This is a genomic window from Actinoplanes sp. NPDC049802 (assembly GCF_040656595.1).
GTDB lineage: Bacteria > Actinomycetota > Actinomycetes > Mycobacteriales > Micromonosporaceae > Actinoplanes.
The window spans coordinates 1-57,671 of sequence record NZ_JBFAMR010000025.1 but is presented as its reverse complement, the minus strand read 5'-3'; the positions used below and the strand labels follow the sequence as shown (position 1 = coordinate 57,671).

Sequence of the window (57,671 nt, the reverse complement as noted above, 5' to 3'; positions counted from 1 at the left end):
CCTACCTCGACGCCCGGCTGCACGGCATGCTGCGCCCGGCGGCGACCCCGCCCACCCTGCCGCCCGGCTACCGGACCGCCGCCGACCGGGTCGCCGCCGGGCTGTCGGCGAGCCCGTCTCGGGTCGAACTGACCGGCGGCGACCGGCGGATCCGCGCCGACATCGCCGCCGCGGCGGCCGACGGCCTCAACCTGTCGCTGTACGTGATGGCCGCCGACGACATCCCCACCGACCCGGTCGAACGGGACCGGCTCGCCCGGCTGTGGCAACGCGAGGCGATCCTGCTGCCCGCCGCCCTGCTCGTCGAGACCGGCCCGATGGACCGGGAGCAGACCGCGGCCACCGACGCGTTCGTCGCCACCGCCGCGGTGCCGCTCGTGGTGGCCGGCGACGACGCACGGGAGCACGGCCGCCGGGTGACCGTGCCCCCGCTGTCCGACACCGAACGACTCGAACTCTGGCGTGACGCCTTCCACGCCGTCCCGGAACTCGCCGACGGCCAGTTGCGGGTGCTGGCCGCCCAGTTCCAGCTGCCACCGCACACCGTCTGGTCGGTGGCCGCCGCCGTCTTCCGCGATCTTCCCGGGGCCGGGGCGCCCGCCGCCGACGTGGCCTGGCAGGCCGGCCTCGCCGAGGCCCGGATCGGCCTCGACAGCCTCGGCCGCCGCATCGAACCCGGCGCGGCCTGGACCGACCTCGTGCTGCCGGACCGTCAGATGATCGTCCTCAAGGAGATCACCGCCCACGTCCGGCAGCGGGCCGTCGTCCACCACGAGTGGGGCTTCGCCCAGACCCTGCGGCGCGGGCTCGGCGTCACCGTGCTCTTCGCGGGCGGCTCCGGCACCGGCAAGACCCTCGCCGCCGAGGTGATCGCCGGTGAGCTGGGCCTCGACCTGTTCGTCATCGACCTGTCCCAGGTGGTCAGCAAATACATCGGCGAGACCGAGAAGAATCTGCGCGCGGTCTTCGACGCCGCCGAGCAGGGCGGGGCGGTGCTGCTGTTCGACGAGGCCGACGCGCTGTTCGGCAAACGCAGCGAGGTCAAGGACAGCCACGACCGGTACGCCAACCTGGAAGTCAGCTACCTGCTCATGCGGATGGAGGCGTACCGGGGGCTGGCCGTGCTCACCACCAACATGAAGCAGGCTCTCGACCCGGCGTTCCTGCGGCGCATCCGGTTCGTCGTCGACTTCCCGTTCCCCGGCGAACGTGAACGCGCCGAGATCTGGCGCCGCGTCCTGCCCGCGCGGACGCCGTCCCAGGGACTCGACCCGGCGCTGCTCGCCCAGCTGACCGTGGCCGGCGGATCCATCCGCAACATCGCGCTGTCCGGGGCGTTCCTCGCCGCCGACGAGGGCGGCAAACTCCAGATGCGGCACCTGCTGGCGGCCGCCCGCACCGAGTACCTCAAGCTCGACCGCTCGCTGACTCCCGGGGAGGTGCGGGGATGGGTCTGACCGGCGACGTGCACGTGGAGATCGACGAACTGGTCTTCGAGGGCTTCGACCGGCCTGTCGACGTCGAGTCGGTGTCGGCCGCGTTCACCGCTGAGCTGAACCGGCTGCTGCGCGCTGAGGGCGTGCCTCTCCAGAACCGGCGGGTGGACGCGCTCGCCGGGCTGCCGCCCGTCTCGCCTTCGGCTTCGCCGCAACGGCTCGGCGTCGCTCTGGCCAGGTCCGTGCACGCGGGCCTTTCGGGCCGAGGGCGAGAGGTACGGGGTGAGCGCCGATGAACTCCACCAGGGCCACCGACGACCGGCAGTCGAGCCGGGCCGACCGCCGCCGCAAACGCAACCGGGCCGCCGCCGCTCCGGCGCCCGAGAACATCGTCAGCGGGGCCGGACAGCCGCTCGACGTCAGCGTTCGCCGCGAGGTGGAGGAGCGGCTCGGCTACGACTTCGGGCAGGTCCGCCTGCACACCGGCCGGGACGCCGACGCCCTCACCACACTGGTCGGCGCGGACGCCGTCACCGTCGGCACGGACGTGTTCTTCCGGGCCGGGACCTATCAGCCGGGCAGTGTGGACGGGCAGCGGCTGCTCGTCCACGAGTTGCTGCACACCGTCCAGGACCCGCACGGGCTCGGCACACTCAAGGCCGGCCGCGACGACGGCGCGGTCAGCCTGCCCGCCTCACCCGCCGAACGCGCCGCCGAAGACGTCGCCCGGAACGCCGAGACGCCGTCGGACGCCCAGGTCGAGCCGGAGGCGCCGCTGCCCGGATGGATGCGGTTCGCGACCGTCGCCGCCGACCGGATGCGCACGGAACGGCTCGATCCGGCCACCCTGCCGGACCGGTTGGCGGCCGGGATCGTGCGGTCACTGCGCGGCGACCCGCAAGACTGGTCGCGGCGCACCCGGGTGCAGCTGTCCCGGCTGCCCACCGAACTCGTCGAGCCCGTCCTCGACCGACTGGAGAACCGGCTGCTCGGACCGGAGTACGAGCGGGTCATCGACCTGCTCGGTGAGGTCGAGGGCGAGCCGCCGGAACCGGAGGCGCACACCGCTCCGCTCCCCGAGCCTGACGTGGCCGAGCAGCTGCGCAACGAGCGGGACCTGGCCTGGCGGCGGCTCGCCGGGGAGCGGGCGATCGCGCAGCGGCCCGGACCCGCGCCCGGGCCGGAGTTGGAGCGGCACAGCGAGCCGGGAGCACCCGGCAGCACGCCACGCAACGGCGGCGAGCGGGGAGACCAGGTCACGCCCCAGGGCGGAGCGCCCGCCACTGGCTCGGCCGGTGCGCGGCCGCCCGCCGTGGGCACTGCGTCGCCCGTTTCAGCCGCTCCGTCCCGCGAGCCCGGCGCCGCTGACAAGCCGGGAGCTTCCGGCAAGCCCGGCGCTGCAAGCGGACGTGGCATCCCAAGCGGGTCCGCCGCGCCGGGGTCGAGGGCGTCGGGCGGGTCTGCCGCGTCAGCGTCCAGCACGCCGGGCGGGCCGGCGGGCGGCGCGGCGAAGGCGGCCGACGCCGCGCCCGCCAAGGAACAGACCACGCAGCGGGAAGCGCCCGTGGCGAGTCCCGAGGGGTCCGCGGCCAAGAACCGTCCCGAGGCCGCCGACGCCGCTGCCGCCCGCCAGCCGCTCAAGCCCGAGGACGAACTCGAACCCGACCAGCCCTCCGGCAGCCCGGTCACCTCCGGCAAGGACACCCAGCTGTCCTCCGCCAAGGGAACCCTCGACCCGGTCCGTGACCAGGACGTTCCCGAACTCGCCGAGCCGGCCGCCGACCCGTCGCCGCCCACCAGCGTGTCCGAGGTAGAGGTGGGCGGGGGACCGGACAGCGCCTGGGACATCACCCTCCGGCCCGAGGACTTCCTACCGGCGCAGGATCCCGACGTGTCGGCGGTCCCGACCGTCGACAGGATGGATCCGGAGTCGAAGTCCGTCCCGCCGATGCCGTCGTTCCCCGCTCCGCCGCCCACCCGCGCCGACCAGGTGCAGGCGCAACGCGACGCCGAGGACGAGGTCGCCGAGTCCGAGCCGGAGCCCGTCGAGCCGGAACCGCCGCTCACCGAAGCGGAGACTGCGCCGGAGGGCACCGCCGAGTCGGAGCCGTCGCCGGAACCGATCGTTGACGCGCCGCCCACACCGGGCCTCACCCTGCGCGATCCGGCCGGTGGCACCGACCCGAAGCGCGGACCGGTCGCGGCACAGACCACGGTGCAGGAGGCGGGCGGCCGATCCGACGGCGGCGGCAAGGAGACCGAACAGGCGGCCAAGGAGGAGAAGGGTACCCCGGCCGCCGGGGACAAGGCGCCGGCCGCGCCGGAGAAGGCCGCCCAGCAGCCGGTCGCCGGCCAGGCGGCGCCCGCACCCGCCGCGACCGGCGCACCCTCACCCGCGCCGGAATCCGCCGAGGCCGCGTCGGGGTCCTCCGGGGCAGCGCCGGAGTCTCCCGGGGCAGCGCCCGCTGAGGCCACGGCCGTGCCGGTTGAGGCCGCGCCCGCGCCGGTTGAGGCCGCGCCCGCTACCGCTTCCGCGCCTGCTGCCGCGCCCGCCTCGGCTTCGGATTCCGCCTCCGCCCCGGCGCAGGTGGACGCGGCCCCGCCCGCCCGGGTGGAGATTCAGGCCCCGCCGAACGCCCCCGAACCCCGCAGCCCGGAACCGGCGCCCCGCACCGAACCGAGCCGTGGAGGCGGCGGCACCGCGGCCGCCCCGGTCAAACAGAAGCAGGAATCCGAACCCGCCCCCGACCTGTCCACCGCCTCTCCCGAGGCGGGACTGGCGACGGCCGCCAGGCTCAAACCGCACCGAGCGCTGGAGGCCATGTCCGGAGTGAGCCGCGCCTCAGACCGGGCGGTCGGCGACGAACACAAGAACCTGGCCACCGCCCCACCGTCCATGCAGCGCCCGGCCGGCGCGCCGCAGACCCTGTCCGGCGACCCGAAGACCGACGCCCCGGTTCAGTACTCGAAGGACCCGGCACAGAAGTCCGATACCCCGGAGAACCAGAAGGCCGAGGTCACCGGCGCGAAGGAACCCGAGGGCCAGATCGAGGCGGAGCAGGCCGAGGAGCCCGGCGGCTGGGACACGTTCAAGATGGCGCTCGGCTTCGGCATCGGCAAGGTCGCCGAATGGCTCGGGTTCGAGGTGGACGCGCAGGAACTGGCGGCCAAGTTCGCCGGTCTGCCGACCAAGGACGAGGCGCTCAAGCAGGCGATGGCCGGCAACGCGCCGGGCGTGCAGATGACGGGTGCCGCCGACCAGACCTCGAACGAGCAGGGCGCGGCCGTCGACGCCAAGGGCCAGCAGACCGTCGGCGCGGCCCGCGACGACGCCGGCCGGGGCATGGGCGAGGACCAGGTCTATCCGGACGTCCCGCCGGAGAACGTGGAGGCGCAGGTCCCCGGCAGGGAGGGCGGTCCTCCGCCGCCCGCGGGCAGCGCTCCGACCGGGGCCGTGCCCGCCGAGGCCGCCTCGCAGGTCGCCGAACTCGATAACGGCCCGCGCATCCAGACCGCGTTCCAGCAGGGCCAGCAGGGCATGTCGCAGAGCCGGCAGGACAAGGACCGCGGCTTCCGCGACTCGCAGGTGACCCACCGGAGCCGGGTGGAGATCGAGGTCAGGACCAACACCCAAGACCAGGCGGGGGTACGGGGAAACGCGCTCGGCGACGTCGAGTCCGAGCGGGCCACGTGGCGTGCCGAGCAGGACCGGGAGCTGTCGCAGCTCGGCACCAAGAAGACGGACCGGCAGGCGAAGGTCCGTAAGGACGTCGAGGACCGGGAGAAGAAGGCCGACGACGACGTCACGAAGGAGAAGGGCGACAGCGACCGGAAGATCCAAGAGAAGGCGGCGAACGCCGAGCGCGACGCCGAGCGCGAGCGCGACACCGCCGTTCAGAGCTCCGGAAACTGGGTCACGAAGGCCTTCGAATGGCTGAAGCAGAAGGTCATCGAAATCAAGAACGCCATCGTCCGGGTCATCAGGGCCGCCCGGGAAGCGGTGGTCGGCTTCATCAAGAATTTCAAGGAGACCGTCGAACGCTGGATCAACGAGGCCCGCACGTTCATCCTCGACGCGATCAGGAAGCTGATCGACGAGCTGATCGAGTTCGCCAAGGCCATGGTCCAGGCGATCGTCGAGTTGGCCAACCGCATCCGAAAGCTGATCACCGACCTGATCAACGCGGCGATCGCCCTGGTCAACAAGCTGGCTACGATGCTCAAGCAGATCGTCAAGGATCTGCTGGACGCCCTCGGCAAACTGCTCCGGGACCTGCTGAAGTCGCTCCTCGAGGCCCTGATGGCGGTCGTCAAGGCGATCGTGGACGCGGTCAAGCAGGTCCTGGCCGCCGCCTCCCAGTTGCTCGGTTCGCTCGGCAAGTTCATGTTCGTCGCCATCGACTTCCTCTCCGATCCCGGCGGCTGGCTCAGCGGTGCCAAGAACTCCGCCGTCGACGGCGCGAAGAACCACCTGTTCCGCGAGGTCAAGTCCGCGGTGAAGGCCTGGTTCCAGTCCAAGATCGAGGAGGTTCTGGGTGTCGGCAAGGCGGTCATCGACACCCTGGTCAAGGGCGGCATGACCCTGGACAAGATCGTCAAGGAGACGTGGGACGCCATCGTCCCGATGCTCCCGGTCATCATCGGCGAGATCGTCATCACGAAGGTCATCGCCAAACTGATCCCCGGGGCCGGCTGGGTGATGGCCGTGATCGACGCCATCCGCACGGCGATCGGTGCGATGGGCGAGATCCTCCGGGCGTTCGGCGCGGTCCTGTCCTGGCTGATGTCGGTCCGCCAGGGCGGCGCCGGCCTCCTCTTCGCCAAGGCGGTAGCCGCCGGCATCGTCGCCCTGCTGGAGCTGGCCTACGAGGCCCTGCTCAGCGGCATCGGCAAATACGTCGCCAAGGTAGGTAAACGCCTCAAGGCCGTCGCCAAGCGCATGCTCAACGGCAAGAAGGGCGACACCCCGGGCACACTCCCTCGCGACGGAGGGAAGCCGGAACCCGCGGGCAGGAAGCCGGACGACTCGGGCACGGACCGACCGGACGACTCCACCACCCGGAAGCCTGACGCGGCGGGCCCGCGAGTGCCTCGGACGACCGCACCCGGAAAGGCCGACACCGCACCGCGACCCCGTTCCACCGGGGGCCACCGAGCCGATGGCCGGCCTCCGGCACGGCCTGGCACGGGACCGGCGGGTGCGCCGGACCGGCCGCCTGGCCGGAGAGAGGCGCGGCCCGGAGCCGGACGTCCCGACGCACCGCTGCAGCACCGGCCCGGGCCGGCTTCCGCCGACGCCCGGAAAGCGCCGGCATCCATCCCCGCCGTGGACCAGAGCGGCCGTCCCGGGAAGCCAGTGGACGAACCGGACAGCACCCGTCCGGCGGCGCCCGCCGCTGCAGGGCCGAAGTCCGGTTCCCCCGCCGGACCGAGGGATCAGGGAGGGCCGTCCCGGCAGGGAGCTGGCCCGGCGAAGCCGAAAGACACGGACTCCGGCGGGTCGAGGGATACGGGAGACGGGGATCGGAGATCGGACGGGGGCAGGAAGGACGGTTCCGGCGACCGGGCGAGGCCCGACCGCGGGAGCGGTCCGGGGAAACCGCACGGTACCCGTGACCGCAGAGACGGGGAACCGACCGGGAAGGCCGACCGTGATCGAGACCGTGATCGGAAGAGGAGGAAGGAGGACGAGGAGTCCAAGGACGCGCGACTGGGCAGGATCGTGGCCAGGCTCCGGCCGCTTCTGGCACGGCCGCTGCGCCGTGGCATCAAGGAGCCGGTGCACCGTTCGATGCTCGGTGGGTTGCGTCTCTGGTATCGGCTGACGTCGCTCGCGTCCGAGGGCGAGCGAGCGTTCCACGATGTAGCCACCCTCAATCCCCGCCGAACGGTGATCCGGGGCCGGGAGCTGGATTCCGAACCAATCCTGCTCTTCGTCCGCAGGCTGGAGGCGGACATCTTCGGTCAACGGGAGGCTCAGCAGCTCGCCGGAAACGGTGGGGCGCAGATCGGCGTGACAAGGCAACCGACCGCGGGACGTGGCCGCATTCTGGCGAACATTCCGCAGACCTTGGACATCGTGTCAGCGGCGGTGCAACTCAAGCTGACCGGTGTGGTCACCCAGGTGATGAACTGGGGATTGGCGAGTATATGGCGGACGCGCCTGGCAAGCGGCCCGTTCCTCCAGAGATTCCGTCAGGGCAGGGTCTTTTCGGAGAGAGGCCGGAACGCGGCGCCGGAGGCATCGACGAGGTACCGCGATGTCCTGGACCGGACCGTACGCTCGCAGCACATCGCGGACATCGCCCGTGTGCTGGGCCGATGGCACTCCGATCGGAGTAGTTCCCTGCCTTTCCAGCACGCGGAGGACGTCGACCTGATCGGCGCGCTCTCCTACCTTGGTGAGCGGGACAGGAACCCCGGGAACATGGTCACCTCGATCCTGTTGGCTGATCTGTACAACCGCATACCCTCGTCCGATCGCCGCCGGGAGATCAGCCGGATGCTCCGCGTTTTCAATATGCTGCCGATGGCTCCCGCCGGAGCTCCGGCGGGAGCACGGATCCTGCCCGATTACCTCGAAGGGCCGCCCGGGGCGCTGGACCACGCCATCGCGCAGATGCGTGAGGATATCGCCTTTTCCGGGCCGAGACCGGCGGCCGCCATGGAGGACGTCCGGGGTTATCTCGACCGGTTCGCGAGCAGGCATACCGATCCGCGAGCCAGGGCGCGGCTGCAGAATCGGGTCATCCGCCGGCAGCCGGGTCTGACCGAATTGCGTAGGCTGCAGGACGCGAATATGTTGGCGAACCGAGAAGTGAGATTGATCGAGATCTGGGTGGAGAGCGTCTACCGAAACGTGGAGATCAGCGAGGAGACGAGTCAGGCGGAGTTGCAGCGGATGATCGAGGACGCGATCAGGGCTCGTCTGCAGGGTCTGTTCCCGTGGTGGACGCCGCGTGTCTAGTCAGGAGATGAGACGGGTGCCGTCGGTGAGTGGTGTTTTCAGTTCCCGCAGAATCATGATGCGGAGATTAGATTCCGAGGCGCAGTTGGCGCAGCTCGCCGCACGGATGCGCTGGATCAAGGCGGTGGACCTGCCGGCGGACCGGCGTCGTGGGGTGCCGCGCCGGGTGGCATGGCAGATTTCGCTGGGCCTGACCGTGAACTACTTTCGCGACGATGAGTTCCAGATGTCCTATGTCGCCCTGATGAGCAACCTGAGTCAGGAACTGGCGGATCACTTCGTCGCTCTTCTGGAAACGGAACTCGATGTCCTCGGTGAGGACGAGATCCTTCGGGACGCAGGACGCCGCGAGCAGATGAATGAGTCTGTCACCGCCGTGGTCCGAGCCGGGATGGCTGCTCCGGAGAGCTTCGACGAAAGGTACTTCGCCGTGCTGAGCGAGGCGGCCTCGGACGACCGGCCGGCCGTCCGTGAGGCCGCTGTCCGAGGGATTTTCTATACGAAATGGCGTGAGTTCTTCGGTCTTCTCGAAGACATGTCGAAATCCGATCGGAAAAGGGCCGTGAGGAAATTCGCCGCCGAAGTTCTTGAGGCCATTTCCGGACCGGGAAGGTGAGTGTGCTGAACACTTTCGCTGACATCCCCAAGGCGATCCGGGCGGCGATCGTCGTCGTGGATCCGGATAACGCCACGCCGCGGCGCGCCATTGTCATGCAGTTCAACCCGGATTCGCTGGAGCGCGGCATTCAGCCGCAGGCGGCCGGGGGGACGGCGGACGCGAGTGGGAGCGGGACCGATGGGGACCGGAACGAGGCGTTGCGGCTGAAAGGGCCTGCCGAGGAGCAGTGGAAGTTCACCGCGGAGATCGACGCTACCGATCAGCTTGACGTGGCCGCTCCCGACGGGATCCATCCGCAGCTCGCGGCGCTGGAGATGCTCGTTCAGCCTACGGTCGCGCAGCTTCGGGAAGGCATCGACGCGGCTCGGCGCGGGGTCATCGAGGTCAACCCGATCGAGATGCCGCTGACGCTGTTCACCTGGGGTGGGAAGCGGATCATGCCGGTCCGGCTGACCGAGTTCTCCGTCAACGAGCAGGCGTTCGACGTGGACCTCAATCCGATCCGGGCGTCGCTGAGCATCGGCATGAAGATCCTCACCGTCAGCGATCTGCCGTTCGGGCATCCGGGTGGCGACTTCTACCTCGCCCATCTGGCCATGAAGGAACAGCTCGCCGCCCGGGGCAGCAGGATCGGAGGCTGACGTGCCGGAACCGTACGAGAACGTCTACGACGGCATCCCGGGGGCCGGGCCCTACCCGCGGACCAGCCGGTACGCCGACGCCGAGATCGCCGTGCACACCAGGGCGGACGGCACCGAGGTCCGCTACGCCCGCCACCGGATCCTGCCGCCACTGCCCGGCCGGGAGGACACCGCCACCCACACGGTCACCGCCGGAGAACGGCCCGACCTGCTGGGGCGCCGCTACTTCGGGGACCCGGAGCAGTGGTGGCGGATCGCGGACGCCAACCCGGTGCTGGACCCGCGGGAGCTGACTGCCGAGCCGGGCCGGGCTCTCGGCGTACCCGAAGAGGGGTTTGGTCTTGGTTGATGAGCCTTTCGGGCGCGGACCGCTGCACCTGAACCTCAGCATGGGCCGCGACCTGCCCCGGCCGGTGCCGCCGGAGGTCGGTGACGCGCTGCTGTCGGCGCAGATCACCGCGACCGCGGGGGAGCGCAGTGGGTTTCAGCTCGCCTTCGACCTCACCAAGAACGGGCTGATCGCCCGGCGCTACCTGCCGGAACGCTTCTTCCACCCGAGGACGCGGGTGGTGATGAGCACGACGCTGCGCGGCACCACCGCGATCATCTTCGACGGGCTGATCACCCGGCAGGAGGTCGGGTCGAGCAACCGGCCCGGCCAGTCGACGCTGACCGTCACCGGCGAGGACCTGAGCCTGGTCATGGACCTGGAGGAACGCGCGGAGGGCTTCCCCAACCTGGCGCCGTCGCAGCGGGCCGAGCTGATCCTGCGCCGCTACGCCGGCTTCGGGATCGTGCCGCGGGTGATCGCCGAGCAGGTGCCGCAGCCGCCCGACGCGGACGACCGCGTCGACTTCCAGAGCGGCACCGACCTGCACTATCTCAACCAGTTGGCCCGCGCCAACGGCTACACCTTCTATCTGGAGCCGGGACCGGAGCCGGGCCGGTCGACCGCCTACTGGGGGCCGCAGATCCGCACCGGCGTCCGCCAGCACGCGCTGTCGGTCAACATGGACGCCAACTCCACCGTCGACCAGCTCACCTTCGCCTACGACGGACTGGCCCGCAAGGAACCGACCGTGCTGGTGCAGGATCCGGCCACCCGTGAGATCGTCCAACTGCCGCAGCCGCCGATCGACCCGTTGCGCCCGCCGCTGGGCCGCGACCCGACCGAGGCGCTGAAACGGCCCAGCCTGCGCACCACCGCCAAACTCGGCACCGCCCAGGCGCAGGCCGAACTGCTGGCCCGCGCCGCCACGTCGGCGGACGCGATCGCCGGTTCCGGGTCGCTGGACGTCACCCGGTACGGCTTCGTGCTGCGCCCCCGGGAGCTGGTGGGCGTGCGCGGGGCGGGGGTCGCCTACGACGGCGACTACTTCGTCACCTCGGTCACGCACACGCTGCGGCCCGGAACCTACCTGCAGAACTTCACGATCTCCCGCGAGGGGATGGTCGCCCGCTCCGCCACCGTGCGGCCATAAGGAGCTTTGGATGCCCGAACCGAGCAACCGTTTCCTCGGCAAGTACCGGGGCCGGGTCGTCGACAACGCCGACCCCCGCCGCATCGCCCGCCTGCGCGCGGAGGTGCCCGACGTGCTGGGCCGCGAATGGTCCACCTGGGCGATGCCGTGCCTGCCCTTCACCGGCGAGCGGTTCGGGCATTTCAGCATGCCGGCGGTGGGCGCCGGGGTGTGGATCGAGTTCGAGCAGGGCGATCCGAGCCACCCGATCTGGTCCGGCACCTGGTACGGCGAGGCCGGTGAACTGCCGCCGGACGCCCAGGCCGCGCAGGACGCCGACCCGCCGACCCAGCCGGTGGTGATCCAGACGAGCGCCGGCCACAAGGTGGTCGTCTTCGACACCGCCGGCGGCGGGATCCTGCTGCAGGCCGGCGGATCCTCGGTACGCATCGACGGCGGCGGCGTCCGGCTGGAGAGCGGCACCTCCTCGGTCCTGATCAGCGGGGACCGGGTCGACGTCAACGGGCAGATCTTCCGCAGAGGAGGTGGGCAGTGAGAACCGACATCGCGTTCCCGTTCCGGATCGGCGCCCGGGGCCGCACCGCCACCGCCGACCTCGACGAACACGCCCGCGACCTGATCGAGCAACTGCTGTTCACCAGCCCCGGGGAGCGGGTGATGCGGCCCGGCTTCGGTTGCGGCCTGCTCGACCTGGTGTTCGCGCCGACCGCGCCGGAGCTGATCGCCGCCCTGGAACTGTCGGTACGCGCGAGCCTGCAGCGCTGGCTCGGCGACCTGGTCGAGGTGCGGGCACTGGACCTGACCGTCCACGGCGGCACGGTCCGGGTGGACGTGCACTACACCGTCCGGCGTACCGGCAACGACCGCGAGGACGTCTTCGAGGGGAAACCATGAGCGACCGCAGGCGCGCGGCGATCCGGGCGGCCGGCCACAACGGCGTCGACGAGATCGAGGTCAGCGACGACGGGCTGCGGCTCACCGTCACCTTCCTCGGGCGGGCCCCGGACGGCCTCGAACCGGGCAACGTCCGCATCGACGGCGGCCGCCGGATCACCGGCATCACCGCCGTCGCCGTGGAGGTGGAACACGCCGGCGATCCGGAACTCGACGACCGGCTGCACGTCACCGTCGACCGGGCCGGCGACACGTCCCGTTACCGGCTGTCGATCGTCGAGCCGGACGGCACGCCGTACCCGGGGTTCGACCAGCGCTACTTCACCGCAGGCTTCCGGTTCCGGCCACAGTGCGCACCGCCGTTCGAGCCGCCCGCGCCGGACCGGACGGCCCGCCCGGAACGGCCGGTGATCGACTACACCGCCCGGGACCACGACTCGATCCGGCGGCAACTGCTCGACCGGCTCGCGCTCACCATCCCGGGCTGGGTGGAACGCTCGCCCGCCGACCTCGGCGTCACCCTGGTCGAGTTGCTCGCCTACACCGCCGACCAGATCTCCTACCAGCAGGACGCGGTCGCCACCGAGGCGTACCTGGACACCGCCCGCCACCGGGTGTCGGTCCGCCGCCACGTCAAACTGATCGACTATCCGATGCACGACGGCTGCAACGCCCGCGCGATCGCCGTCGTGGACGTCACCGAACCGGTCACGCTCTCGCCGGAGGACTACCGGTTCGCGGCCGGCGACACCGTCGTCTTCGAACCGCTCGACCAGCGGCCGGCTCGATTGCGGCCCGAGCACAACGCCATCAGGTTCTGGACGTGGGACGGCGACGAGCCGGTCCTGCCGGCCGGGGCCACCGCCGCGACGCTGCGCGACGACGACCGCGGTCTGCGGCTTCGGCCCGGTGACGTGCTCGTCCTCGAGGAACCGCGCGGCCACCGGCAGGCGGTCCGGCTGGCGTCGGTCACCGCGGACGTGGACCGCCTCTCCGGCCGGCCGATCGTGGAGGTCACCTGGGCCGACGAGGACGCGCTCACCTGCCGGATGGAACTCGGCGACAGCGTGGCCCGGGGCAACGCGATCCTCGTCGACCACGGCCGGACCCTGCCCGAGCCGTGGCCGGTCACCGCGCCCGGCCCCCGGTCGGTGACGCAGGCCGCCCCCTACCCGCGTCCCGAGCACGTCTGCGCCGGTCAGGCCGCACACCTGGCGAGCCTTCCGGAACGCGCCCGGCAGCGGCTGGCCGCCCTGTGGCGCTCCGCCCGCGACCGCGACGGACTGTCCGACGCCGAGGTCGACGAGCTGACCACCCTGTTCGATCTGCCCTACGCGGAACGCGCCCGGCTGCGTGCGGACCCGGTCGCCGCGCTGCGCGACCTGCGGCACCGCTCGGCACGCCTGCCGGCCGGGAAGCTGCGCCGCCTGGAGGTCCTGGCCGCCCGCGCCCGGGCCGGAACGATCCTCGGCGACCACGTGGCCGGCGAGATCGCCGAAACGTGGGGCGAGCGCTACGCCGACGGTCTGCGACCCGGCGACCCGGTGCTGGCCGGGCCGATCAGTGAACTCGCCGGTGACCCGCGCCAGGCGCTGCCCGCCATCCACGGCGACTGGACGCCACGCCGGGACCTGCTCGACAGCGGACCCCGCGACCGGCACGTCGTCGGGGAACTCACCGACGACGGCCGCCTCACGCTGCGTTTCCACACCACACCCCCTCCCGGTACGCGGCTCGCGTACCGCGTCGGCGGAGGAACGGCCGGGAACGTCGGCGCCGAAGCCATCACCCACCTGGTTCTGCGCCGTCCGGACGGGCCGCGCCCACCGGTCGTGCGAGTCCGCAACCCGCTGCCGGCGGTCGGCGGCACCGACCCGGAACCGGTCGACCAGGTCCGCCGCCTCGCCCCGCTCGACCTGCGCCGCAAACGGCAACGGGCGATCACCGCGGCCGACTACGCCGAACTCGCCTCGGCCCTGCCCGGCGTGCAACGGGCCGCCGCCGAGATCCGCTGGACCGGCAGCACCGCCGAGGCCCACGTCGCCATCGACGCCCGTGGCGCCGCAACGCCCACCCAGCGGCTGCTGGACGAGGTGGCCGGCCGGCTGGAAACCTACCGGCGGATCGGCCACGACCTGGTCGTCGCCCCCGCCCGCCACGTCCCGCTGGACATCGTGATCGAGGTGTGTGCGGCGCCCGGCCACCAGCACGGCCGCATCCTCGCCGACCTGCGCCGCAGGCTGCTCGCCGTGTTCCGCCCGGACGCGCTCACCTTCGGCGACCCGGTACGGGTGAGCCGCCTGACCGCCGTGACCGCCGCCGTCCCCGGAGTCCGCACCGCCCGGGTCACCCGGCTGCGGCGGCTCTTCGCCCCGGACGCCGGGGAACTCGACGCCGGGCTGCTGCGCCTCGGCCCGCTGGAGATCGCCCAGTGCGACAACGACCCGGACCGGCCGGAGCACGGCCGCCTGGAAACGGTCCTCACCGACGGAGGCGACTGACGTGGACCACGGCACGTTCCTCGACGACATGCTGGAGCATCCGGCGCTGCGCCGGCTCACCGTGCGCACCACCGACGACCCGGCGATCGCCCTGCTCGACGCCGCCGCCGTGGTCGCCGACCTGCTCACCTTCCACGGTGAGCGGATCGCCGGCGAGGGATACCTGCGAACCGCCCGGGACCGGCGGTCGCCGGCGCTGCTCGGGCGGCTCGTCGGCCACCGGTCCCGGCCCGGGCTCGCGGCGGACACGCATCTCGCGTACCGGCTGGATGCCCGCACCCAGCCCGGCGACCTGCTGATCCCGCGCGGCACCCGCAGCCGCAGCGTTCCGGCCGCCGCCGGGGAACAGCCGCAGACCTTCGAAACGGACGCCGACCTGGTCGCCCGGGCCGACTTCAACGAGCTCGCCGTCCGCCGGCAGCGGCCCGGCCCGCTGACCGCCGACGATCTCGGCCGGCGTGCCGAGATCCTGGTGGCGGGCACGAACACGCTGCTCGTGGTGGGGGACCGGCTGCTGTTCGTGTTCGGGCCCGGCGACCGGCGGCTGATCCCGGTGGCCCGCCTGCGCGCCGACCCGGAACGCGACGTCACCGCGATCGGCCTGCCGAACTCGCCGCCGCCCAGCCTCGCCGAGCTGATCGCCGCCCTCCGCCGCGTCCTGGCCGCGCCGCGCCCCACCAGCCCGCTGATCGCCGACGTGGACACGCTCGTCCTGGCATCCCTGGAGACCGATCTAGATCAGATCAACACCCCCGAGGGGTACGCCGTACGCCTGGCCGATCCGATTCAGCGCCTGACCGAGGCTGCCGCCCTGGCCGGGTCCCGCCGCGACGTCGCCGACTGGTTCGAGCAGCTCGCGGTGCTCCTGACCGACCACGCCGACCGCGCCCTCGGCCTGGGCGGCGTCCACACCGATCCCACGGCGGCCGGCCGGGCCCTCGCCGGGGAGCCGCTGACCGACCTGTTCGCGCTGCGGGTGACCGCCACCCCGTTCGGCGCGACGGCGCCCCTGCAACAGGTCCGCGACCAGCAGGGCCGCGTCATCAACCTGACCGACTGGCCGCTGCCCGGCGCCACCCTGACCACCGTCCGGATCGTCCACGACACGGCCGGCCGGGCGGCGGTGCGGGCCGAGTTCATCCACGCCCAGCCGGACGGCAGTGTGCAGCACAGCGAGAACCTGCCCATCGCCGAGACCACCTTCGACCTCGGCCCCGGCCGGGTGACCGTGACCGGCGACGCCGGGACGGTGACCGTCAACCTGCGGGCGGGCCTGCCCGAACACGAGCTGACCGTGACCACCCCGACCGCCGAGCGCCGGGTCACCGTCACCGTCGCCGGCCAGTCGTTCGACCTGAGCCCCACCGGCACCCGGACGGTCACCGTCGACGGCCAGGTGATCACCGTCCGGCACGGCGCCGCGCTGGAGATCGTGGTCGCGACCGTGCCGGACGACAGCCGCCGCGCGGTCCTCTCGCTCGACGCCGTCCACAACTCGATCACCCCGGGCAGCCCGATCGTCCTCGAACGACAGGGAAAGCCGCTGCTCATCACCCGGGTCGCCACGGCCCGGCCCGCCACCTACGCGATGTTCGGCATCACCGGCCGCGGCACCCAGCTCACCCTGGAGGACGCCTGGCTGGGCGAGGACGACGTGCTGCTCTCCCAGATCCGCGACACCACCGTCTACGCCGGCGGTGAGCCGCTGCGCCCGGCCGGGCAGCTGCTCGCCGAGGACGTGCACGGCGACCGGATCGAGCTGGCGGACCGCCACGACGGCCTGCACCCCGGCCGGATCCTGGCGTTCACCGGAGAACGGAGCGGGCCCGCCGACGCCCCCGGCCGGATGCCGGCGGGCTCCGGAGAGCGGGCCGGGATGGTGCCGGGCGCCGGGGAACCGACCGGGCTCGCCACGCCCGACGCCCCCGGCCGGATGCCGGCGGGCGCCGGGAAGCGGACCGAACTCGCCACGATCGCCGCGGTCGACCACACCGGCGGCAACACCACGATCGTGCTTGCCGACCCGCTGGCCCACCGCTACCGGCGCGACACCGTGCGGATTCTCGGCAACGTGGTCCCGGCCAGCCACGGGGAGACCCGCGACGACCCGCTCGGCAGCGGCGACGCCACCGCCCGGAACCAGACCTTCACCCTGTGGCAGGAGCCGCTCACCTGGCTGCCGTCCGGCGACCCGTCCGGTGCCCGCCCGGCCCTGGAGATCCGGGTCGACGGCCTGCTCTGGCAGCCGGCCGACAGCCTGGACGGCCGCGGCCCCGCCGAACGGGTGTACGTGCTCGCGACCACGCCGGACGGCCGGACCACTGTCACCTTCGGCGACGGCGTGCACGGCGCCCGTCTGCCCACCGGGCAGGAGAACGTGCGCGCCCGCTACCGGTTCGGCGCCGGCCCGGAGGGCAATCTGCCGGCCGGCCGGATCACCCAGCCGGTGACCCGGCCGATCGGCGTCACCGGGGTCACCAATCCGGTTCCGGCCGGCGGCGGCGCGGACCCGGACGGCCCGGGGCTGGCCCGCCGCCGCATCCCCCTGGCCGTGGCCACCCTGGACCGGCTGCTCTCCACCCGGGACTACGCCGACTTCACCCGCTCCCGGGTGGGCATCGGCCGGGCCGCCGCGCGGGAGGTGTTCGACGGCCGCCGCCGGGTCGTCCATGTGACGGTGGCCGCGGTCGACGACGTACCCCTCGATGTGGGCTCCGACCTGGTGGCCGCGCTGCGGGCGGCGCTGGCCACCCACGGCGATCCGCGCCTGCCGGTCCGCGTCGACGTGCGCGAGCTGATCGCGTTGCGGCTGGTCGCCGGGGTGAGGGTGGCGGACGGGCACGCGTTCGAGATCGTCGCCCCCCGGCTGGAACGGGCGCTGCTGGCGAGCCTCGGCCACCCCGGGCGGGACCTGGCCCGCGACGCCCACCTGAGTGAGGTTCTGGCGGTGGCCGACCGTACGCCCGGCGTCTACTACGTGGACGTGGCCGTCTTCGCTCCGGTCGGCGGGCCGGCGCGGCCACTGCCGACGGTCGGGGCACGGCCGGCCCGCTACGTGACGGAGACCCACCGGGTCACCGGCGAGGCGACCCTCACCGCGGTCGCGGCCGCCGCCGGCATCCCGCCGGCCGAACTGGCCCGGCTCAACCCCGACATCACGTCCGTCCGGCCGCTCCCGGCCGGCCGGACGGTGACCACCTTCCGCGGCGTCCGGCCGGCGCAGTTCGCCGTCCTCGCCCCCGGCGACCTGACCCTCACGGAGATCAAGTGACCACCGAAGAACTCGCGGACCGGCCGCCGCACGGGGATCCGGCCGACGGCCGTCTCGCGGGCCTGACACCGCACGGGGAGGTGGCCGACGGCCGTCTCGCTGGCCTGGCACCGCACGGGGAGGTGGCCGGCGGCCGTCTCGCGGATCTGCTGCCGCGCTGGCACCGGCTCGCCGACGAGGACGCCGGCGGCGCGCTGCACGCCCTGCTCACGGCGATCGAGGAACAGCTCGACCGGGTACGCGACGCGACCACCCGCCAGTACGACGACTGGTTCGTGGAGACCGCCGCCGCCCGGGCGCTACCGCTCATCGGCGACCTGGTCGGCTACCGTCCGCTCGCCGGCTACCAGCGGATCCTCAGCGAGGGCCTGCGTGACGGCGGCCCGGCCGGCGAGTCGGTCCGCCGTCTCGCCGAGGCGCTCGCCCCACGCCGGGACGTCGCCGGCACGGTCGGATACCGCCGCCGCAAGGGCACCCTGTCACTGCTGGAGGAACTCGCCGAGTCGGCGGCCGGCTGGCCGGCCCGCGCCGTGGAGACGTCCCGGCTGCTGGCGCACACCCAGCCGGTGCGGCTCCACGGGTCCGCGACCGCCCGCACCGACGCGGCCCGCGCCTCCCGGGGCCGCCTCGCCGACCTGCGCGACGGTGGCGCCCTGGATCTGACCGGCACCCCGTTCACGACGATCGCCCGGACCGTCGACGTCCGCCGGGCCGGGGTGGAATTGCACGTGTGGCGGCAGAAGGCGTACCCGGTCACCGACGCCCCGGCGTACCGGGTGGAGGGCGCCCGGAACCTGTTCACCGTCGACGTCCTCGGCACCGACACCCCGCTGGTCACCCGGCCCGAACCGGAGCCGTCCACCACGCATCTCGCCACCGTCGACAATGTGCCGGCCCGGCTGCGGCGGCGGCTGTTCGCCGACCGGCCGGCCGACTTCTACGGTCCGGGCAAGTCGCTGACGATCCGGCGCGGCGACCGGCTCGTCCCGGTGTCCGACATCGTGATCGCCGACCTGACCGGCTGGCGATACCAGCCGCAGCGCGACCGGGTGGCGGTCGACCCGGAACTGGGGCGGATCGCGTTCAGCCCGCGCGCCGACCTCGACGACGGGGTGCACGTCACCTACCACTACGGGTTCAGCGACGACCTCGGCGGCGGCGAGTATCCGCGCGACCTGCCCACTTCCGGCCGGGCGAAGGTCTACCGGGTGGGGCGCGGCCAGCCGTACCGCAGGATCGCCGACGCCCACCGCGAGTGGCGTGCCGACCGTCCCGCCGAAGCCGTCATCGAGATCACCGACAGTGGCGCCTACCAGGAGGAACTCGCCTTCCGGCTGGCTGACGGGCAGCACCTGGCGCTGCGGGCCGCGGACGGCGCCCGCCCGGTGCTGCGGTTGCTCGACCGGTCGGGCAACCAGCCCGACGCCCTCGGCATCGAGGCCGGCTCCGCGGCATCGTCGATGACTCTGGACGGGCTGCTGATCGCCGGCCGGGGCATCCGGGCCGGCGGGCCGCTGGGGTCGCTCACCCTGCGGCACTGCACCCTCGTCCCGGACGGCGGGGAACCGAGCCTGTTCCTGGAGCGCGCCACCACCACCACCGTGCACGTCGACCGCTGTGTGCTCGGCGCGATCCGGGTGCTCGCCGACGAGGTCGGCACCGATCCCGTCGAGATCCGGCTGCGTGACAGCGTCGTGGACGCGACCGGCCACGACTGTCCCGCCCTGTCCGCGCCGGACGGCCGCCGGGCGCACGCCGTGCTGCACGCCGACCGGGTGACCGTCATCGGCGAGACGCACGTCCACGCGGTCGGGGCCGTCTCGGACAGCATCTTCACCGGTACGCTGCACGTCGCCCGCCGGCAGCGCGGCATTCTGCGGTTCTGTTTCGTGCCGCCGGGCTCGCGGACACCGCGCCTGTTCCGTTGCCAGCCCGGTCCGGCCCGGATCCGGCCGCTCTTCGCGAGCCTGGACCACGGCACACCCGACTACGCCCGGCTCGCGGCGCGGTGTCCCGCCGAGATCACCCGGGGGGCCTCCGACGGCGCCGAGATGGGCGTCTTCCACGACCTGTACCAGCCGCAACGCGAGGACAACCTGCGTGCGCGGCTCGCCGAGCACACGCCCGCCGGCATCGGCGCCGCCATCAGCTTCGTCAGCTAGAAGGGGAACCCGCACATGCACGCAGATCTGTCCCGCGACACCTTCCGCGCCGGCCGGAACTACTCGATGGTGCTCGCCCAGCAGGGCCGGGTCCAGCTCGACGCCGACCTCAACGAGCAGGCCGCCATCCAGAGCCACCGGCTGCGCGCCGCCGTCGCCGACCTGATCGGGCCGGACGGCGGGCCGCGCGACGACGCCGGGTTCGCCATCACCCACGTGCCCGGCGAAGGCGGCGAACCGGACGACCTGACCATCGGGGAGGGCCGCTACTACGTCGACGGCCTCCTCGTCGACGCCACCCGCGACATCCCCGGCGTGCCGGTTCCCGACGAGGGCGCCCCGCCGGAGCCGGCGGACCCGCGGCCGTGGACGTGGTTCACCCAGCCCGACGGCTTCCGCGATCCGGAACGCGGTGACGACCGGCTTCCGGGCGCTTACCCGTACCTCACGTATCTGAAAGTGTGGGAGCGGGCCGTGACCGCCGCGGAGGAGCCCGCGTTGCGCGAGGTCGCGCTCGGTCCGGCGATGCCGGACACCGCGGCGCGGATCCGGGTGGTCTGGCAGGTGCACACGCTCGCCGAGGCGGAGCTCGGTCTCTCCGGAGACCCCGACCCCGAGACGGTACGCGCGGCGCTGGCCGACTGGGCGAGCCGTGACGACGAGCCCCGCCTGGCCGCCCGCGCCCGCCGCCCCGAGGACGACGACGGCGACCCGTGCCTGATCCGCCCGGAGGCGCGGTTCCGTGGCCCGGAGAACCAGCTCTACCGGGTGGAGATCCACGACGGCGGCCCGGCGTCCGCGGCGACGTTCAAGTGGTCGAGGGACAACGGCTCGGTGGTGTTCGGGATCCACGACGTCGACGGCGCCTGGGTGGAGCTCGACAACCTCGACAAGGCGGCGCTCGACGTGGGGGAGTGGGTGGAGGTGGTGGACACCGCCTACACCAGCCGTCAGGAGCCGCTGCCGCTGCTGCGCGTCGAGGAGGTGGACCTGCCGGGCGCCCGGGTGCGCCTGTCCGCCGAACCGGACCCGGGCGTCGCGCGCCGTCCCGAACTGCACCCCTACCTGCGGCGCTGGGACCACACCGGTGACAACCCCGGTGGCGTGCCGCAAGTCGAGGAGGGCCGCTGGCTCCCGCTGGAGGACGGCGTCGAGGTGTACTTCGCGGCCGGTGACTTCGACTACGCTCCCGGCGACCACTGGCTGATCCCGGCGCGCACCGCCACCGGCGACGTCGAATGGGCCCGCGACGCCTCCGGCCGCCCGCTGCTGTCCGAACCGTCCGGCATCGCCGTGGCGCACGCCCCGCTCGCGTGGATCACCGGCCCGGGCGAGCAGACCGACCTGCGCCTGCTCTTCGGCCCGCTCGCCCAGCCCGCCCCGGCCGCCGGCGGCGCCGCCCCGGCGAAGACGGCCCGCACCACCAAGCGCCGGCCGCGCCGGACGGCCGGCGGCGAGTGACTTCGCAGACGCGCCGGGGCGGCCGCACCAGGACGGGTGCGGGGCACGACCATCAAGGAACAGACCGGGTCCCGAGTCCGGCCAAGTCGGCCGTCACCGTGTGCGGCACGGGGGCACTACGGCCCGCCGCCTCTCCGAACTGCCCTGATCCGAGCCGTATTAAGGCTCTCTTATGGAAGCCCCCGCTACGGTCTGCGCCATGGCGGTCATGACTTCTCTCAACCTGGCGGCGCTCATCGGGCAGCGGCTGAACAACGTGCTGCTCGGGCCGGCCGTCTCCCTGCGGTTCACCGGCGGCGGTGAGGTGATGTTCGAGGGCGCCGCCCACCTCGACGGGTACGGCCGGAACACCGGTTTCCGGCCCGGTGACGACGCGGCGGACACGCTCGTGATGCTGCTCGGCGACGTCGTCGAGGATGCGGGCACGGGCGACGGCGGCGAACTGTGGATCAGCTTCGGCAGTGGGGCGCGGCTGGTGGTCGACGCCGACGCGGACGCCGAGTCGTGGGCGGTCGCGGAGGCCGGCGGGCGGCTCATCGTCTGCCTGGCCCGCGGGGAACTGGCAGTCTGGGAACAGGCCGGCACCAGGCCCTGGTCCCCCTTCTGGGATCAGGCCGCCGCGAGACTCTGATCCTCTGGTGGGTTCAGGCCGGGATCAGGCCCTGATCCCGCAGCCACCGGCCGGTACGCGCCATGCCCTCGGTGAGATCCACCCCGGGCCGGTAGCCGAGCAGCCGCCGGGCCTTCTCGATCGAATAGGTCCCGGTCCGGGCGAAGTACCGCATCGACGTCGCGTTCACCTCGGTGGGCCCGCTGACCAGGCGGATGGCGGACCCCATCAGCCCGGCCACGGCCACCGCCACCGGCGTGGGCACCACGACCGGGCCGCGTTTGCCGAGCATCCGGTAGTAGTGGCCGAAGAACTCCCGGCACGGCACCCCGGCACCGCCGGTCAGCGTGAACACCTGACCGGCGGCCTCGGGCCGGTCGGCGGCGAGCAGCACCCCGTCGACCAGGTCGTCGATGTAGACCGGGCTGAAGATCCCGTTGCCGCCGGCCGGCAGCAGGAACCGGTTCTTTCTGATCAGCTCCACCGGCAGGACCGTCCACGGCCGGGAGCCCGGCCCGTAGACGTCACCGGGGCGCACCACCGTCACCGCGATCCGGCCCTCGGCGTGCGCCTGCAACACCACCTGCTCACCGGCGATCTTCGTGTCCACATACGGGTTGCCGTCGGTGCGGACCGGATGATCCTCGCTCACCCCGTCCGGGAACCCCAGGTCGGAGAAGGCCCGGATCGACGAGAACTGCACGAACCGGGTCGCGCCCGCGCGGACCGCCGCGTCCAGGGCGTGCCGGGTGCCGGCCACGTTGACCCGCCACTGTTCGCCCAGGCCCACCGCGTTGGAGACGACGGCGGCCGTGTGCACGACCAGATCCGCTCCGGCGGCGGCCTCCTGCCAGGCGCCCTCGCTGCCGACATCCCCGGCGACCACGCCGGCAGCCTCGTCGGCGCGCAGGTCCACGCCGGTCACGGTGTCGCCGCGGGCGCGCAGCCGCTCGGCCAGGGCGCGGGCGATGAACCCGTTCGCGCCGGTGATGAAGACTATGGACACCCGATCTCCCGGACGGTCGTCACGATTCCCCCGTCGCGCGACCACTGGGTGCGGAAGCGCACACACATCGTGAACGATTCCGGGCCGGTCGGCTGCCCCAGCGCGGTGCCCTGGCCGGTCCGGACGACCCGGACGTCGATCTCGCCGGCGGTCTCCCCATCGGCGGGCACCCCTGGGGCGACCTCCTGCCGCAGGATGGCCTCGCCGTACACCCCGAAGTGGCTGGTGACCCGGCTCACCAGCGCCTCGCCCAGGTCGCCGGGCGCGGGGTTCTGCGACTCCAGCCCCCGGATGATCTCCTGCGCCTCGACCTTCAGCAGCCGGTCGCGGGCGTCGCTCTCCGCGGACCCGGCGCTCAGCAGCGCGCCGATCAGAAGATAGCCGCCCAGCAGGCAGCCGCCGACGACCGCCGCGAGAACGAGGAGCAGGCGCACGGCGCCGCGTTGATGATCAATGACCGGCATGGACCGTTTCTACCGCACCGGTGCGAGTGGTCCTCGACATCACGAGCATCAGGACGAAGGCCGCCGCGAAGAAGCCGCTCATCGCCACCGCCATCGGCATCAGCGTGTCGTGGCCGAACACCCCGGTCAGCGGGGTGACCAGGGCCGCCGTGAGGAAGGTGATGCCGCCCTGCAGCGCCGACGCGGTGCCGGCCGCCCGGCGCCCGGCCTCCTGCGCCAGGGCGGTGGTCGCCGGGATCGAGAAGCCCATGCCGGCGACCACCGCGCACAGCAGCACCCACGGCACGGCCAGCGGCGCCGTCTCGGGGCCGAGCACCGCCACCACCGGCAGCCCGGCCGCGCCGAGCGTCGACACGGTGATGCCGACCGCCCGCAGCCGGACCGCGCCGACCCGTACCACCAGGGCCCGGAACATCAGGCTGAACGCGGCCATCCCGGCGGCGTTCGACGCGAAGATGATCGTGTACTGGGTGGGGCTCAGGTCGTACACCGAACGCAGCACGAACGCCGAGCCGCCGATGTAGGTGAAGAAACCCGCCCCGGCCAGGCACTGCAACGCCACATGCCGCATGAATCCCCAGTCCCGGGCCAGATCGGCCATCCGCGCGCCGAGCGCCCGCAGGCCGGCCGGATGGCGCCGCTCCGGCGGCAGCGTCTCACCCACGCCCAGAGCCACCGCCAGAACCATCAACCCGCCGAGTACGGTCAGCGCCGCGAACACGGTCCGCCAGGTGCCGTGCGCCAGGATCACGCCGCCGATCGCCGGGGCCACCACCGGCCCGAAGAAGGTGACCGACGAGATCGCGCCGAACGTGGCGGCCGCCCGGTCCCCGCGGTAGGTGTCGGTCACCACGGCCCGGCCCATCGCCACCCCGCCACCGGCGACGAACCCCTGCAACAGCCGGGCCGCCACCAGCACCCCTCCGGTCGGGCTCAGCCCGCACACCGCCGACAGCACCGCGAACAGCGCGGCACAGCCGAGGAGCAGACGCCGGCGGCCGTACGAGTCGCTCAGCGGGCCGATCAGGAGCTGCCCGGCCGCCAGCCCGACGATGAACGCGGTCAGGGTCAGCTGCGCCACCGTCGCACTGGTCTGCAGGGTGTGCCGCAGCTCCGGCAGCGCCGCGATGTAGGTGTCGGTGGCGAACGGGCCGACCCCCGTGACCAGGATCAACGCGACCAGCGCGGGCCGGCGTGGCGGGGTGGGCAAGACGGTTCCCTCCTGCCCGGCGGCGTTGTGCCACCGGACGCGATGAAGTCTGCCCAATCGGGCGGCGGTCCGCTGTGATCGGCCGTACCGTGTGAGCGGAAACGCCGCCCGCCGCCGTCAGCCCGCGGTGACCCGGTAGACCGCCCCGGCGTGGTCGTCGCTGACGTAGAGGGCGCCGTCCGGGCCCTGGACCGCCATCACCGGGCGCCCCCACCGGGAGCCGTCCTCGTTCTGGAACCCGGTGAGCAGCGTCTGCTGCGGGCCCAGCGTCCCGTTGCGCCAGGCGAAGAACGACACCTCCGGCGGGCGGGGCGGATTCCTGTTCCACGAGCCGTGGATCCCGGCCAGCGCGCCCGGTCCGTACTCCCCGGCCAGCCCCGGTGAGGTGGCGAAACTCAGGCCGAGCGGGGCCGAGTGCGCGCCCATGCCCTGCTCCACCGGCGCGAGTTTCGAGCAGTCCAGCTTCGCCCCGTCCGGGTTGGTCTGGAAGTCGCGCACGAACGGCCGGTTCGTGTAGCTGAACGGCGTGCCCGGTTCGCCGGGGGAGACGTCGGGCTCCGAGTTGCAGTAGGGCCAGCCCAGCTCCCGTCCCTGCGTCAGCCGGGCCAACTGCTCCATCGGGTGATCGTTGACATAGGACTGCATGACCTCGCCCTGGTCCGGGTCGCCGTCACCGTTGTAGTCCCGCTCGTACGGGAACTCGATGTTGTCCCGGTGATTGACCGCCGTCCACACCGCCCCGGACGGGTCGACGGCCAGGCCGGTCCCGTTGCGGACGCCCCGCGCGAACACGGTCGGCTTCCCACCGGTGGCCGGCGCTTTGAGGATGGTCGCCCGCTCCGGGGAGGCGTCACGGTCCTCGGCCGAGATGTTCCCGGTCGACCCGACCGAGATGTAGATCGTCCCGTCCTCGCCGACCGCGACGCTCTTCAGCGCGTGCGAGTACGCCCCGCGCAGCTCGGGACTCTTGTCGTCGGGCAGCCCGCCGACGACGACCCGCTCACCGGACACCGTCCCGTCCCGGTACGTGTACGCGTTGACCTGATCGCTCTCGGCCACGTACAGCGTGTCCCCGGCGAAAGCCATCCCGTGCGGCTGGTTCAGCCCGCTCAGCAGGGTCCGCTGCTCCGGCACACCGTCTCCGGCCGCGGGCCCGAGCGCGATGACATCCCCGAACTCGGGCCGCGACACCAGCAGCCGCCGGTCCGGCGTCCACGCGAGCAGCCGCGCGCTGGGAATCCGCGCCCACACGCTGACCGTCCACCCGGGTGGCGCCTGTACCCGCCGCTTCTCGTCGAACGGCGCCGCTCCCGTCCCGTCGAGGACCCGCACGTCGGTGACCGCGAGCCCCGGTACCCACGCCAACGCCGACGACGTCGGCGGCGGCACCGTGGGCCGCGCCGAGGCGACCGGTTCCTCCGCCGAGCAGCCCGCCAGTCCCACCATCAGGCTCATGCCCACGACACCCCGCGTGATCGTCCTCATCGCAGCATTGCTACCCATTCGTGCGGCGGGCCGCAAGTCGGCGGGCCGTGCGGCGCCACCGGGTCCGCGCCGGCCGCCCGGCGCCCGCCGTCGAACACCGATTTCCGGTACGGGCGTGAGAAGCCGGTTCCGGCCCGACCGTATGCTACGAAGCGTAACCATCATGATCATCGGGGTTGGATATGAGTGACCTGCTCAAGACACACATCGAGAACGTGCTCGAAGCCAACTACGCCACCGTCTCCAGGACCCTCGATCGTGTCGAGCAGTTCGAGGCGGAGGGCCGCCGCGTCATCGTCGGCGGACAGATCGGTGAGGACGCCTGGGACATCATCGACTGGCGCACCAACGAGATCCTGGCCGCCGGCACCGACGGCCTGAGCGGCTACGCCGCCGCCGGCAACGACCTCGACCCGCAAGGCACGTGGATCCACCTCGACCAGATCCTCGAGGAGGACGAGCTTCTCTACGTCGAGACGCCCGGCCTCCCGGAGGGTCTGGCCGCCACCATCGAGGACTGGGTCCTGACCGGCGACCCCGAGGAGATCGCCGGCTTCATCGGCTGGCCCGTGGAGAAGGTCGAGGAATACCAGGCGGAGGCGTAGGTCATTCGCGAAACGGCCACCATGGTGCGAACCTGTACCGATGCGTCTCCTGGTCTTCGGCGCCGCCCTGCTGATCCTTCTGCTGGCGCTGCTGGTCCTGGCCCTCGGCATCGCCTCCGCCCTGGGCGTGGTCGACATCCGGTTCGGCCGACCGTCCTGACCGGCTCCGCCCCCAGCCGGGTCGGCCCGCCGGTCAGCCGGTGGTGACCGGCAGGGTGGCGTAACCGCGCAGCACCAGGCGGTCACGGCGTACCGGGGCGGCTGCCAGTGCCAGATCGGGGAGCCTGCTCAGCAGCAGGGGGAACGCCACCTGCGCCTCCAGACGGGCCAGCGGAGCGCCCAGGCAGTAGTGGGCGCCGCCACCGAAGGAGACCGGCTGGACGTTGGGCCGGTCCGGGTCGAAACGATGCGGGTCGGGGTAGCGGGCCGGGTCGCGGTTGGCGGAGCCCAACAGCAGTGTCAGGGCCGATCCGGCCGCCAGTTCGCGGCCGCCCAGTTCGACCGGGGCTGAGGTGAACCGGGATGCCAGCTGGACCGGGCTGTCGTACCGCAGCATCTCCTCGACGAACGCCGGCGCGAGGTCCGGATCGGAGCGCAACCGGGCGGCCTGATCGGGATGGTCGAGCAGGATGCGAAGGCCGGTGCCGAGCAGGTTGGTGGTGGTCTCGAAACCGGCGACCAGCAGCAGCACCAGGTTGGCGAGCAGTTCCTGGCCGGTCAAACCGGACCCGGCGGCGGCGAGCGCGCTGGTCAGATCCTCCCGCGGGGTCCTCTGCCGTTCGGCGATCAGGCCGATGAAATAGTCCTCCAGCTCGCGGGCGGCGGCGTCGGCGGCCCGCATCTCCTCCTCGGTGCTGATCGGCTCCAGCACCACGGTCAGGTCGGTGGCCTGACGGCGGAACCACGGCATGTCGGTGTCCGGCACGCCGAGCAGGGCGCAGATCACGCCGATCGGCAGGGGATAGGCGAACGCCGTCATGAAATCGGCTTCCGCCGGCATCGCCTCGATCAGCTCCCCGGCCTGGCGGGCGATCACGTCACGCATCGCGGCGACCCGCCGTGCGGTGAACGTGGACGCCGCCGCCCGGCGTATCCGGCTGTGATCCGGTGGGTTGACCTGCAACATGGACCGCACGATCGAGGCGACGCCCCGGTTCTCCCGCCAGTCCGGCCAGAACTCGTCGTAGTCGGACGCGTCGGCCACCCGCATGCCGGGGTCCCGCAGGATGCGGCTGACCAGATCATGGTTGGTGACGAACCAGCGCTCGTCGATCGCCTGGAAGACCGGCGCATGGCCGCGCAGCACGTCATACGCCGGATACGGATCCTGTCGCCCCTCAGCCGAGAACAGTGAATTCAGCGCGCCCTCGAAATCCATACCCCCATCATCACCCGGCGCCGCGAGTGGCAGGCGGTGACGGAACCCGGGCGACTCCGGACGGGTCCGACGTGTTTGAGCGAGTGCTCAAAACTGCTAAGGTTTGAGCACTCGCTCAAAAGGGGGTGCCGTGGCAAGGATCTACGTAGAGGCGACCATCAGGGCGTCGCTGGACGAGGTGTGGGCGGCGACCCAGGACCATCAGCGGCACGCCCGGTGGGACGCCCGCTTCGGCCGCATCGACCCGGTGCCCGGCACGGCACCCGCGGCGTTCACCTACGCCACGGCGGTGCTGCCGGGCGTCGAGATCGCCGGCTACGGCGTGCACAGCGGGGAGCGGCGCTCCGGCGGCGGCGCCACCTCGGCGCTGCGGTTCGGCTCCGCCGACCCTCGATCGCCGATCCGGGACGGGTCCGGCTATTGGCGCTACGTTCCGGTTCCCGGCGGGGTGCGCTTCCTGACCGGGTATGCGTACCGGACCCGCTGGGGATCCGCCGGCCGCCTGATCGACCTGATCTTCGGCCCGGTGTTCGGCTGGGCGACCGCCTGGTCGTTCGACCGGCTGCGACTGTGGCTGGAGCACGGCGTCACCCCGGAGCGGGCCCGCCGGCACGCCGTCGCCGAGCTGCTGCTGCGCACGGCCCTGGTCACGGCCGCCGTGACCCTCGACGGGCGGCCGCTCGTCGTTCTCGCCGCGCTGGGGGTGGCGTTGGGTGTACCGCCGCATCGGCACACACCCGCCGCCCGCCGCTGCCGGCGCCACCCCCGCGACGACCGGCCCGCCCGGAACGGAAGGACTCCCGATGACCTCGGTGTTTCAGCAAGCTCTGGGCGCTGAGTTCGGGCGGCTGCACCCGCGCCTGCAACGGCGTTTCGGTGTCGACGGCGACCGGGACCAGGGCTGCGTCGGCACCGGAGTGATGGAGCGGGTGTGGCGCGGTGGCGCGTTCACCGTGCCGTTTCTGCGTCTCGGGACGTTGCGGCACATCCTGTTCCCGGAGACCGGGACCGGCATCCCGTTCACGATCGAGAACTATGCGTATCCGGACACCTTCGGACGGCCGACGCTGACGTTCGTGCGGACCTTCCAGGTGCGGCCGCACCGGCGGCGGCGGTTCGACGCGACGATGGTGTACGACGGCGCGCGTCACACGGTGATCGACTACCTGGGCACCACCCAGCATCTCGCCGTCGACCTGGACGTGTCCGTCGACGCGGGTGGCCTGCGGATTCGCAGCGGCCCGCAGACGTTCCGGGGCGGGCTGCGCTGTCCGGCGGCGCTGACCGGCGAGGCGGAGGTGCACGAGTGGTGGGACGACCGGGCGGAACGGTTCCGGATCCGGGTGACGGTCACCAACCGGCGGTTCGGGCCGCTGTTCGGCTACCACGGCAGCTTCACCGCGGCCTACGTTCCGGCCGGTGCACCGATTCCGGCGGCCGTCCGTCCGCTGCGGGAGAATCCGCACGCCGGGCGGACCCGCCGGCCGGCCTACTCCTTCGGGGACACTCCCGGCGTCTGATCCACCGGATAGAGTGCCGCGTGTGCGGGTTGTGGTGACGGGGGCGGCGGGCTTCATCGGCGGCCACCTCGTGCACGCGCTCACCGGGCAGGGCCACGACGTGGTGCCCGTCGACGTCGCCGGGCCGGGCGGCTGCGATCTCGCCACCGACGATCTCGCGCCGCTGGCCGACGCCGACGTGATCCTGCACCTGGCGGGCCGTCCCGGAGTGCGGGCATCGTGGGGTGAGGGCGCGGCGGCCGCCTTCCGGGACAACGTCACCGCCACCGCACGCCTGCTCTCCGCCTGCTCGGCCACCCGGCCGCGCTTCGTCCTCGCGTCGAGTTCGTCGGTGTACGGCAGTGCCGCCCACCCGTGCGCCGAAGACGACCCGATCGACCCGCGCAGCCCGTACGCCGTCTCGAAAGCGGAGGCGGAACGCCTCGCCCGGGAGGCCGCCGCCGACGGTCTGCCGGTGGTGGTCCTGCGCTACTTCTCGGTGTACGGCCCCCGGCAGCGCCCCGACATGGCCTTTCACCGGTTCATCGAGGCGGCCCTCGACGGCACACCCGTCCCGCTGTACGGCGACGGTACGCAGAGCCGCTCGTTCACCTACGTCGGCGACGTGGTCGACGCGACGGTCCGCGCCGCCGGCACACCGTTGCCCCCGGGGACGGTCCTCAACATCGGCCACCCCACCACGACCAGCCTGCGTGACGCGCTCGACCGCATCGCCGCCCTGCTGGGAACCCCGGCTCCGACCGTGCCGAAGGACGCCGCGCCCGGCGACGTGGCACGCACCTGGGCCGGAGCCGACCGGGCCGCCGAACTGCTCGGCTGGACCGCGACGACCGGCCTCGACGAGGGCCTGGCCGCCCAGATCGCCTGGCACCGGGGGAGACGCTGTGACTGACCGGCACCGCGCCGCCTATCTGGCCTTCGACCGGTTCCCGTCGGCGAAGGGCTCGGCCGTGCACATCCGGCACATGGCGGCCGAACTGTTCGACCGCTACGGCGGTGGCCTGCTGTGCGTGCTCGGTGGCGGTGATCTGCCCGCTTACCAGCGTGAGGGCGGCGTGGAGATCGTCCGGTTCACCGACGTGGTGCCGAATCTGCTGGACCGGGCCGAGGCGTTCTCCCGGTGGGCCGCCGACCGGCTCGCCCCGCACCGCGACACCCTGGAGATCTGCCACGTCCGCGACCCGTGGGGCGCGCTGCCCGCGCTGTCCACCGGCGGCCGGCTCGTCTACGAGGCGAACGGGCTGCCGTCGATCGAGTTGCCCTACGCCTGGCCGCTCGCCGCCCCGAGCACCCTCGCCAAGATTCGGGAACTCGAGGAGCACTGTCTGCGGGAAGCGGACGCGGTGGTCGTACCCTCGCGGGTGATCTCGAAGGCGGTGACCGGCCGCGGCGCCGAGCCGGACCGTGTGCATCTCGTGCCGAACGGCGCCGACCCGGTGCCGGCCGGCGTGCCGCGGCCACCGACCGCGCCGGACCGCTACGTGATCTACGTGGGCGCGCTGCAACCGTGGCAGGGCGTCGACGTGCTGCTGCGCGCCTTCGCCCGGCTGGCCGACCTGACCGATCTGACCCTGGTCGTCTGCTCGTCGGTGTCGGAGAACCGGGCCCGGCCGCTGCGCCGCCTCGCCGAACGCCTCGGCGTCCCGGTGCGCTGGGAACACCAGCTGCCGCACGCCGAGGTGGCCGCCTGGCTGGCACACGCCGAACTGTCGGTCGCCCCGCTGACCGCCTGCCCCCGCAACCTGGACCAGGGGTGCAGCCCGATCAAGGTGTGGGAGTCGATGGCGGCCGGCACCGCCGTGGTCGCCTCCGACCTGCCGGTGATCCGCGAGGTCCTCGGCGAGCACGGCCGTCTCGTCCCGCCGGACCGCCCGGCCGAACTGGCCCGTGCCGTCCGGGTGCTGTTGGAGTACCCGGAGGCGTGCCGTGACCTGGGCGCCCGCGCCCGCCGGCACGTCGAGGACGGGTTCACCTGGAAACATGCGCGCGCCAGATTGGCGGACGTGTACGACCGGGTCGAAGCCCACTGATACGGTCCGGGTCATGTTCTGGCGCAAGCAGAAGGCGGCCATCGCGGGATTCCACCCGCTGCACCAGGCACTCATCTTCGATCGCGGGTTCGCCGCGACCCAGCCGGCCGGTGAGTGGGCCGCCCTCGCCGCCAGCCTGCACCGGCACGCCGGCCTGGTCCACCGCCCGAAATGGGCGCTTCCGACGCGGACCCTCGACGTGCTCGTGCCCCTGCTGACCGAGATCGTCTCGGACCTCGGGCCCAAGGGCGCCCTCGCCGTCACGGCCGACCTGCGCGGCATCCACGCCCACGGCAAGTCGCATCCGCCGCGCGACATCCCGGTCCGCCCGCCGGCACGATCGGCCACCGAGACCTGGTCGGTCGACCCGTGGCTGCGCCTGAACGCCGGCCTGCGCGACGGCAGCAGCCTCGACATCCTCGTCGTCGACCGGGAACGCCTGCGCCGGGTCACCAAACGCAGCCGCAGCGGCAAAACCAAGATCAAGAAGAAGACGCAGATCACGCAGCTCATCAAGGTCCGGCGCCGTCTCCCCAGAGGCGTTTCCGGGGTACGCCCGCCGACCCCACCGCCGGCCTGGATCGGCGTGACCCTGCGCGACGGGGAGCGCCGCACCGTGCTCGCCGCCGCCAAACTGCTGCGCCTGCCACAATCCGCCGACGAGCAGCTCGACCGGATCCTCACGGTCGCCACCGAAACCTTCCGCTGGACCAGGTGATTCCGTTGACGCCCTGCGCGGTCACGACCGGCTTCTTCACTCTCGGCAAATGCGGCCGGCCGGCCGTCGCCGGATGTCCCGCCTGCGGCCGGGCCGTCTGCGCCGACCACCTCGCCGACGGCGGGCTGTGCCCGGAGTGCGCCGCCGCCCGCAACCAGTTCAGCCACCCGGCCGCGGCCGCCGCCGCCCGCCGCCGCGCCCACCGGCACCGGCAGGCCCAGCACTTCCACGACGCCACCTACTACAGCAGCTTCGACTCCTACGACCGGGCCGCATTCGAACCCGGCGCCGCCGCCGAGGGCGACTACCTGGACGACGGTGACGACGCCCTGGTGGACAGCTGAATGCGGCTGCTCTGGATCACCGAGAACTACCCGCCCAGCCCCGGTGGCATGGCCAACTCCTGCGACCGCATCGTCCGCGGCCTGCGCGGCGCCGGCATCGACGTCGACGTCGTCCACCTGAGCCGCCGCGGCACCGCCCAGCGGGTCACCGGGGTCCGCACCGTGCCACTGACCGACGACCCGGAACACGCGCTGCGCCTGCTCTGGACCACCCTGGCCCCGGCGATCGGCGACTACACCCACATCGTGGCGTTCGGCGGCACCTACCCGCTGCTGTCCGCCCCGGTCTACGCCGCCTGGTCCGGGCTGCCCCTGATCACCCTGCTGCGCGGCAACGACTTCGACACCGGCATGTTCTCGCTGCGCCGCCAACCGGTCGTCCTCGAAGCGTTGCGCGCCTCGGCCCACGTCTGCGTCGTGGCGGCCGGCGCCGTGCCGCTGGTGAACCGTCTCGCCCCGGGAACCCCGGTCACCTGGGTCGCCAACGGCATCGACACCACCGAGTGGCAGGTCCTGCCGTCGGAACGGCGCAAAGCCCAGCAGTGGCGCGATGCCCACGTCGCCCCGGGCAGGCGCACCGTCGGCGTCGTCGGCCAGCTCAAGAACAAGAAGGGCGTACGCCTGCTCCTCGACGCCATCGCCGCCGGACGTCACGACCTGCACGTCATCCTGGCCGGCGACCTCGAACCCGGCGTCGCCGAGTGGCTGACCGCACACCCGGACATCGCCTGCACGGTCCTGCCGTTCCAGGACCGCTACCAGCTGTTGTCCATCTACGCCGCCTGCGACCTGGTGGCGCTGCCGTCCTTCTACGACGGGCTGCCCAACGTCGCCCTCGAAGCGGCCGCCCTCGGCATCCCGCTGCTCGCCTCCGACGCCGGAGGGCTCGCCGACCTGGTCGACGAGACGATCGGGTTCCCCTTCCCGGCCGGCGACCCGCACGCCTGCCGGGCCGCCGTGCACCACGCCGCCCACGCCACCGGCGAGCGGCTCGCCGCCCTCGGGGCCGCCGCCGCGCAGCGGGTCCGGGACCGGTTCGGGGTGGCCGCCGAAACCGACGGCTACCGGAAAGTCCTGGCCGCCGTGCCGTGATCGTCTGCTACGCGCAGGGCGGCGGACTGGGGCATCTGACCCGGATCCGGGCCTACCTGCACACCTGTCACGGCGACACGCCCGCGACGATCCTGAGCACCTCGCCGTTCACCTCCGACCCACGGGTCCTCGGCCCGCACCGGCTGCTGCCCGCCTCCGCCCTGCCGTCGCTGCGTCCGTCGCTGCTGGTCGTGGACGCCTTCCCGGCCGGGATCAACGGCGAGCTCACGGCCGCGTCGGTGCCGCCCGGCACGGCCACCGTGCACCTGGCCCGGCTGTTGCGCTGGGACGCCTACCGGCCGCTGATGCCACCCGATCCGATCCGCTTCGACCGGATCTGGGCCGTCGAGGAACTGGACCGATCCCCTCTCGGCGACGCCTCCCCGCTGTCCCTCACCGATCCCGCGCCGTCCGCGGACCCCGACCCGGCCGGCGTCGCGGACGGCGCCTGGCTCATCGTGCACTCCGGACCCGAGGCCGAGATCCACGAGCTCATCGGGTACGCCCGCGACCGCGCCGACCTCGAAGGCGCCCGGCCACGGCTCGTCCTGGTGGCACCGCACCGCCCGCCCGGGTTGCCGCCCGGCGTCGGCCACATCGACCCCTACCCGGCCTGGCCGCTCTTCGCCCGCGCCGAACGGGTCGTCACGGCGGCGGGCTTCAACGTGGTCCGCCAGCTGCGGCCGTGGCGTGCCAAGCACCTGATGCTGCCGTTCCCGCGCCGCTGGGACGACCAGTTCACGCGGGCCGCCCGCGCCCGCCTGCCGGGCTGACCCGCCGCCGGGGGCGGCGGCGGTTCGGTGAGACGGCGCTTGGCCGGCTCGCGGAAGCGGAGATCTAACTCGGAAGTAGACCTACTTCCTTCCGATTAGGGCAGCTTCGCGCAGCGGAGCGGCAGGGACTCAGCCCGGCGGGCGCGGCACGGGCCGGACCGTCCGGCGAGCCCGCGCCGCACGGACGGGACGCCCAAATGGAACGGGACAGGGTCGCGCGTACCCGATAAAGGTCTTCAGCGGTTGCCGCCGCGGAAGATGCGCAGGAAGAAGAGGAAGACGTTCAGGATGTCGAGGAAGATCGACGCCGCGAGCAGGGGCGCCGAGTCGATGTCGCGGGAGCGCCGCAGCCGCTGGAAGTCGAACATGATGAAGCCCGCGAAGATCACCAGGCCGAGGATCGAGTAGATCAGCGCACCGCCCGGGATGTTCACGAAGATCAGCACGATGCCGAAGATCAGCAGGCCGACGAGGGCCCAGAAACACAGGCGGGCCAGAGCCGACAGGTCGCGGCGGGTGGCGTACCCGGCGGCGCCGAACGCGGCGACGAACAACGCCGTCGCCGCGCCCGCCTGCCACAGCGCCTGCGGATCGGTGCTCGCGTAGTAGACCAGCGTCGGCGCGATCGCCACGCCCATCAGCAGCCCGAACGTGCCGAGCAGCAGCACCGTCGTCTGTTTCGACCTACGGACGGTGAACTGCATGGCGATCAGCGCCGCGAACGACGCCAGGTAGGCCATGAACGCCGCGAAACTCGGCAGGTTCCGGCCCAGATACGCGCCGAGCGCGAACAGTGCGGTGGTCCCGGCGACGTAGCCCATCGTCTGTGCGAACAGCGTGTGGCCACGGTCCCGGGTGGCCATCGCGGCCGGACGGTACGGGTAGGCGTCGTCCATCGCAAGTCCTCCGCGGTCGAGGTGGTCTGGCCCTACTCTGGCCTCTCGCGATCACCCCTGGCTTCCTTCGCCAGGGGTGATATCGGACGGTGCGATCAGGGCGTGCCGGGCAGTCCGGTCCGGCACAGCTCCAGCACGTCGCCGGCGCCGCGCAGGGCGGCGACCACGGCCGGCGACGCCGACACGTGCACCTCCGGAAAGTCCCGCTCGGCGACCGGAAACGCCAGCTGCTCGGTGTCGAGACGGAACCGGGCGTCGATGCCGGGCCGGTTGCCGCGCGGATCCTGGCGATGCCACCGGCCGTCCAGGTGGACCGCGACCAGGCCGTGCAGCACCGGCCCGGACTCGCCGGCGAACTGCTGGTAGCACAGTCCGGTGGGGATGCCGCCGGCCCGCGACACGGCCGCCAGCAGATGCGACTTGGCGTAGCACAGGCCCACCCGGGCGCCGAGCACCTCACCGGCGGTCAGGGTGACCCGCGGGTCCTGGGCGTCGACCGAGTGCCGCACCCGGTCACGCACCCACTCGAAGGCGGCCCGCGCGAAGTCCTCGTCCCCGGGGTGGGCGGCCCGCAGATCGGCGGCCAATGCCCGTACCCCGGGATGGGCCGTCTCGACGATCTCGTCCCCGCCCAGATAGCTTCCGGGGTCGCCGGCCCGAAGATCCATTCCTAGAGTCTGCCGTATGGGCTACGAATTCCACATCACCCGGGCCGGGAACTGGTTCGAGAGCGAGGAGCATCCGATCAGCCGGCCGGAGTGGGAGGAACTGGCGGACCAGACGCCCGAGCTGCGGATGACCGGCCATGTGGCCTGGCTCGACATCGGCGAGCAACGGATCTACGAGCCGCACGGTGACGCGACGAGCTTCACCTGGCGCAAGGGCGCGGTGACGATCAAGGGCGTCTACTCGGACGACACCGAACGGCTCGCGCACCGGCTCGCCGCCGCGCTGGGCGGCCGGGTGCAGGGCGACGACGAGGAATAGCTGAGGGCCCGCGGAGACGAGCAACGCGCCGGCGTCGGCCGGAGATTCGCGCTCAGATCGACGGACAGCTCTTTTTCGGTCGTACACCCGCGGTGGGTGTGGCGACACCCACCGCGGGTGTACGACTCCTCTTCGGGAAGCCCGGGGTCGCGGCCTCAGCCGGGGACAGATCAACGAGCGGCGATACCGCTAGTGCGGGTAGGCGCGGGGGATCCGCGGCGACACCTCGCTGCGGTACGCCTCGATGCGGGTGATCACCTGGCGGCGGCCGATGGTGTTCTCCAACCGGTCCAGATAGAGGCAGCGGGCGGCCAGCTTGTCCAGGTCGACGGTGAAGTAGATGGACATCAGCGGGTTGACGAACAGCGTGCTGCCGCTGGTGCGCCGGGTGAACTGCACGTCGCCGAAAGCCCCGCCGACGGCCGCCGCGATCTGGCCGTTGACGATGCTGGGCCGGTCCGGGGTGGCGGCCGCCGCGTCGGCGGCCGCCTCCCGGTAGAGCACCGCCTCCCGGCTGGCGCCCGGAATCGACAGGGCGCCCAGATAGCCGCCCTCACGGTCGAGGGCGGCCAGATTCTCCAGCACCTGCACATGGTTGACGCCGTGGTACGCGTCGATGCCGAAGCCGAGGCAGGTCACCAGCTTCACCGGCACGTCGATGCCGGCCACCGCCCCCAGGCTGGTGATGTCCTCGACGGGCGTGCCCAGCCCGTTCTCGTCACCGCGGCACAGGATGTCGGTGCCCCCGTCGACCAGGACGATCGCGTCGAGATCCAGACGGTCGACCAGGAACCGGTACGCCTCTCGCAACGTCTGCACCCCGAGCGGCGGGAAGGCGTGGACGGTCGACGGCAGGTCGTGTCGCGACAGCCAGCGGGCCAGCGTTCCTTCCGGGAAGTACCAGTCCGGGGTGGCCGTCTCGTGGGTCACCGCCACCACGTGGTCGGAGATCCAGGCGTCCCTGTCGATCAGCTCCAACTCGGAGAACGACAGATTCGCCAGGTGCACCTCGGTGCCGTTGTTCCACAGGGCGAGGGCCAGCGGCAGCCCGGCGTAGACGTCGAAGCCGCCGCCGGCCCCGGCGATCAGCACGCGGCGGGCGGAGGAGAGCGCGGCGAACAGGGGAGGGATGGTCAACGATGCGGCGAGATCCGTCACCCGCCAATGATCAACCACGGCCCGCCCGGCGCGCCGCCCCGCACTGCCCCGTCAGCCGCAGATGACGTCGTCCATGAGGCGCAGGGTGCGGCGGTGCACCGCGACCGTCTCCTGCTCCCCGGCGAGTTGGGTGGTCAGGGCGAGCACCGCCACCCGGTCGCCGTCGGCGCTCACGCCGTTGACGGTGCTGACGCCGGGGACGTCACCGCCGTGCGCCCAGTAGCCGCCGCACCGGTTGGGGACGAACATGATGCCCAGCCCGTACCGTCCACCGGGGACGTAGTCCTGGAACGTGGTGGCGAGCACGGTCTCGTGCATCTGCCGCATCTGCCGTGGCTTGAGCAGCCGCCCGTCCTGCAGCGCCTGCCAGAACCGGGCGACGTCCGACGGCGTGCTCACCATGCTGCCGGCGGCGCTCGCGGCGCTCGGGTTGAACACGGTCACGTCGGACAGCCGGCCGCCCGGCTCCCACTGCTGGTAGGCCCGGGCGTGCGGCCGGGGCAGCGACACCCGGTCACCGGGCGCCGACGTCTCGCTCAGGCCGAGCGGCCGCAGGATCCGCGAGCGCACCTCGGCCTCCCACGGCCGCCCGGTGACCTTCTCGATCACCATCCCGGCGAGGATGTAGTTGGTGTTGGAGTAGTCCCAGCTCTCCCCGGGCGCGAAGTTCGGTTCGTGTTTCATCGCGAGGGCGACCAGATCGGCGTCCTCGAACCGGTCGAACCGGTGTGCCAGGAAAGCCTCCTCGCCGGAGAACGCCGGCAGGTCGGCGGTGTAGTTGTAGAGGCCGCTGGTGTGCTGCAACAACTGCCGGACGGTGATCCGGCCGCCGTCGTTGCCGTTGCCCGCCACCACGCCGGGCAGCCAGCGGTCCACGGTGTCGTCCAGGGACAGCCGCCCCTCGCCGACCAGCTGCAGGACCACGACCGCCACATACGTCTTGGTGTTGCTGCCGATCCGGAAATAGCCGTCCATCGGCACCGGTGTGCCACGCCGGAGATCGCCGACACCGGCCCGTGCCCGGCTGACCTCCCCGTCGACCCGGGCGAATCCCTGCACCCCGGTGATGCCCAGCTCGTGCAGGTCGTCGACGGCGGCCGGCAACGGCCCGGGCCGGGCGGCGGCCGAGACCGGAGCCGCGGTGACGCCGACGGCCATCGCGGTCAACGCGGCGGCCGCGCCCCATCGGCGAAGGTGTACGCGCATGTCAAGCCCTCCATACGGATGCGGGAAATGCTGCACACCGACCGTATGAAGATTCTCGATCCGATCCCATCCGGCTAGCTCCCGGCAGAAGGTGGGGCCAGCACCACCCCGCTGCCCTGACCGCCTCCCGGGCTAGCCTTACCAGGATGAGCAACTGGGCTGATCACGCCATCTGGTGGCACGTCTATCCGCTGGGCTTCACCGGCGGACTGCACAGTGGGCCGGGCCACCGGTTCGGCCACCTGATCGACTGGCTGGACTACGCCGTCGAGATGGGCGTCAACGGCCTCCAGCTCGGCCCGGTCTTCGCCTCCGAGACGCACGGCTACGACACCATCGACTACCTGAGGATCGACCCGCGTCTCGGTGACGACGCCGACTTCGACGAGTTGATCAACGCGGCCCGGTCCCGTGGCGTGCGGGTGATGCTGGACGGTGTCTTCAACCACGTCGGCCGCGGCTTCCCGGCTCCGGAGCACTGGCTGCGTCACAACGACTCCGGCCATGTCGAGGTCTTCGAGGGACACCACCAGCTGGTCGCTCTCGACCACGACGAACCCGAGGTCCAGGAGCACGTGGCCCGCGTCATGAACCACTGGCTGGACCGCGGGGTCTCCGCCTGGCGGCTGGACGCGGCCTACGCGGTGCCGCCCCGGTTCTGGCGGGCCGTCCTCGACCGGGTCCGGCCGCGCCACCCGGAGGCCTGGTTCACCGGCGAGCTGATCCACGGCGACTACACCGCCTACCTGCGCGACAGCGGCCTCGACTCGATCACCCAGTACGAGCTGTGGAAGGCGATCTGGAGCAGCCTCAACGACCGCAACCTGTTCGAGCTGGCGTGGGCGCTGAAGCGGCACGGCGAGGTCCTGGAGGCGGGGCTGCCGCTCACCTTCGTCGGCAACCATGACGTCACCCGTATCGCCAGCAGGCTCGACGACGAACGCCACATCGGGCACGCCCTCGCGGTGCTGTTCACGACCGGCGGTTCGCCGAGCATCTACTACGGCGACGAGCAGGCCTACCGGGGTGTGAAGCAGGATCGTGCCGGTGGTGACGACGACGTCCGCCCGCTCCTGCCCGCCAAACCCGAGGACCTTTCGGCGTACGGGTGGCCGACCTACCGCCTGCACCAGCGACTGATCGGAATCCGCCGTCGCCATCCGTGGCTCACGCATGCCCGTACCGAAGCATCGTCCTTGACCAACACTGCCGCCGCACTGATCTCCACCGCACCCGGGAACCGTCTGATCACCCTGCTCAACGTCGGTGACACCGAGACGACGTTCGACATCGACGTGGCCGGGCCGGTGCTGCTGGAGGGCGACGGCCGCGTCCCGGGAACAGTCCCCGCGCACGGCTGGCAGATTCTCGGCTGAAGTTCTTTCCGGCAGGCATGTCAAGGCTGCGGTGACGGCTCCGACTACCGGTCGAGAGCAACCCCGAAGAGGAGTACGACGATGCGTTTCCTGATCAGCCTGCACATCAACCCGGCCGTGCTGGACGCCCTCACCGACGAGGAGAGGGCAGCCGTCGGCGACGGCCACGGGAAGTTCATTGAGGAGATCAAGGCGTCCGGCGAGCTGATCACCACGCTCGCCCTCGCCGACCCCTCCAAGGCCGCGGTCGTTTCGGTACGCGGTGACGCCCCGTCGTCACCGACGGGCCGTACGTGGAGGCGAAGGAGTTCCTCGGCGGCTTCTACCTGGTCGACGTCGAGAACCGGGAGCGGGCCCTCGCCCTGGCGGCGAAGATCCCGGACGCGGCCATCGACGGCCTCGGTGTCGAGGTGCGCCAGGTGATGTTCGCGGACGGCAACCTCGACGCGTGACCGAACCGGCCATCGAGGACCTGCTGCGCGAGTTCGTGCCGCAGGTCCTCGGCGCGCTGGTCCGCCGGCACGGCCGTTTCGAGGACTGCGAGGACGCCGTACAGGAGGCCGTCCTCGCCGCGACCGTGCAGTGGCCGACCGAGGGCGTGCCGGGGAACCCGCGCGCCTGGCTCACCACCGTCGCGTCCCGGCGGCTCGTCGACCAGGTGCGCAGTGAGCAGGCCCGTCGTGTACGGGAGGTGGCCGTCTGCACCGAACTGCCGCCGGAGGTTCCGGACACCGACGACACACTGCTGCTGCTGTTCCTGTGCTGCCATCCCGCGCTCACCCCGGCGTCGCAGACCGCGCTCACGCTGCGGGCGGTCGGCGGCCTGACGACGGCCGAGATCGCCCGGGCGTTCCTGGTGCCGGAGGCCACGATGGCCGCCCGGATCAGCCGCGCCAAACAGCGGATCCGGCAGGCCGGAAGCTCGTTCCCGGCGCCCGACGGCCCCGAGCGTCGCGGCGTCGTCCTGCACGTCCTCTACCTGATCTTCAACGAGGGCTACACGGCGTCGTCGGGCGACCGCCTGACCCGCGCCGACCTGGCGGCGGAGGCGATCCGCCTGACCCGGCTGGTGCACACCCGGCTGCCCGGTGACAGCGAGGTGACCGGCCTGCTGGCGCTGATGCTGCTCACCGACGCCCGCCGGGACACCCGGACGACGGCGTCGGGCGACCTGGTCCCGCTCGACGAACAGGACCGAACCCGCTGGGACCGGCCCCGGATCGACGAGGGCATGACCCTGGCGAAGGCGTCACTCGGCGGCACCGCGCTGGGCCCGTACCAGTTGCAGGCGGCCATAGCGGCCACCCACGCCGACGCCCTCACCACCGCCGAGACGGACTGGCGCCAGATCCACGCCCTCTACCTGATCCTGGAACGGATAGCCCCGAACCCGATGGTCACCCTGAACCGGGTCGTCGCCCTGGCCGAGATCGACGGGCCCGAAGCGGGCCTGACCCTGCTGGCCACCCTGGACGCCGACGAGCGCATGACCGGCCATCACCGCCTGCTCTCGGTGCGGGCCCACCTGCTGGAACGCTCTGGCGACCTCCCGGCCGCCCATGACTGCTACCGCCAGGCCGCGAGGGCCACCGCCAGCCTCGCCGAACAGCGCCACCTGGAGTCCCGGGCCCGTCGCCTGCGCCGGGCCGCCGCGTAGAGGGAGAGGCACCGGTCGCTCGCCCCGGCCCGATGCGGCCCGGCAGCCGGTCGATGCCGCCGGGGATCGGTAGGCAGATTGTTCAGTGATCTGGGCTCAAGACTCGAGTACCTGGGCAGGTTGCCCTTCGCCGGATGGACGTGTTGCGCACCTCACGACCCCTGAGCAGGCTGCGTTTCAACAGCAGCCCGCGGTGAAGGGAGCAGGATGTCCGTCAACGACACGCTGACCGATGAGGAGAGGCTTGCCGAGCTGGACCTCGCCACCCTCAAGCAGCTGGTGGGTCTCGTCGAGTACGACTCGGCCGGTGACCCGTTCCCGGTGACCGGGTGGGACGCGATCGTGTGGGCGGTCGGCAACGCCACCCAGACCGCGCACTTCTTCCAGTCCGCGTTCGGCATGGAGCTGATCGCCTACTCGGGGCCGGAGACCGGCAACCGCGACCACATGGCCTACGTGCTGAAGAGCGGCGCCATCAGGTTCGTCATCAAGGGCGGTGTGGACCCGGACAGCGAGGTCATCGCCCATCACGCCCGCCACGGCGACGGCATCACCGACATCGCGCTGACCGTGCCGGACGTGGACAAGTGCGTCGAGCACGCCCGCGCGCAGGGCGCCACCGTGCTGGAGGAGCCGCACGACGTCTCCGACGAGTTCGGCACCGTGCGGATCGCGGCCATCGCGGCGTACGGCGAGACCCGGCACACGCTGGTCAACCGGACCCACTACACCGGACCGTACCTGCCCGGTTTCGTGGCCCGAAGCTCGGCACGCCGCAAGCGTCCCGGCGCCCCGAAGCGGATCTTCCAGGCGCTGGACCACATCGTCGGCAACGTCGAGCTGGGCGCCATGGACCGGTGGGTCGACTTCTACAACCGGGTCATGGGTTTCACGAACATGGCCGAGTTCATCGGCGACGACATCGCCACCGACTACTCGGCGCTGATGAGCAAGGTGGTGGCGTCCGGCAACCACCGGGTCAAGTTCCCGCTGAACGAGCCGGCGATCGGCAAGAAGAAGTCGCAGATCGACGAGTACCTGGAGTTCTATCGCGGTCCGGGCGCCCAGCATCTGGCGCTGGCCACCAACGACATCCTGGGTGCGGTGGACGCGCTGGCCGAGGAGGGTGTGGAGTTCCTGGCGACGCCGGACTCCTACTACTCCGACCCGGAGTTGCGGGCCCGCATCGGCAATGTCCGGGTGCCGATCGAGGAGTTGCAGAAACGCGGCATCCTGGTCGACCGTGATGAGGACGGCTACCTGCTGCAGATCTTCACCAAGCCGATCGGTGACCGGCCCACCGTGTTCTTCGAGCTGATCGAACGGCACGGGTCGCTCGGTTTCGGCAAGGGCAACTTCAAGGCGCTGTTCGAGGCGATCGAGCGCGAGCAGGCCAAGCGCGGCAACTTCTGACCTGATCGGGAGAGTCCCATGGCGTACTACCAGAGGGCGGGCGACGTCCCGGCCAAGCGGCACACCCAGCACCGCGACGCGGACGGACGCCTCTACTACGAGGAGCTGATGGGGGAGGAGGGCTTCTCCTCCGACTCGTCGCTGCTGTATCACCGGCACGTCCCGTCGGCGGTGGTCGGCGCCCGCCTCTGGCAGTTGCCCGACCAGTCGACCGAGTCCAACCAGCCGTTGCTGCCCCGGCACCTCAAGCTGCACCAGCTGTTCGACGGCGAGGAGTGGAAGTCCTGCGACCCGGTCCGCGACCGCCGTCTGATCCTCGGCAACGCGGACGTGCGGATCGGGTACGTGGTGGCCGGCGCCGCCTCGCCGTTGTACCGCAACGCCACCGGCGACGAGTGCGTCTACGTCGAGGCTGGATCGGGCACCGTGGAGACGATCTTCGGGGACCTGGCGGTCGGGCGCGGCGACTACGTGATCATCCCGCGGGCGACCACCCACCGGTGGGTGCCGTCCGGCGACGACCCGCTGCGGCTGTACACGATCGAGGCCAACAGCCACATCGCGCCACCGAAGCGTTACCTGTCCCGGTACGGGCAGTTCCTCGAACACTCGCCGTATTGTGAACGCGATCTTCGTACCCCCGATGCTCCTCATGTGGTGGAGGGGGAGAACGTCGAGGTCTACATCAAGCACCGGGGCGACGGGCCGGCCGGGCTGGCGGGGACCGTGCACCTGCTGCCGCACCACCCGTTCGACGTGGTCGGCTGGGACGGGTGCCTGTACCCGTACGCGTTCAACATCGACGACTTCGAGCCGATCACCGGGCGGGTGCACCAGCCGCCGCCCGTGCATCAGGTCTTCGAGGGCAACAACTTCGTGATCTGCAACTTCGTGCCCCGCAAGGTCGACTACCACCCGCTCGCGGTGCCGGTGCCGTACTACCACTCGAACGTCGACTCCGACGAGGTCATGTTCTACGTGGGCGGCGACTACGAGGCCCGCAAGGGTTCCGGCATCAACGTCGGCTCGGTGTCGCTGCACCCGGGCGGCCACTCCCACGGCCCGCAGCCGGCCGCCATCGAGGCGAGCCTCGGCGCGGAACGCTTCGACGAGCTGGCGGTCATGGTGGACACGTTCCGGCCGCTCGGGCTGGGCGAGGCCGGGCGGCTCTGCGACGACGGCGTCTACGCCTGGACCTGGGCGAAACGCTCATGAACCCGCTGTTCACGGGCCTGCTGGACGACGCCGCGATCTTCCCGCCGGGTGACCTGCCGATGCCGGACGCGGTCCGGGCCCACCGGGACCGCCGCGAGTCCGGGCTGGCGCCGCTGCTCGGGCCGTTCATCTGCACGCTGGCCCGCTGGGACGAGCTGGTCGCCGCCACGGCCGGCGGTCCGCCGCTGCGCGTGTCGCTGATCCTGCCCGACCTGGCGACCGAGCTGCCGGAACACCCCTCGGTGGAGATCGTCTCGGTGGAGGCGCCGGCCGTCTCCGGCTACGGCGGGGCGCTCACCGCGTACCACGAGATCCTGTGCGACGAGATCACCGCGACGCGCGTCGCGGCCCTGCGTGACGCCGGCCTTCGATTGAAGATCAGGACCGGAGGGGTACGCGCGGACGCCTTCCCCAGCGAGGCCCAGCTCGCCCGCGCCCTGTGGTCGGCGGTGCGCGGCGGCCTGTCGTTCAAACTGACCGCGGGCCTGCACGATCCGATCCGGCACCGGGATCCGGCCACCGGATTCGAGCACCACGGTTACCTCAACGTCATCCTGGCGACCGCCCGCGCCCTGCAAGGCTACGACATCGAGCGGGCACTGGCCGACCAGGACGGCGACCGGGTCGCGAACGCGGTCGCCGGCATCGACGAGGTCCTGGTGAAGGCCGTGCGGCACCATTTCGTCAGCTTCGGCACGTGCAGCATCAGCCAGCCGGTCGACGGCCTGCTGCGTTTCGGCCTACTGGAGGCTGTGCTTTGACTCAGGACCATGCGTCGACCTGGCTCGACATCCCGGCCGGCCACCCGTTCGGCGTGGCCACCCTGCCCTACGGCGTGTTCCACACGGCCGCCGACCCGCACCCGCGCACGGGCGTGGCGATCGGCGACCGGATCATCGACCTGCCCGCCGCCACCCGCCGTCTCGCGCCCGAGCTGGCCGGCGCGGTCGCCGGGCCGTCGCTGGACACGCTGCTGGCCGCCGGCCCGCGGGTGTGGGCCACGCTGCGCGCCGCGCTGACCACCTGGCTGTCCGACGAGGTGTACCGCGACCTGCTCGGCGGCCACCTGATTCCGGCCGGCGACGCGGTCATGCACCTGCCGTTCACGGTCGCCGACTACGTCGACTTCTACGCCTCCGAACAGCACGCCACCAACCTGGGCCGGATGTTCCGGCCCGGGCAGGACCCGCTCACCCCGAACTGGAAGCACCTGCCGATCGGCTACCACGGCCGGGCCGGCACCGTGATCCTCTCCGGTACCGAGGTGGTCCGCCCCTCCGGTCAGCGCCGGTCAGCCGACGGCGAGATCACTTTCGGACCGTCGCAGCGTCTCGACATCGAAGCCGAACTCGGCTACGTCGTCGGCGTCCCCTCGGCGCTGGGACGGCCGGTCGCGCTGGACCGCTTCGAGGAGCACGTCTTCGGGATGTGCCTGGTCAACGACTGGTCCGCCCGTGACATCCAGGCCTGGGAGTACGTTCCGCTCGGCCCGTTCCTCGGCAAGTCGTTCGCCACCTCGATCTCGCCGTGGATCGTCCCGCTCGCCGCCCTCGACCACGCCCGGGTCGCGCCCCCGGCCCGGACCACCGCGCTGCTGCCCTACCTCGACGACGAGAAGACCCCGCTCTGGGGACTCGACATCCGCCTGGAGGTGCGCCTCAACGGCCACGTCGTCGCGCGGCCCTCCTTCGCCGGCATGTACTGGACCGGCGCGCAGATGCTGGCCCATCTCACCGCCAACGGCGCGTCCCTGCGCACCGGCGACCTGTACGCCTCCGGCACCGTCAGCGGCGGCGAGCCCGGCTCCCTGATCGAACTGTCCTGGAACGGTCAGGAGCCGATCACCCTGCCGGACGGATCGGTCCGCACGTTCCTGGAGGACGGCGACGAGGTGGTGATCACCGCTTCCGCGCCCGGCCCGGACGGCGCAGTGATCGGCCTCGGCACGGTCCGCGGCCGGATCATCCCCGGCTCGCGGACCGGCCGCTGTTTCTAGACCGATCTCTGGTACGCGCGGAAGGTCCGCGTGGAGAGCAGCAGCATCGCGACCGCGGCCGCCGCCAGCCATCCGCACCGGGTCAGTACCGTGGCCCAATCCGGATCGTCGCTCATCGCCGCCCGTGCCGCGTCGAGCGCCCAGTTCACCGGATTGGCCGCGGCGATGGTCCGCATCCATTCCGGCATCAGCGTCTCGGCCATGAACGCCGACGACAGGAACGTCAGCGGCAACAGCAGCATGGTGTTGATCCCGATGATCGTCTCCCGTTGCCGGGCCAGCATGCCGATCGTGTTGGAGAGGGCGCTGAAGATCGTCCCGAGAAGGAGCGCCGCCACGGTGAGAACGGTCAGACCTGCCGGCCCGCCGGGGTATTCGGCGCCCGCGATCAACCCGAGCAGAATGATCGCCACCACCTGCACGGCGGTGCTGAGCGCCTGCTCGACGACCGCCGAGTTCATGATCGCGCTGCGTGTCACCGGGGTGGTGAGCAGCCGGTTCATGGTTCCGCGCTCGATCTCCTCGAGCATTCCCATGCCGGCCCACATGTTCGACGACACCGCGGCCATGACGACGACGCCCGGCACCAGGTAGTCGAGATAGGAGGCGGCCCCGAATCCGGGCAGCTCCACCACCCGCCGGAACAGATTGCCGAACAGGAACAGCCAGATCGCCGGCTGCACCAGCAGAATCAGCACGAGTGCCGGCTGTTTCACCAGCACTTTGAGCCGCCGATTCGTCATCCAGAAGGTGTGCGTGACAAGAGTCGTCATGCTGTGTCTCCCTCGCGTGCGATGCCGTTCGCCGGTTGCGGTCGGTGCCGCTCGGTGCGCTCGGTCATGCCGCGAAACGCCTTCCCGCGTGACGCAGATAGACGTCGTCGAGTGAGGGCCTCGCCACGGTCACCGTGGCCACTGCTATTCCGGCGTTTTCGAGGGCGGCCAGAGCGGCCGGAACCGCCGCCGCCCCGTCGTCGGCCCGCGCGCTCAGCCGGGGGCCGTCGAAAGAGACCTCCCGCAAGCGCGTGACGGCCCCGATCGCCTGCCGCGCCTGCGGCTCATCGGCGGCACGAGCCAATTCCAGATGTACGGCGTCCCCGCGCAATTCCCCTTTCAGTTCCGCGGGTGTGCCCTCGGCGACGATCCGGCCCTCGTCGACGATGGCGAGCCGGGCCGCGAGCCGGTCGGCCTCGTCGAGGTAGTGGGTGGTGAGCAGGATGGCCATCGACTCCTCGGCGGCGAGCCGGGCGATCTCGGCCCACATGGCGGCCCGGACCTCGGGGTCGAGCCCGGTGGTCGGCTCGTCCAGGAACAGCACGTCCGGCCGGTGGATCAGGGCCATGGCGACGTCCAGCCGGCGCTGCATGCCGCCCGACCAGCCGCGGGTCGGGCGTCCGGCGGCGGCGGTCAGGTCGAACCGTTCCAGTAGTTCGCCGGTGCGCCGGTGCAGCTCGCGGCCGTGTACCCCGAAGAGTCTTCCCTGGAGGGTGAGGTTGTCGCGGCCGGAAGCCATCGGGTCGAGGCCCGGTCGCTGGGCGACCACGCCGATGTGACGCCGTACCCGCTCGGGGTGGCGCAGCACGTCGTGTCCGGCGACGGTGGCGGTGCCGGAATCCGGCCGGGCCAGCGTCGTCAGGATCTTGACGGTGGTGGACTTGCCGGCGCCGTTCGGGCCGAGCAGCCCGAACACCTCGCCGGGGCGGACGGTCAGCGAGAGCCCGTCGAGGGCCCGGACGCCGCCGGGATAGGACTTGCCGAGGTCGTGTGCCGTGACGGCATCGGACATGGGTCGCTCCATGCGGACGGCCGCGGAGCCGGGCCCGGCTATCCTCGATGCTGCGACACGCCTCGGACGCGCCGGCCCGTTCCCGCGGACAGGTGAACAGAGGTGGGCGGTTCCGGACCGGGTGTTCCCGCACCCGGTCCGGGCCGCCGTCTCTCCCGGCGCCTACGGCGGCTCCGGGAAACTCGTGAAGTCCGGCGTCTGGCCGGTCTCGTGGTAGTGCCGCCACACGTCGAGGCCCCCCAGCGAGCCGTCCCGCAGCTCCTTGAGCAGCCGCTCGATCCAGGCCGCCTCGGCCTCCCGCATGGCCAGCTGGAACTCCGCCTCGACCAGGAAGATCCGGGGCACCTCGTGGGCGGCGCCGCGCAGGGTGGAGCGCTGTGAGTCGTTCTCCACGGTGAGCACGCTGAGCCGTTGCTCCAGCAGCTCGATCACCTCGTCCGGCGGCAGGACGCCGATCACCGACAGGGCGGTCTTCAAGCGGGGGAACTCGCGGGCCGGATGACCGACCAGCTCCCGCAGCCAGTCCTTCATCTCCTCGCGGCCGGCGTCGGTGAGCCGGTAGACGGTGCGCTCCGGGCGGCGGCCCGCGCGGACCGTCTCGGTGGCCTGGATGAAGCCGTGCTTCTCCAGGTTCTGCACGACGGTGTAGAGCGAACCCCACCGGATGTCGAGGTCCTGCTCCTTGTTGCGGGTGCGCATGTGGGCGGCGATCTCGTACGGATGCAGCGGTCCCGCCAGCAGGGTCGCCATGACGTGCAGCCCGAGCAGATTGCCGACCTTTCGCCGCGCCGCCATCCCGACCTCCTCGCAACCGTATATCCGTAGCCGAGTATTACGCATACGAGTGTCGTTGGGAAGCCCGAAATCGCTGTGACACCGGTGTGACCGCCTCCGTCGTACGCTGTCGCCGGGCGGCGGAGGAGTGCTGATGAGAGTCCTGGTGGTCGAGGATCAGACCCGTCTCGCCGACTCGGTGGCCCGGGTGCTGCGCCGGGAGGGCATGGCCGTGGACGTCGCCTACGACGGGACCGCCGCCCTGGACCGCGCCGCCGACGTCGACTACGACGTCGTGGTCCTCGACCGTGACCTGCCCGGGGTGCACGGTGACGAGGTGTGCGCCGAGCTGATGCGGGAACCGCAGCGGACCCGGGTGCTCATGCTGACGGCGGCCGGGACGCTCGCCGACCGGGTGCTGGGCCTCACCATGGGCGCCGACGACTATCTGCCGAAGCCTTTCGCGTACGCCGAACTGATCGCCCGGATCCGGGCCCTGGGCCGCCGCTCCCAGCCGGCCGTGCCGCCGACGCTGGCGCACGGTGATCTGACGCTCGACCCGGCCCGCCGGGTGGCGGCCCGGGCCGGGCGCCGGCTGCCGCTCAACCCGAAGGAACTGGCCGTTCTGGAGCACCTGCTGACCGCCCGGGGCCGGGTGGTGTCCGCCGAGGAGCTGCTGGAACGGGTGTGGGACGAGGCCGCCGACCCGTTCACCACCACCGTCAAGGCGACCGTGAACAGGCTGCGGTCCAAACTGGGCGAACCGCCCGTCATCGAGACCGTGCCCCGGGCCGGTTACCGCATCGGAGAGGGGCGACCGTGACGGTCCGGCTTCGGCTCACCCTGCTGTACGGTCTGCTGTTCCTGATCTCCGGCACGCTGCTGCTGACGATCACGTACGTCCTGGTCGCCCTCAACCGGGGCGCGTCGGCGCTGACGGTGCAGAGGGCGCAGGACGGCAGCGAGGTCGTCACCGCCGTCGTGATGGGCGAGCCGTCACCGGACGACGCGGAGCTGCCGGAGAACCTGCGCCTGCTGATGGAGTCGGCCCGGGAGCAGGTCGCCATGGAGAAGGCCGAGATCATGCAGACGCTGCTCGTGCAGTCGTGTGTGGCGCTCGCCGTCATGTCGGTCATCTCGATCGGTCTGGGATGGGTGGTGTCCGGCCGGCTGCTGCGCCCGTTGCAGACGATGACCGACACCATCCAGCGGATCTCGGCGCACAACGTCCACGAACGCCTGGCCGCGCCCGGGCCGCGTGACGAGCTGAAGAACCTCGCCGACACGGTCGACGGCCTGCTCGGGCGGCTGGAGTCGGCCCTGGACTCGCACCGCAGGTTCGTCGCCAACGCGGCGCACGAGCTGCGGACGCCGTTGACGCTGGAGCACGCCCTGCTGGAGGAGGCCGTGATCGACCGGGACGCGACGGCCGACACCTTCCGGGAGCGGTTCCGGGAGCTGATGGCCGTCAGCGAGCAGCAGGCCCGTCTGCTGGAATCGTTGCTGGTGCTGGCCACCAGCGAGCGCGGCCTGGACCGGAGGGAGGAGATCGACCTGTCCGTGCCGGCCGGATCCTTCGCCCGGCGGCCGGACTTCACCGTGGCGACCGATCTGGCGCCGGCCCGGGTCACCGGCGATCCGGTGCTGATCGAGCGGCTGGTGGCGAACCTGGTCGACAACGCGATCACCTACAACGTCCCGGACGGGTGGGTCGAGGTGGCGACCGGGGTCGAGGACGGGCGCTGCTTCCTGACCGTCTCCAACACCGGACCGCCGGTTCCGCCGGAGATGGTGGGCCGGCTGCTCACCCCGTTCCAGCGGCTGAACCGGAACGCCGACGACGGTCATCACGGTCTCGGCCTGTCGATCGTTGCGGCCATCGCCGCCGCACACTCCGCCGAGCTGACGGTCCTGGCCCGGCCCGAGGGCGGCCTCGCCGTCACCGTTCTCTTTCCGCTGGAGAATGTGCCCGTCGTGTGACCGGCCGGGGCGTAGAACTCCCGGCATGGCGAACATCAGAAAGGTGTGGACGGTCACCGCGGTAATGGTCCTCTCCGGGTGCGGCACCATCACGGGCGGCGACGACGAGGACCATTTCCAGCAGGCGATGGACTACACGACATGCCTGCGGGCGAACGGCATCCCGGACGCCCCCGATCCGGTGCGCGAGGACCACGGCGTCCGGCTGGAACTGCCGAAAGTCGACGACGCGGTGCTGCGGAAGGCGGAGGAGGCCTGCCGCGACAAGCAACCGCAGGGCGACGCCGGCGACAGCGACCCGGTCGATCCGGCGAAAGTCACCGCCTGGACCACCTGCATGCGTGGCGAACTGCCGGAGTTCCCGGATCCGGAGGTCGCCGGAAACACCGTCACCGTCATTCTCACCGGAACCGGGATCGAGCCGGAATCCACCGAATTCAAGAACGCCCGGAAACACTGCGACCCGCGAGACCCGGGCGGCGACACGCACATCCAGGACCTCGACTGATGGCCCGCAAACGCGTACTTCTCGTGCTTCCGGCGCTGGGCATCGCGGTGATCGCGGCCGGCGCCGGGATGATCGACGCCGCCGAAGACCCGTCGACAGCCGCGCCGACCGGGCCGGCCGCCACCGCCACGGTCGAGAGACGCACCCTGACCCGTACCGAGAAGGTCGGTGGTGGCCTCGGCTTCGGCGACACCGCCGGGGTGCGGGCGGCCGGCGACGGCATGGTGACCTGGCTGCCGCACGAGGGTGACGTGCTGAAACGCGGCGACACCGTCTACCGCCTCGACCAGAAGCGGATCCCGTTGCTCTACGGCGCCGTCCCGCTCTACCGCACCCTGCGCGCCGGCAGCGAGGGCGGCGACGTCAGACAGCTGGAACGCAACCTGAGCGCGCTCGGTTACACCGGCTTCACGGTCGACACCGAGTTCACCGCGTCGACGGCGGCCGCGGTCCGCGACTGGCAGCAGGCGCTGGGCCGCGCCCGGACCGGCCGGGTCGAACCCGGCGACGCCGTGGTGTCCTCGGGGGCACGTCGCGTCGCCGAGGTCGTCACCGAGACCGGCGCCCCCGCCTCTGGCGTCCTGCTGCGCTGGACCGGCACCGAGCGGGTGGTCACCGTGGCCCTGGACACCGACCACGCCGACCTGGTGCGGGCCGGGACCGCGGCGACCGTGGAACTGCCCGACGGGGCCACCGTCCCCGCGAAGGTCACCGGCATCGGCACGCCCACCTCCCGGGAACAGGGCGGCGCCACCCTGCCGGTCGAACTGGCCGTGCCCGAGCAGCGCGGCCTCGGCCGGTACGAGGTGGCGACCGTCTCGGTGATCCTGTCCGCCGAGACCCGCGCGGACGTCCTCGCCGTGCCGGTCACCGCCCTGGTGGCCCGCCCCGGCGGTGGCTACGCCGTGATGACCGGTGGCGCGTACCTTCCGGTGCGGACGGGCCTGTTCTCCGGCGGCTACGTGGAGGTCTCCGGCGACGGCGTCACCGAGGGCCGCGCCGTGGGGGTGCCCGAATGACCGGGCCCGTCGTCGAGCTGACCGGAGTGTCCAAGCGGTACGGCGACGTGCTCGCTCTCAGCGACGCCGACCTGCGCATCGACCACGGCGAACTGCTCGCCGTGGTCGGGCCGTCCGGCTCCGGCAAATCCACCCTGCTGCACATCATGGGCACCCTCGACCGACCCACCTCCGGCACGCTGCACATCGACGGGTACGACGTGGGCGCCCTCACCGACCGGCAGTTGTCGGTGCTGCGCGCCCGTACGATCGGTTTCGTCTTCCAGCAGTTCCACCTGGCCCGCGGCGTGCCGGCGATCGACATCGTGGCCGACGGCCTGCTCTACAGCGGCCGGTCCCGCGGCCACCGGCGCAGAGCGGCCGAACAGGCCCTGCACCGCGTCGGCCTGGACCACCGGATGGGGCACCTGCCGCATCAGCTCTCCGGCGGCGAACAGCAGCGGGTCGCCATCGCCCGGGCCGTCCTCGGCGATCCGCCGCTGCTCCTGGCGGACGAGCCGACCGGCGCCCTCGACTCACGTTCCGGCGGGGCCGTCCTGGAACTGCTGCGCGAGCTCAACGACGGCGGCACCACGGTCGTCGTCATCACCCACGACCGGGACATCGCCGCCGCCCTGCCCCGCGAGGTGCGGCTCAAGGACGGTCGTATCGTCCCGGAGGTGCGCCAATGAGCACTGTTGCGCTGATCCCGGCCCGGATGCCGTTCGCCGACGTGGTCCGTGTCGGCGGACACGGGCTGCGGTCGCGGCCCATGCGGGTGTTCCTGTCCGCGCTCGGCATCGCCATCGGGATCGCGGCGATGGTCGGTGTCATGGGCATCTCGGCGTCGTCCACGTACGAGCTGGACCGGCGGCTCAGCTCCTTCGGCACCAACCTGCTGACCGTCAGCGCCGAGGAACGGTCGCGCCTGCCGGACACCGCGGTCGGCATGATCGGCGCGCTGCCCGGGGTCGAGTCGGTCTCCGCGGTCGGCCGGACCACCGCACGGGCCTACCGCAACGACCACGTCCCCACGGAACGCACCGGCGGCATCGTGGTCTACGCGGCCCGGACCGACCTGCCCACGGTGGCCGGCGCCCGTACCGTCGCCGGGTCCTGGCTCACCGACGCCCACATCACCCATCCGGCCGTGGTGCTCGGCTGGACGGCCGCGAAGTCCCTGGCCGTCCATGAGGCAGGACCGGCTCAGCTGATCTGGCTCGGCGGCCGCTGGTTCGCGGTGGTCGGCATCCTGGCGCCCAACGACCTGCTCACCGACCTCGACTACGGCGCCTTCGTGGGCTGGCCGGTGGCGGAACGGGATCTCGGCTTCGACGGCTCCCCGACCACTGTCTACGCCCGTCCCGGGCAGAGCGCGGTCGCCACCGTGCAGCCGCTGCTGGGCGCCGCCGCGAACCCGGAGAATCCCGGCGAGGCCACCGTGTCGCGCCCGTCCGAGGCGCTGAGGGCGCAGTTGGAGACCAGGCAGGCGCTCAACGCCCTGCTGCTCGGCCTGGGCGCGGTGGCCCTGCTCGTCGGCGGCATCGGCGTCGCCAACACCATGGTCATCTCGGTGCTGGAACGCCGCTCCGAGATCGGCCTGCGCCGCTCCCTGGGCGCCACCCGGGGTCAGATCCGCACCCAGTTCCTCGCCGAGGCGCTGCTGCTGTCCCTGCTCGGCGGCGTGGGCGGGGTGGTCCTCGGCATCGGTGTCACGGCGGCGTTCGCGGCGGTCCAGGGCTGGGCCGCCGTCGTCCCGCCATGGGTGATGGCCGGCGGCGTCGGCGCCACCCTGCTGATCGGCGGTCTGGCCGGCTTCTACCCGGCCATGCGCGCCGCCCGCCTCCCACCCACCGAGGCGCTCGCCAACCCGTGAGTCAGACGCGGTAGCTGCTCACCGCGGTGCCGAGCCGCTGAGCCATGCCGGCCAGTTCGGCGGCCGTGCGGCGGGCGTCGTCGGCGCTGGACGACGTCCGCGTGGCCGTCTCGGCGACGGCGGTGATGTCGGCGGCGATCGCTCCGGACCCGGAGGCCGCCTGGGCCACGTTGCGGCCCATCTCGCCGGTCGTGGCGGTCTGCTCCTCGACGGCCGCCGCGATCGTCGTCGCGTAGTCGTTGATCTGGGCGATCACGTGGCCGATGTCGGCGATCGCGGACACCGCGGCGTCCGTGTCGGACTGGATGGCGGCGATCCGCTGGCTGATGTCCTCGGTGGCCCGGGCCGTCTCCTGCGCCAGGTCCTTCACCTCGGACGCCACCACGGCGAAGCCCTTGCCGGACTCGCCGGCCCGGGCCGCCTCGATCGTCGCGTTCAGCGCGAGCAGGTTCGTCTGCTCGGCGATGCTGGTGATCGCGTTGATCACCTCGCTGATCTCGGCGCTGGCCGCGCCCAGCTTCGCCATCGTGTCGCTGGTCCGCTGCGCGGCCGTGGTCGCGGTGCCGGCCACGTGGGCGGCGTCGCCGGCGCTGGACGCGATCTCCCGGATCGAGGCGCCCATCTCCTCGGTGCCGGCCGCCACCGTCTGCACGTTGCCGGAGATCACCTCGGCCGCGGCGGACACCGAGCCGGCCTGGTCGGCGGTGATCTGCGCGGACCGGGTCAGCTCCTCGGCGATCACCGACAGCCGGTCGGAGGTGCCGGCCAGGGCGGCGGCGTCGTCGCGCACCTGCCGGACCGTGGTGGCCACCGTTCCGGCCGTGTTGTTCAGGGCGGCGGCCAGCTCGCCGACCTCGTCGCCGCCGCCCACCTCGGTCCGGGCGGTCAGGTCACCCTCGTCGATGCGCCGCAGCACCTGTACGCAGTGGGCCAGCGGCCGGGTGATGCTTCGGGCGAACAGCACCGCGATCGCCGCGCCGGCCAACAGAACCAGCATGATCGCGGTCAGCACAATGGCCCTGGCCTGCCGGTACTCGTCGCCGGCCGCGGTGTTGGCCCGCGAAGCCTGGGCGACGGCAGAGTCGGAGAGCTCGGTCAGCGCGTCCCTCATCGTGACCACCAGCGGCACCAGCTCGGCGGTTCGCAGAGCACGGACCTCGCCGATCCGCCCCTGATCGGCGAGGGGGAACAGTCGGTCCCTCACCAGCGGCTGGTACCGGTCCATGCTTTCGGTGAACACCTGCAACAGCGACCGCTCGGCCTCGGTGATCGGCAGCGCCCGATAGGCGGTCGCCGTCTCGCCCATCATGACGAACTCGGACTCGAAACGCTCGCCCGCCTTCGCACGGTCCGTGTCGTTGCCGGCGAACAGATATTCCAGCCCGTCCAGCCGGGCGCGGTTGAAGGCGTTGCGGATGTTCGCCACGGTCTGTGTCTTCAGAGCCTCTGCGTGGACGTTTGCGGTCGCCGCGTTCAGCGTGGACATCTGCTTGAGGGCGAACATCCCCACGCCACCACCGAGGACCGCCACGAGCAGCACGACCACGAGGATCTTGGTGCCGATCCGGAAGTCCCCGAACCGGCGTGACGCGGTCTCGAATGGCACGGTTTCGTTCACCCTTCGATCCTCGACCATCGCGGCGGCCGATTCGGCATGATTGCCGGGAAACCGGGCAGTTCGCACGCCCCGACGGTGTATCAGCACCGCGGCCGCCGCCGGGATCGCCACCACACGCCCCAGCAGCACCTCCAGACGCGCCGGGCCCCCGTTCTTCGTCGTCCCGGTCAGATCCTGGTCGATCCCGCGGTGCTGGGGCGAGGAGGCGAACACGCCGGACCGCACGGTCTCCGGCAGGCCGCCGAGACGGACCGCCCGGACCGCCGTCCAGGTTCGGCCGTCGAGCGACTTCTCCCCGGTGATCACGTCACCTCGCGGATCAGGCGCAACCACAGGGGTACGCCTCCCGGCGGAGTCGTGCCGCATGCGTACGCCGTGCGCGCCGGACATCATGAACGCCGCACAGAGCACGCCGGGCCGCGTACCATCCTTGATCATCAATCCGGTCCCGGCCCCCGCAGCGAGGCCGGCCGGTGTCCCGGTGGCCCTCGCTGTCTCACGTGCGTTGAGACCGCACCGACAGCCGGTCAGAGTGGATCATCGACTGGTCCGGCGCAGGAGTGCCCGACGCGCCGGTCGCCTCTCGGGTGATGCCGGTGTGGTGCCGACAGTCCACGATGATGTGATGACGCGGCAAAGACGATCGCGGGCGGGGTGCTGCTGGTGGCCGGGGATGTGACAGTCGTCAGCCGGCAGCCGCCGCCGTACTCGGGTCACACGCGCCGATGACCGGCCGGTGCCGGTCAGCGTAGGCCGGGCCCGGGCGCAGCCGAGCCGGTTGCCGGCGGCCCACCTCGGCCAGATGACCGTGCCCGCGCCGGCCGACGACGGCCACGACGACCGGCCGGAGCTGTTCGCCACGGCCGCCGGCCGGTTCGCCGCCGCGATGGATCTGCCGGCCCCGCAGCCGGGTGGCCAGCGCCGTTGTCGGACAGCAGGTAGGGGTAGGACAAGGAATTCCCGCTCGTTCTCGCGCTCGCGGTGTTGACCTTTCCGGATCGCCGTTTGCCCGGGGTCACGGCCGGGTAGGTGATCTTCACAGATCGGGCGAATCGTAAGGAGGTCACCCGATGCCAGTGGAGAACATCCCATCGGACCCGGATGAATACCCACCACTCGACCCAGGCGCGCCGATTCCTGACGACCCGGGCGAGCTGTCCCCGGACAGCCCCGACCCACTGCCGCCACCGCCACCGGAGCCGGTGCCGGCCGTGCCGGTACCCGTCCAGCCTGTGCCGGACGAGCCCGGCGCGGTGCCCGAACCCGCCTGACCGCGGGCGGCAACCGCCAGACCTTTCGATGATCGCCGGCCTGGCACCCTGATCCGTTCGGTGGACGGGGTGCCAGGCCTTCTCATCGAGAAACCTCCGTGGAAACCCCCGGCTTTAGCCGTGGGGAGGAATCGGATTGCCTGTGGAGCAGGTCAGGGATGGCCCATTCGCCGTCAGGGTGGATGGGTGTCTGGCAGACGTTGCGCTGGTTCTCGACATATCTCTTCACGATCTTCGGGGTTGCGCCGCCGATGGTGGCGACGAGGTACGAGTTGGTCCACAGGGTCGG

51 protein-coding genes and 1 pseudogene (1 of these 52 running past the window's edge) are annotated in these 57,671 nt (G+C 72.0%); 38 read left to right on the top strand and 14 right to left on the bottom strand.

Annotated elements, in window-relative coordinates; all coding sequences use genetic code 11:
• The 14 genes from AB0I88_RS19125 to AB0I88_RS19060 all read left to right on the top strand — a co-directional run.
• Positions 1–1,457 carry the 3' portion of an ATP-binding protein gene (locus AB0I88_RS19125; RefSeq protein ID WP_361025737.1) on the top strand. The gene continues 421 nt to the left of window position 1, outside the view, so only the last 1,457 of its 1,878 coding nucleotides appear in the window; its start codon lies off the left edge, out of view; the stop codon is at positions 1,455–1,457.
• A complete protein-coding gene (locus AB0I88_RS19120) occupies positions 1,448–1,732 on the top strand; it encodes a hypothetical protein (protein WP_361025734.1) in 285 nt (94 codons plus the stop codon). Before AB0I88_RS19125 ends, AB0I88_RS19120 begins: the two co-directional genes overlap by 10 nt.
• Positions 1,729–8,403, top strand: a complete 6,675-nt coding sequence (locus AB0I88_RS19115; protein WP_361025731.1) for a DUF4157 domain-containing protein — start codon at positions 1,729–1,731, stop codon at positions 8,401–8,403. The genes AB0I88_RS19120 and AB0I88_RS19115 overlap by 4 nt, the downstream gene beginning before the upstream one ends.
• Before the next feature lie 7 nt (positions 8,404–8,410).
• Positions 8,411–9,019 carry a hypothetical protein gene (locus AB0I88_RS19110; protein WP_361025728.1) on the top strand — a complete coding sequence of 203 codons (609 nt, stop codon included), beginning with the start codon at positions 8,411–8,413 and terminating at the stop codon, positions 9,017–9,019.
• Between the two features lie 2 nt (positions 9,020–9,021).
• Positions 9,022–9,663: a hypothetical protein gene (locus tag AB0I88_RS19105; protein ID WP_361025725.1), complete on the top strand. Its 642-nt coding sequence runs from the start codon at positions 9,022–9,024 to the stop codon at positions 9,661–9,663.
• Between the two features lies 1 nt (position 9,664).
• Positions 9,665–10,012: a LysM domain-containing protein gene (locus AB0I88_RS19100; RefSeq protein ID WP_361025722.1), complete on the top strand. Its 348-nt coding sequence runs from the start codon at positions 9,665–9,667 to the stop codon at positions 10,010–10,012.
• A complete protein-coding gene (locus tag AB0I88_RS19095) occupies positions 10,005–11,144 on the top strand; it encodes a hypothetical protein (protein ID WP_361025719.1) in 1,140 nt (379 codons plus the stop codon). The genes AB0I88_RS19100 and AB0I88_RS19095 overlap by 8 nt, the downstream gene beginning before the upstream one ends.
• Before the next feature lie 10 nt (positions 11,145–11,154).
• Positions 11,155–11,679 carry a phage baseplate assembly protein V gene (locus tag AB0I88_RS19090; protein WP_361025716.1) on the top strand — a complete coding sequence of 175 codons (525 nt, stop codon included), beginning with the start codon at positions 11,155–11,157 and terminating at the stop codon, positions 11,677–11,679.
• A complete protein-coding gene (locus AB0I88_RS19085) occupies positions 11,676–12,038 on the top strand; it encodes a GPW/gp25 family protein (RefSeq protein WP_361025713.1) in 363 nt (120 codons plus the stop codon). The genes AB0I88_RS19090 and AB0I88_RS19085 overlap by 4 nt, the downstream gene beginning before the upstream one ends.
• Positions 12,035–14,539 (top strand): putative baseplate assembly protein, encoded by a 2,505-nt coding sequence (locus AB0I88_RS19080; RefSeq protein ID WP_361025710.1) that lies wholly within the window; start codon positions 12,035–12,037, stop codon positions 14,537–14,539. The genes AB0I88_RS19085 and AB0I88_RS19080 overlap by 4 nt, the downstream gene beginning before the upstream one ends.
• A 1-nt stretch (position 14,540) precedes the next feature.
• Positions 14,541–17,810, top strand: coding sequence for a putative baseplate assembly protein (locus AB0I88_RS19075; protein WP_361025707.1), 3,270 nt, complete (start codon positions 14,541–14,543; stop codon positions 17,808–17,810).
• Positions 17,807–19,972 (top strand): hypothetical protein, encoded by a 2,166-nt coding sequence (locus AB0I88_RS19070; RefSeq protein WP_361025704.1) that lies wholly within the window; start codon positions 17,807–17,809, stop codon positions 19,970–19,972. The genes AB0I88_RS19075 and AB0I88_RS19070 overlap by 4 nt, the downstream gene beginning before the upstream one ends.
• A 15-nt stretch (positions 19,973–19,987) precedes the next feature.
• On the top strand, positions 19,988–21,433 hold the full coding sequence (locus AB0I88_RS19065; protein ID WP_361025701.1) for a DUF6519 domain-containing protein: 1,446 nt from the start codon (positions 19,988–19,990) through the stop codon (positions 21,431–21,433).
• Positions 21,434–21,632: 199 nt separating this feature from the next.
• Positions 21,633–22,064 (top strand): DUF6188 family protein, encoded by a 432-nt coding sequence (locus AB0I88_RS19060; protein ID WP_361025698.1) that lies wholly within the window; start codon positions 21,633–21,635, stop codon positions 22,062–22,064.
• 13 nt (positions 22,065–22,077) lie between these two features.
• Here AB0I88_RS19060 and AB0I88_RS19055 read toward each other — a convergent pair whose 3' ends face one another.
• From AB0I88_RS19055 to AB0I88_RS19040, 4 genes are all read right to left on the bottom strand, one after another.
• Positions 22,078–23,049: an NAD-dependent epimerase/dehydratase family protein gene (locus tag AB0I88_RS19055; RefSeq protein ID WP_361025695.1), complete on the bottom strand. Its 972-nt coding sequence runs from the start codon at positions 23,047–23,049 to the stop codon at positions 22,078–22,080.
• Positions 23,040–23,513 carry a hypothetical protein gene (locus tag AB0I88_RS19050; RefSeq protein ID WP_361025692.1) on the bottom strand — a complete coding sequence of 158 codons (474 nt, stop codon included), beginning with the start codon at positions 23,511–23,513 and terminating at the stop codon, positions 23,040–23,042. Before AB0I88_RS19050 ends, AB0I88_RS19055 begins: the two co-directional genes overlap by 10 nt.
• A complete protein-coding gene (locus tag AB0I88_RS19045; RefSeq protein ID WP_361025689.1) occupies positions 23,500–24,723 on the bottom strand; it encodes a multidrug effflux MFS transporter in 1,224 nt (407 codons plus the stop codon). Before AB0I88_RS19045 ends, AB0I88_RS19050 begins: the two co-directional genes overlap by 14 nt.
• Positions 24,724–24,840: 117 nt before the next feature.
• A complete protein-coding gene (locus tag AB0I88_RS19040) occupies positions 24,841–26,208 on the bottom strand; it encodes a gluconolaconase (protein ID WP_361025686.1) in 1,368 nt (455 codons plus the stop codon).
• 182 nt (positions 26,209–26,390) lie between these two features.
• Between AB0I88_RS19040 and AB0I88_RS19035 the strand changes: the two genes are divergently transcribed.
• Complete coding sequence (locus tag AB0I88_RS19035; RefSeq protein ID WP_361025684.1) at positions 26,391–26,813, top strand: hypothetical protein; 423 nt, start codon at positions 26,391–26,393, stop codon at positions 26,811–26,813.
• Positions 26,814–27,006: 193 nt separating this feature from the next.
• Here the strand turns inward: AB0I88_RS19035 and AB0I88_RS19030 are convergent, their stop codons facing one another.
• Positions 27,007–28,191 carry a cytochrome P450 gene (locus tag AB0I88_RS19030; protein WP_361025681.1) on the bottom strand — a complete coding sequence of 395 codons (1,185 nt, stop codon included), beginning with the start codon at positions 28,189–28,191 and terminating at the stop codon, positions 27,007–27,009.
• A gap of 130 nt (positions 28,192–28,321) precedes the next feature.
• Between AB0I88_RS19030 and AB0I88_RS19025 the strand changes: the two genes are divergently transcribed.
• Genes AB0I88_RS19025 through AB0I88_RS18990 form a run of 8 tightly spaced genes read left to right on the top strand, consistent with a single transcriptional unit; the run spans position 28,322 to position 34,668 of the window.
• Positions 28,322–29,029, top strand: coding sequence for a hypothetical protein (locus tag AB0I88_RS19025; RefSeq protein WP_361025678.1), 708 nt, complete (start codon positions 28,322–28,324; stop codon positions 29,027–29,029).
• Positions 28,995–29,711 carry a DUF4166 domain-containing protein gene (locus tag AB0I88_RS19020; protein WP_361025675.1) on the top strand — a complete coding sequence of 239 codons (717 nt, stop codon included), beginning with the start codon at positions 28,995–28,997 and terminating at the stop codon, positions 29,709–29,711. The genes AB0I88_RS19025 and AB0I88_RS19020 overlap by 35 nt, the downstream gene beginning before the upstream one ends.
• A gap of 22 nt (positions 29,712–29,733) precedes the next feature.
• Positions 29,734–30,603: an NAD-dependent epimerase/dehydratase family protein gene (locus AB0I88_RS19015; protein ID WP_361025672.1), complete on the top strand. Its 870-nt coding sequence runs from the start codon at positions 29,734–29,736 to the stop codon at positions 30,601–30,603.
• Positions 30,596–31,741: a glycosyltransferase family 4 protein gene (locus AB0I88_RS19010; protein WP_361025669.1), complete on the top strand. Its 1,146-nt coding sequence runs from the start codon at positions 30,596–30,598 to the stop codon at positions 31,739–31,741. Before AB0I88_RS19015 ends, AB0I88_RS19010 begins: the two co-directional genes overlap by 8 nt.
• A gap of 13 nt (positions 31,742–31,754) precedes the next feature.
• Complete coding sequence (locus AB0I88_RS19005; RefSeq protein WP_361025666.1) at positions 31,755–32,459, top strand: hypothetical protein; 705 nt, start codon at positions 31,755–31,757, stop codon at positions 32,457–32,459.
• A 5-nt stretch (positions 32,460–32,464) separates the two neighbouring features.
• Positions 32,465–32,803: a hypothetical protein gene (locus AB0I88_RS19000; protein WP_361025663.1), complete on the top strand. Its 339-nt coding sequence runs from the start codon at positions 32,465–32,467 to the stop codon at positions 32,801–32,803.
• Positions 32,804–33,895: a glycosyltransferase family 4 protein gene (locus AB0I88_RS18995; RefSeq protein ID WP_361025660.1), complete on the top strand. Its 1,092-nt coding sequence runs from the start codon at positions 32,804–32,806 to the stop codon at positions 33,893–33,895.
• Positions 33,892–34,668, top strand: a complete 777-nt coding sequence (locus tag AB0I88_RS18990; RefSeq protein ID WP_361025657.1) for a hypothetical protein — start codon at positions 33,892–33,894, stop codon at positions 34,666–34,668. The genes AB0I88_RS18995 and AB0I88_RS18990 overlap by 4 nt, the downstream gene beginning before the upstream one ends.
• 236 nt (positions 34,669–34,904) lie before the next feature.
• Here AB0I88_RS18990 and AB0I88_RS18985 read toward each other — a convergent pair whose 3' ends face one another.
• Together AB0I88_RS18985 and AB0I88_RS18980 are read right to left on the bottom strand one after the other, a co-directional pair.
• A complete protein-coding gene (locus AB0I88_RS18985; RefSeq protein WP_361025654.1) occupies positions 34,905–35,564 on the bottom strand; it encodes a Bax inhibitor-1 family protein in 660 nt (219 codons plus the stop codon).
• A gap of 95 nt (positions 35,565–35,659) precedes the next feature.
• Positions 35,660–36,232 carry a transglutaminase family protein gene (locus tag AB0I88_RS18980; RefSeq protein ID WP_361025651.1) on the bottom strand — a complete coding sequence of 191 codons (573 nt, stop codon included), beginning with the start codon at positions 36,230–36,232 and terminating at the stop codon, positions 35,660–35,662.
• A 16-nt stretch (positions 36,233–36,248) separates the two neighbouring features.
• On the opposite strand from AB0I88_RS18980, the gene AB0I88_RS18975 reads away from it, so the two are divergent.
• Entirely contained in the window at positions 36,249–36,551 is a 303-nt protein-coding gene (locus tag AB0I88_RS18975; RefSeq protein ID WP_361025648.1) for a hypothetical protein, read from the top strand.
• Between the two features lie 189 nt (positions 36,552–36,740).
• On the opposite strand, the gene AB0I88_RS18970 is transcribed toward AB0I88_RS18975, so the two are convergent.
• Positions 36,741–37,709, bottom strand: a complete 969-nt coding sequence (locus AB0I88_RS18970; protein ID WP_361025645.1) for a DUF1152 domain-containing protein — start codon at positions 37,707–37,709, stop codon at positions 36,741–36,743.
• A gap of 51 nt (positions 37,710–37,760) precedes the next feature.
• Positions 37,761–38,915: a serine hydrolase domain-containing protein gene (locus AB0I88_RS18965; RefSeq protein ID WP_361025642.1), complete on the bottom strand. Its 1,155-nt coding sequence runs from the start codon at positions 38,913–38,915 to the stop codon at positions 37,761–37,763.
• Positions 38,916–39,061: 146 nt separating this feature from the next.
• On the opposite strand from AB0I88_RS18965, the gene AB0I88_RS18960 reads away from it, so the two are divergent.
• The 7 genes from AB0I88_RS18960 to fahA all read left to right on the top strand — a co-directional run bounded on the left by AB0I88_RS18960 (position 39,062) and on the right by fahA (position 46,572).
• Positions 39,062–40,291, top strand: coding sequence for an alpha-amylase family glycosyl hydrolase (locus tag AB0I88_RS18960; protein ID WP_361025639.1), 1,230 nt, complete (start codon positions 39,062–39,064; stop codon positions 40,289–40,291).
• A 293-nt stretch (positions 40,292–40,584) separates the two neighbouring features.
• Positions 40,585–40,743 (top strand): YciI family protein, encoded by a 159-nt coding sequence (locus AB0I88_RS18955; RefSeq protein WP_361025636.1) that lies wholly within the window; start codon positions 40,585–40,587, stop codon positions 40,741–40,743.
• Positions 40,740–41,948 carry a DUF6596 domain-containing protein gene (locus AB0I88_RS18950; RefSeq protein ID WP_361025633.1) on the top strand — a complete coding sequence of 403 codons (1,209 nt, stop codon included), beginning with the start codon at positions 40,740–40,742 and terminating at the stop codon, positions 41,946–41,948. Before AB0I88_RS18955 ends, AB0I88_RS18950 begins: the two co-directional genes overlap by 4 nt.
• A 207-nt stretch (positions 41,949–42,155) precedes the next feature.
• Positions 42,156–43,361: a 4-hydroxyphenylpyruvate dioxygenase gene (hppD, locus tag AB0I88_RS18945; protein ID WP_361025630.1), complete on the top strand. Its 1,206-nt coding sequence runs from the start codon at positions 42,156–42,158 to the stop codon at positions 43,359–43,361.
• 18 nt (positions 43,362–43,379) lie between these two features.
• Positions 43,380–44,576, top strand: coding sequence for a cupin domain-containing protein (locus tag AB0I88_RS18940; protein ID WP_361025627.1), 1,197 nt, complete (start codon positions 43,380–43,382; stop codon positions 44,574–44,576).
• Positions 44,573–45,337 carry a hypothetical protein gene (locus AB0I88_RS18935; protein WP_361025624.1) on the top strand — a complete coding sequence of 255 codons (765 nt, stop codon included), beginning with the start codon at positions 44,573–44,575 and terminating at the stop codon, positions 45,335–45,337. The genes AB0I88_RS18940 and AB0I88_RS18935 overlap by 4 nt, the downstream gene beginning before the upstream one ends.
• Entirely contained in the window at positions 45,334–46,572 is a 1,239-nt protein-coding gene (fahA, locus tag AB0I88_RS18930) for a fumarylacetoacetase (protein ID WP_361025621.1), read from the top strand. Before AB0I88_RS18935 ends, fahA begins: the two co-directional genes overlap by 4 nt.
• On the opposite strand, the gene AB0I88_RS18925 is transcribed toward fahA, so the two are convergent.
• From AB0I88_RS18925 to AB0I88_RS18915, 3 genes are all read right to left on the bottom strand, one after another.
• The gene (locus tag AB0I88_RS18925) at positions 46,569–47,345 is read right to left on the bottom strand and encodes an ABC transporter permease (RefSeq protein ID WP_361025618.1); all 777 of its coding nucleotides are present in this window, start codon (positions 47,343–47,345) and stop codon (positions 46,569–46,571) included. The genes fahA and AB0I88_RS18925 overlap by 4 nt on opposite strands.
• Before the next feature lie 64 nt (positions 47,346–47,409).
• The gene (locus AB0I88_RS18920; protein WP_361025615.1) at positions 47,410–48,357 is read right to left on the bottom strand and encodes an ATP-binding cassette domain-containing protein; all 948 of its coding nucleotides are present in this window, start codon (positions 48,355–48,357) and stop codon (positions 47,410–47,412) included.
• 162 nt (positions 48,358–48,519) lie between these two features.
• The gene (locus AB0I88_RS18915) at positions 48,520–49,152 is read right to left on the bottom strand and encodes a helix-turn-helix transcriptional regulator (RefSeq protein WP_361025612.1); all 633 of its coding nucleotides are present in this window, start codon (positions 49,150–49,152) and stop codon (positions 48,520–48,522) included.
• A gap of 133 nt (positions 49,153–49,285) precedes the next feature.
• Here AB0I88_RS18915 and AB0I88_RS18910 point away from each other — a divergent pair, with 133 nt between their 5' ends.
• The 6 genes from AB0I88_RS18910 to AB0I88_RS18885 are packed head-to-tail and all read left to right on the top strand — an operon-like array spanning position 49,286 to position 54,493.
• Entirely contained in the window at positions 49,286–49,954 is a 669-nt protein-coding gene (locus AB0I88_RS18910; protein WP_361025609.1) for a response regulator transcription factor, read from the top strand.
• Positions 49,951–51,111 (top strand): ATP-binding protein, encoded by a 1,161-nt coding sequence (locus AB0I88_RS18905; protein WP_361025606.1) that lies wholly within the window; start codon positions 49,951–49,953, stop codon positions 51,109–51,111. The genes AB0I88_RS18910 and AB0I88_RS18905 overlap by 4 nt, the downstream gene beginning before the upstream one ends.
• A gap of 25 nt (positions 51,112–51,136) precedes the next feature.
• The gene (locus AB0I88_RS18900) at positions 51,137–51,619 is read left to right on the top strand and encodes a hypothetical protein (protein ID WP_361025603.1); all 483 of its coding nucleotides are present in this window, start codon (positions 51,137–51,139) and stop codon (positions 51,617–51,619) included.
• On the top strand, positions 51,619–52,638 hold the full coding sequence (locus AB0I88_RS18895) for a peptidoglycan-binding domain-containing protein (protein WP_361025600.1): 1,020 nt from the start codon (positions 51,619–51,621) through the stop codon (positions 52,636–52,638). The genes AB0I88_RS18900 and AB0I88_RS18895 overlap by 1 nt, the downstream gene beginning before the upstream one ends.
• A complete protein-coding gene (locus AB0I88_RS18890; RefSeq protein ID WP_361025597.1) occupies positions 52,635–53,309 on the top strand; it encodes an ABC transporter ATP-binding protein in 675 nt (224 codons plus the stop codon). Before AB0I88_RS18895 ends, AB0I88_RS18890 begins: the two co-directional genes overlap by 4 nt.
• The gene (locus tag AB0I88_RS18885; protein WP_361025594.1) at positions 53,306–54,493 is read left to right on the top strand and encodes an ABC transporter permease; all 1,188 of its coding nucleotides are present in this window, start codon (positions 53,306–53,308) and stop codon (positions 54,491–54,493) included. The genes AB0I88_RS18890 and AB0I88_RS18885 overlap by 4 nt, the downstream gene beginning before the upstream one ends.
• A 1-nt stretch (position 54,494) precedes the next feature.
• On the opposite strand, the gene AB0I88_RS18880 is transcribed toward AB0I88_RS18885, so the two are convergent.
• A complete protein-coding gene (locus tag AB0I88_RS18880) occupies positions 54,495–56,549 on the bottom strand; it encodes a methyl-accepting chemotaxis protein (RefSeq protein WP_361025591.1) in 2,055 nt (684 codons plus the stop codon).
• Between the two features lie 632 nt (positions 56,550–57,181).
• Between AB0I88_RS18880 and AB0I88_RS18875 the strand changes: the two genes are divergently transcribed.
• On the top strand, positions 57,182–57,382 hold the full coding sequence (locus tag AB0I88_RS18875; RefSeq protein ID WP_361025588.1) for a hypothetical protein: 201 nt from the start codon (positions 57,182–57,184) through the stop codon (positions 57,380–57,382).
• Positions 57,383–57,584: 202 nt separating this feature from the next.
• Here AB0I88_RS18875 and AB0I88_RS18870 read toward each other — a convergent pair.
• Positions 57,585–57,671, bottom strand: a pseudogene (locus AB0I88_RS18870) (transposase); the annotation flags it as partial.

Bases quoted from the DNA above. Each gene is read 5' to 3' on its own strand.
- AB0I88_RS18895 (WP_361025600.1), top strand. From the start codon at position 51,619: ATGGCCCGCAAACGCGTACTTCTCGTGCTTCCGGCGCTGGGCATCGCG.
- AB0I88_RS19020 (WP_361025675.1), top strand. From the start codon at position 28,995: ATGACCTCGGTGTTTCAGCAAGCTCTGGGCGCTGAGTTCGGGCGGCTG.
- AB0I88_RS19050 (WP_361025692.1), bottom strand. From the start codon at position 23,513: ATGCCGGTCATTGATCATCAACGCGGCGCCGTGCGCCTGCTCCTCGTT.
- AB0I88_RS18875 (WP_361025588.1), top strand. From the start codon at position 57,182: ATGCCAGTGGAGAACATCCCATCGGACCCGGATGAATACCCACCACTC.
- AB0I88_RS18960 (WP_361025639.1), top strand. From the start codon at position 39,062: ATGAGCAACTGGGCTGATCACGCCATCTGGTGGCACGTCTATCCGCTG.
- AB0I88_RS19090 (WP_361025716.1), top strand. From the start codon at position 11,155: ATGCCCGAACCGAGCAACCGTTTCCTCGGCAAGTACCGGGGCCGGGTC.
- AB0I88_RS18925 (WP_361025618.1), bottom strand. From the start codon at position 47,345: ATGACGACTCTTGTCACGCACACCTTCTGGATGACGAATCGGCGGCTC.
- AB0I88_RS19110 (WP_361025728.1), top strand. From the start codon at position 8,411: ATGAGACGGGTGCCGTCGGTGAGTGGTGTTTTCAGTTCCCGCAGAATC.
- AB0I88_RS18885 (WP_361025594.1), top strand. From the start codon at position 53,306: ATGAGCACTGTTGCGCTGATCCCGGCCCGGATGCCGTTCGCCGACGTG.
- AB0I88_RS18935 (WP_361025624.1), top strand. From the start codon at position 44,573: ATGAACCCGCTGTTCACGGGCCTGCTGGACGACGCCGCGATCTTCCCG.
- hppD (WP_361025630.1), top strand. From the start codon at position 42,156: ATGTCCGTCAACGACACGCTGACCGATGAGGAGAGGCTTGCCGAGCTG.
- AB0I88_RS18900 (WP_361025603.1), top strand. From the start codon at position 51,137: ATGGCGAACATCAGAAAGGTGTGGACGGTCACCGCGGTAATGGTCCTC.
- AB0I88_RS19120 (WP_361025734.1), top strand. From the start codon at position 1,448: ATGGGTCTGACCGGCGACGTGCACGTGGAGATCGACGAACTGGTCTTC.
- AB0I88_RS18920 (WP_361025615.1), bottom strand. From the start codon at position 48,357: ATGTCCGATGCCGTCACGGCACACGACCTCGGCAAGTCCTATCCCGGC.
- AB0I88_RS18880 (WP_361025591.1), bottom strand. From the start codon at position 56,549: ATGATCAAGGATGGTACGCGGCCCGGCGTGCTCTGTGCGGCGTTCATG.
- AB0I88_RS19065 (WP_361025701.1), top strand. From the start codon at position 19,988: ATGCACGCAGATCTGTCCCGCGACACCTTCCGCGCCGGCCGGAACTAC.
- AB0I88_RS18940 (WP_361025627.1), top strand. From the start codon at position 43,380: ATGGCGTACTACCAGAGGGCGGGCGACGTCCCGGCCAAGCGGCACACC.
- AB0I88_RS18965 (WP_361025642.1), bottom strand. From the start codon at position 38,915: ATGCGCGTACACCTTCGCCGATGGGGCGCGGCCGCCGCGTTGACCGCG.
- AB0I88_RS19080 (WP_361025710.1), top strand. From the start codon at position 12,035: ATGAGCGACCGCAGGCGCGCGGCGATCCGGGCGGCCGGCCACAACGGC.
- AB0I88_RS18980 (WP_361025651.1), bottom strand. From the start codon at position 36,232: ATGGATCTTCGGGCCGGCGACCCCGGAAGCTATCTGGGCGGGGACGAG.
- AB0I88_RS18915 (WP_361025612.1), bottom strand. From the start codon at position 49,152: ATGGCGGCGCGGCGAAAGGTCGGCAATCTGCTCGGGCTGCACGTCATG.
- AB0I88_RS19060 (WP_361025698.1), top strand. From the start codon at position 21,633: ATGGCGGTCATGACTTCTCTCAACCTGGCGGCGCTCATCGGGCAGCGG.
- AB0I88_RS19040 (WP_361025686.1), bottom strand. From the start codon at position 26,208: ATGAGGACGATCACGCGGGGTGTCGTGGGCATGAGCCTGATGGTGGGA.
- AB0I88_RS18995 (WP_361025660.1), top strand. From the start codon at position 32,804: ATGCGGCTGCTCTGGATCACCGAGAACTACCCGCCCAGCCCCGGTGGC.
- AB0I88_RS19005 (WP_361025666.1), top strand. From the start codon at position 31,755: ATGTTCTGGCGCAAGCAGAAGGCGGCCATCGCGGGATTCCACCCGCTG.
- AB0I88_RS18910 (WP_361025609.1), top strand. From the start codon at position 49,286: ATGAGAGTCCTGGTGGTCGAGGATCAGACCCGTCTCGCCGACTCGGTG.
- AB0I88_RS18975 (WP_361025648.1), top strand. From the start codon at position 36,249: ATGGGCTACGAATTCCACATCACCCGGGCCGGGAACTGGTTCGAGAGC.
- AB0I88_RS19035 (WP_361025684.1), top strand. From the start codon at position 26,391: ATGAGTGACCTGCTCAAGACACACATCGAGAACGTGCTCGAAGCCAAC.
- AB0I88_RS18985 (WP_361025654.1), bottom strand. From the start codon at position 35,564: ATGGACGACGCCTACCCGTACCGTCCGGCCGCGATGGCCACCCGGGAC.
- AB0I88_RS19030 (WP_361025681.1), bottom strand. From the start codon at position 28,191: ATGGATTTCGAGGGCGCGCTGAATTCACTGTTCTCGGCTGAGGGGCGA.
- AB0I88_RS19115 (WP_361025731.1), top strand. From the start codon at position 1,729: ATGAACTCCACCAGGGCCACCGACGACCGGCAGTCGAGCCGGGCCGAC.
- AB0I88_RS18890 (WP_361025597.1), top strand. From the start codon at position 52,635: ATGACCGGGCCCGTCGTCGAGCTGACCGGAGTGTCCAAGCGGTACGGC.